Origin of the sequence: Streptococcus sp. SV2 (genome assembly GCF_030440175.1) — a bacterium.
Lineage (GTDB): Bacteria > Bacillota > Bacilli > Lactobacillales > Streptococcaceae > Streptococcus > Streptococcus raffinosi.
Window position 1 is genome coordinate 1 of the sequence record NZ_JAQFJQ010000013.1, and the last position, 51,373, is coordinate 51,373.

At 41.7% G+C, this 51,373-nt stretch carries 18 protein-coding genes and 1 pseudogene; 1 reads left to right on the forward strand and 18 read right to left on the reverse strand.

What is annotated here, in order from left to right:
• Positions 1-292 precede the first annotated feature (292 nt).
• The 17 genes from PCY14_RS07415 to PCY14_RS07495 all read right to left on the reverse strand — a co-directional run bounded on the left by PCY14_RS07415 (position 293) and on the right by PCY14_RS07495 (position 44,427).
• Positions 293-6,901 carry an accessory Sec-dependent serine-rich glycoprotein adhesin gene (locus PCY14_RS07415; protein ID WP_301363360.1) on the reverse strand — a complete coding sequence of 2,203 codons (6,609 nt, stop codon included), beginning with the start codon at positions 6,899-6,901 and terminating at the stop codon, positions 293-295.
• Positions 6,902-7,393: 492 nt separating this feature from the next.
• Positions 7,394-8,395, reverse strand: a complete 1,002-nt coding sequence (locus tag PCY14_RS07420) for a sugar transferase (RefSeq protein WP_060934294.1) — start codon at positions 8,393-8,395, stop codon at positions 7,394-7,396.
• Between the two features lie 33 nt (positions 8,396-8,428).
• Positions 8,429-8,653 carry an accessory secretory protein Asp5 gene (locus PCY14_RS07425; protein ID WP_060934293.1) on the reverse strand — a complete coding sequence of 75 codons (225 nt, stop codon included), beginning with the start codon at positions 8,651-8,653 and terminating at the stop codon, positions 8,429-8,431.
• A 4-nt stretch (positions 8,654-8,657) separates the two neighbouring features.
• On the reverse strand, positions 8,658-8,837 hold the full coding sequence (asp4, locus tag PCY14_RS07430; RefSeq protein ID WP_002883547.1) for an accessory secretory system protein Asp4: 180 nt from the start codon (positions 8,835-8,837) through the stop codon (positions 8,658-8,660).
• The gene (gene gtfB / locus PCY14_RS07435) at positions 8,830-10,182 is read right to left on the reverse strand and encodes an accessory Sec system glycosylation chaperone GtfB (protein ID WP_060934292.1); all 1,353 of its coding nucleotides are present in this window, start codon (positions 10,180-10,182) and stop codon (positions 8,830-8,832) included. Before gtfB ends, asp4 begins: the two co-directional genes overlap by 8 nt.
• Entirely contained in the window at positions 10,179-11,687 is a 1,509-nt protein-coding gene (gtfA, locus tag PCY14_RS07440; RefSeq protein ID WP_021146149.1) for an accessory Sec system glycosyltransferase GtfA, read from the reverse strand. Before gtfA ends, gtfB begins: the two co-directional genes overlap by 4 nt.
• A gap of 12 nt (positions 11,688-11,699) precedes the next feature.
• Positions 11,700-14,075, reverse strand: a complete 2,376-nt coding sequence (secA2, locus tag PCY14_RS07445) for an accessory Sec system translocase SecA2 (protein WP_301363362.1) — start codon at positions 14,073-14,075, stop codon at positions 11,700-11,702.
• Entirely contained in the window at positions 14,068-14,514 is a 447-nt protein-coding gene (gene asp3, locus PCY14_RS07450) for an accessory Sec system protein Asp3 (protein ID WP_037613584.1), read from the reverse strand. Before asp3 ends, secA2 begins: the two co-directional genes overlap by 8 nt.
• A gap of 2 nt (positions 14,515-14,516) precedes the next feature.
• Positions 14,517-16,055: an accessory Sec system protein Asp2 gene (asp2, locus tag PCY14_RS07455; RefSeq protein WP_293920156.1), complete on the reverse strand. Its 1,539-nt coding sequence runs from the start codon at positions 16,053-16,055 to the stop codon at positions 14,517-14,519.
• Positions 16,042-17,613 carry an accessory Sec system protein Asp1 gene (asp1, locus tag PCY14_RS07460; protein WP_301363364.1) on the reverse strand — a complete coding sequence of 524 codons (1,572 nt, stop codon included), beginning with the start codon at positions 17,611-17,613 and terminating at the stop codon, positions 16,042-16,044. The genes asp2 and asp1 overlap by 14 nt, the downstream gene beginning before the upstream one ends.
• A gap of 101 nt (positions 17,614-17,714) precedes the next feature.
• Positions 17,715-18,941 (reverse strand): accessory Sec system protein translocase subunit SecY2, encoded by a 1,227-nt coding sequence (secY2, locus tag PCY14_RS07465; protein ID WP_060934288.1) that lies wholly within the window; start codon positions 18,939-18,941, stop codon positions 17,715-17,717.
• 134 nt (positions 18,942-19,075) lie between these two features.
• Positions 19,076-21,169 (reverse strand): glycosyltransferase, encoded by a 2,094-nt coding sequence (locus tag PCY14_RS07470; protein WP_060934287.1) that lies wholly within the window; start codon positions 21,167-21,169, stop codon positions 19,076-19,078.
• Between the two features lie 375 nt (positions 21,170-21,544).
• Positions 21,545-24,724 carry an SMC family ATPase gene (locus PCY14_RS07475; RefSeq protein ID WP_301363367.1) on the reverse strand — a complete coding sequence of 1,060 codons (3,180 nt, stop codon included), beginning with the start codon at positions 24,722-24,724 and terminating at the stop codon, positions 21,545-21,547.
• Positions 24,721-25,929, reverse strand: a complete 1,209-nt coding sequence (locus tag PCY14_RS07480; protein ID WP_293920161.1) for an exonuclease SbcCD subunit D — start codon at positions 25,927-25,929, stop codon at positions 24,721-24,723. Before PCY14_RS07480 ends, PCY14_RS07475 begins: the two co-directional genes overlap by 4 nt.
• A 188-nt stretch (positions 25,930-26,117) precedes the next feature.
• On the reverse strand, positions 26,118-29,747 hold the full coding sequence (locus PCY14_RS07485) for a YSIRK-type signal peptide-containing protein (protein ID WP_301363369.1): 3,630 nt from the start codon (positions 29,745-29,747) through the stop codon (positions 26,118-26,120).
• A 441-nt stretch (positions 29,748-30,188) separates the two neighbouring features.
• Positions 30,189-36,278, reverse strand: a complete 6,090-nt coding sequence (locus PCY14_RS07490; protein WP_301363371.1) for a ZmpA/ZmpB/ZmpC family metallo-endopeptidase — start codon at positions 36,276-36,278, stop codon at positions 30,189-30,191.
• A 463-nt stretch (positions 36,279-36,741) separates the two neighbouring features.
• Complete coding sequence (locus tag PCY14_RS07495) at positions 36,742-44,427, reverse strand: Rib/alpha-like domain-containing protein (protein WP_301363373.1); 7,686 nt, start codon at positions 44,425-44,427, stop codon at positions 36,742-36,744.
• A gap of 573 nt (positions 44,428-45,000) precedes the next feature.
• Between PCY14_RS07495 and PCY14_RS07500 the strand changes: the two are divergent.
• Positions 45,001-45,515 (forward strand): annotated as a pseudogene (locus tag PCY14_RS07500) (transposase); the annotation flags it as partial.
• Between the two features lie 165 nt (positions 45,516-45,680).
• Here PCY14_RS07500 and PCY14_RS07505 read toward each other — a convergent pair.
• The coding region (locus tag PCY14_RS07505) for an SspB-related isopeptide-forming adhesin (RefSeq protein WP_301363374.1) at positions 45,681-51,373 on the reverse strand (5,693 nt) is incomplete at its 5' end.

Below are 51,373 nucleotides of genomic sequence, written 5' to 3' on the forward strand. Positions count from 1 at the left end.
GTTTTAGAAACTTTATTAACTTTAGGAAGCGTGTTTTCATCACTCTGAACATACAAAAAGAGAAAACCTATCAGGTTCTCTCTAGATGTTAGCTTTTCGTCACCCACTACAGTTGACAAAGAGCCACAAATTCTAATCCTTTAGGTTAATCTCATAATCACAAAAAGACACACTCCAATTTGGAATGTGTCTTTTTAGAACGAAGCTAATCGGCTTATTCTTTCTTAAGAGTAGTTAGTGTTTTATTAGGACTAGTCACTCAAAAGTTTTAGGGAGGTAAGTCGAGGAAATATTATTCCTCAGTTTTTTTGCGTTTTGCCGCAAGAGCCAAGCCAGATGCAGTTGCAAGCAAACCTAGAGCTGCTGTAGCAGCTACGTTAGACTCTTCACCAGTATTTGGCAATTGTGTCATTTCTGAAGCTGGTTTAGCTGGAGTTACAGGAGTTGTTTTAGCTGGAGCTTTAGGAGCTGGATTAACTGGTTTAGCTGGAGTTGGTTGTTCAGGTTTACCAGGAGTTGGTGTCACTGGTTTTTCTGGAGTTGTATCGACAAGTTTGTAAACGTAAGTTACGTTCTTATCACCTTCGATGACTTTACCAGTTACTGGGTCAGTTGTAGTCAAGTGACCATCACCATCAACTTTACCTACTGGATAGTTACCTTGTGGTACCAATTCATAGACTTTACCATCTGCAGTAACGATTGTCTTAGGACGGTTATCGATTACTGTATCATAATGTTTACCTACTGGTTGCTTAGATTCATCTGTAACAGATTGTTTGATTGTGTTACCATTTTCATCTACGTAGTGAACATATACATTACCCTTAGGTTGTGCTGGTTGTTCTTTGAGTTTGTAGATGTAAGTAACATCTTTACGTCCTTCAACAACTTTACCTGTTGTAGCGTCTGATGACTCAAGGTGACCTTGTCCATCAACCTTACCTACAGTGTAGTTACCAGCTGGAACCAATTCATATGTCTTACCATTGTATTTGATTTCTTTTGGACGGTTATCTACAACTGTATCGTAGTCTTTGTCGACTGGTTGATCTTTTTCATCAGTAACGTCAGTCTTGATTGTGTTACCTTCAGTATCTTTATAGTGAACGTAAACGTCACCTTTCACTTCTTTATAAACATAAGTGACGATTGAACGAGGTTTCTCAACTTTACCTTTAGTTGGGTCAGAAGATTCAAGGTGTCCATCCTTATCAACTTTACCTACTGGGTAATCACCTTTTGGTACGATCTTGTATGTCTTACCATCTGGAGTCTTGATAGTCTTAGGTTTTTCACCTTTCTCAGTTGTGTTATATGGAGTGTCATATGGTGAGTTTGGTGTGTCTTGACGAGGTTTCTTGATTTCCTTACCTTTTTCGTTTACGTAAGTGATGATGACGTCACCTTCTTTAGGTTTCGTTGGATCTTCTTTAAGTTTATAAACGTAAGTAACGTTCTTATCACCTTCGACAACTTTACCTGTTGTAGCATCATCACCTGTCCAGTGACCTTGTTCGTCTACTTGACCTACTTTGTAGTTACCGGCTGGTACCAATTCGTATGTCTTACCTTGGAATTCGATTTCTTTTGGACGGTTATCTACAACTGTGTCGTAGTCTTTACCAACTGGTTGTGCCAATTCATCAGTTACTGAATCTTTAATGATATTACCTTCAGTATCTACATAGTGAACGTATACATTACCCTTAGGTTGTACTGGTTCTTCTTTAAGTTTGTAAACGTAAGTAACGTTCTTATCACCTTCGATGACTTTACCTGTTGTAGCATCATCACCTGTCCAGTGACCTTGTTCGTCTACTTGACCTACTTTGTAGTTACCGGCTGGTACCAATTCGTATGTCTTACCTTGGAATTCGATTTCTTTTGGACGGTTGTCTACAACTGTGTCGTAGTCTTTACCAACTGGTTGTGCCAATTCATCAGTTACTGAATCTTTAATGATATTACCTTCAGTATCTACATAGTGAACGTATACATTACCCTTAGGTTGTGCTGGTTGTTCTTTGAGTTGGTATACGTAAGTAACGTTCTTATCACCTTCGATGACTTTACCTGTTGTAGCATCATCACCTGTCCAGTGACCTTGTTCGTCAACCTTACCTACTGGGTAGTTACCAGCTGGTACCAATTCGTATGTCTTACCTTGGAATTCGATTTCTTTTGGACGGTTGTCAATAACTGTGTCGTAGTCTTTATCAACTGGTTGATCTTTTTCATCAGTCACATCGTCTTTAATCTTGTTACCATTAACATCAACATAGTGTACGTATACATTACCCTTCACTTCTTTATAAACGTAAGTGATTGTTGATTTAGGTTTATCAACTTTACCTTTAATTGGATCTGATGATTCAAGGTGCCCGTCACCGTCAACTTTACCTACTGGGTAGTCACCTTTTGGTACGATCTTGTATGTCTTACCATCTGGAGTCTTAATTGTGTTAGGTTTTTCACCTTCCTCAGTTGTGTTATATGGTGTGTCATATGGTGAGTTTGGTGTGTCTTGACGTGGTTTTTGAATTTCTTTACCATCATTTTCACGGATGTAAGTAATGATGACTTCACCAACTTTAGGAGTTTCACTTTCAGACAATGATTGAGAAACTGATACAGATGTAGATTCTGAGCTAGAAAGTGATTCTGAAACTGAAGTTGATGTAGAAGCTGAAACTGAAAGACTAGCAGATGCAGAGTATGATTCAGAAGCTGATACTGATTCAGATACAGAAGTTGATTCTGAAGTGCTTGCTGATTCTGATGCAGAAACTGAAGCTGATGTGCTTGCTGATTCTGATGCAGATGCTGACTCAGAGGCGCTTACAGAAACTGAATTGCTCAATGAAGCAGATGCTGACTCAGATGATGAAGTTGATTCTGATTCTGAGTTATTTGTAACAATTGAAATTGATTCTGAGATAGAAGCTGAAACAGAGACAGATTCAGATGCTGAAGTACTCAACGATGATGATTGACTTGCTGATACTGAAGCTGATTCAGATGCTGAAGTACTCAACGACGCTGATTGGCTTCCTGATACTGAAGCTGATGCTGACGCTGAGGTGCTCAACGACGCTGATTGGCTTGCTGATACTGAAGCTGATTCAGATGCTGAAGTACTCAACGACGCTGATTGGCTTGCTGATACTGAAGCTGATTCAGATGCTGAAGTACTCAACGATGCTGATTGGCTTCCTGATACTGAAGCTGATGCTGACGCTGAGGTACTCAACGACGCTGATTGGCTTGCTGATACTGAAGCTGATTCAGATGCTGAAGTACTCAACGACGCTGATTGGCTTGCTGATACTGAAGCTGATTCAGATGCTGAAGTACTCAACGATACTGATTGACTTGATGATACTGAAGCTGATGCTGAAGCTGAGGTGCTCAACGATGCTGATTGGCTTCCTGATACTGAAGCTGATGCTGACGCTGAGGTGCTCAACGACGCTGATTGGCTTCCTGACACTGAAGCTGATTCAGATGCCGAAGTTTTCAATGATTCAGATTGGCTTGCTGATACTGAAGCTGATTGTGAAACAGATTGTGACTTAGAAACCACCTCTGATTCTGATTGTGATTTAGAAGCTTTTTCTGATGCTGATTGCGAAACAGATTGCGACTTAGAAACCACCTCTGATTCTGACTGTGATTTAGACACAACTTCTGATTCTGATAGTGAAGCTGATGTTGTATCAGATGCTGAATTTGATTGAGATTCATTTTTCAACTTATAGATATAAGTAACATTTTTCTCACCTGAAGCCACTTTACCAGTCGTATCATCATCACCTGTCCAGTGACCTTGGCTATCAACTTGACCTACTGGGTAATTACCAGCTTCTACAAGTTCGTAAGTTTTACCTTCAAATTTAATTTCTTTAGGACGATTATCTACTACTGTATCATAATCCTTCTCAAGTGGTTGATCTTGCTCATCAATAACAGATCCCATGATCGTATTTCCATTAATATCTTTATAATGAACAAAGACACTTCCAACCTCTTCATAAACGTAAGTAATAGTTGATTTTGGTTTGTCAACTTTACCAGTAATAGGATCTGAAGATTTCAAATGACCATTTTCATCAACATCTCCTACTGGATAATCACCTTTAGGAACAATTTTATATGTCTTACCATCAGTTGTCTTGATGATATTTGGTTTTTCACCTTTTTCAGTTGTGTCATATGGTGTGTCATATGGTGATTTAGGTGTATCTTGACGAGGTTTTTGAATTTCGTTACCTTTCGTATCTACATAAGTGATAACTACTTCACCTTCTTTTGGTGTTTCTTTCACTTTATAGATATAGGTAACATTTTTATCTTGTTTAGCAACTGAACCTTTAACATCATCTGAAGTTGTAAGGTGACCATCTGAGTCAACTTGACCTACTTTGTAGTTACCTGCTGGTACCAATTCGTATGTCTTACCTTCGAATTCGATTTCTTTTGGACGATTATCTACTACTGTGTCATAGTTTTTATTAATAGGTTGTTTATCTTCATCTGTTACTGATTTTTTGATTTCGTTACCTTCAGTATCTCTATAGTGAACGTAAACGTTACCTTTTTCATCTGTCTTCTTGTAGTAATGTACTGTATCACCAGATGGTTTTTCATTTGCTGATGGAATAGAGAATTGGTTACCAAAGTTTCCTGAGTTTTGTCCACCAACTACGTTTTCTTTATTTCCTCCTGGTGTTGAGCTTTCAGTTCCTTTTGGATGCTCCAAGAACATATAGGCTTTATCACCATGATGACCCGCTGTATACCAACCTGATAGATAAACTAGACCTTCTTCTGGTTTATCAGGATTATGCCATGGAGAAACTTGGATTTGATAATCACCATTCTTGCTTGAAACAAGGACTTTATCTGTATCCATACTTGTTGCAGATGGAATATATTTTTCGCCTGGTTTAATTACTGGAGTTGTGTAAACAAGGGTATAGCCAGTTGTATCTGTGTTATTTCCCATTGTTGCTTCATTATATGTTGAAACAGATGATGGATCCAAAACATAAAGTTTTGTAACTGTTGAACCATCATTGGAAACTACTTCGCGAATACGTTTAACGTAATAATGAGCACGAGTTCCCTTCAACTCAGCAAACTTAGCACCAACCGAATTACCAAGTTCACCAGTCATTGTTGAAGCATCTGCTTGTTGGTACAAGACATAACCTTCAAATGAACGTGGGTTAGAAGCTGTATAATTTTGACCTTGAATACCTGTTTGAGTAAATGTAGCAAGTTCAGTTTCATTACCAGTTGGTTTGTAGCTTTGAGTTGTTGTATCTGAAGCTGGACGTGTAGCATTATATGTTGAAGATGTAGTATCAACCACCTTGTAGTGAGTTGTTTGGTTCATCTTAGTTGATGGTACACCAATTTCAACGTTTGGTTTGCTTTCAGTTTGGTTAGCTGGTGTTAAGTAATCATAAACTTGTTCAGTTTCTTTGGCAAAAGCTTTTTCTGAATTATTCTTGATAATAACATCTACAGTAGCAGAACCACCATCTGTTGAAGCATTATAAACGAAATAAGGATAGTATTTATTGCTTGAAAGATTCCCAAGATTTACTTCTTTACCAGCGTTGGCTGAAGACAAAGTTGCGTTTGCAACTTCACTGCCTGTATTCTTATCTACCAAACGTACATAAACATCAGGATTGTTTGTGCTAGTTGTCTTATCAACTGACAAAGTCACATAATAGTTTGTGTTGTAATCTTGGTTATATGATTTAAGATTCCAAACACCAAATGTCAAACGATTCGCTGCTGGGTCAGCTGAGTATCCTGCAGGAATTGTAGTTGACTTGTCAGTAAGTGTCGCACCGTTAGCATCGTCCATACCTGGAGTTGCATCAACACCTGCTGCAAGTGTATTTGAAGTAGAAATAGCATCCAACTGTGCTGTCACTGCTGCAACACCATTAACTACTGAGTTACCTGTGAAGCCGTTGTCAGTGATCTTAGTCATCATGTTGTCAACAGCGTTACCAAGGCGCTCACGTTGTTCTGCGTAAGCAGCGTTTGTTGCTGATGCAGCAAGCAAGGTTGTTGATTTAGCAACTTCTTCTTGAACTGTTGCGATAGCTGTTTGGATTTCAGCTTTAGCAGCTGTGTCAGTCAACTTAGCTTGATAATCTTTAGCAATATTTACAAGCAATTCTGCTTCTGAAACGTTTTGATCCAAGATAGTTTTTTCATCTTCTTGAGTAGCTGTTTCTGATGCAGTTGCAGCTGTTGAAGTTGCTGATTCTGAAGCTGAAGATGATTCTGAGTGTGAACCACTGTTGCTTTCAGTGTGTGATTGGCTTTCAGAAGTTGAGTTCACTTTGCTAAGTGATACAGATTCTGAGATAGCTTGTGACAATTCTGCTGATACAGATTGTGATACTGAAACTGAAGCGTCTGTGCTTGCTTGAGCGTCAGCTGAAGAGCTTGTAGACTCTTGGCTTGTTGATGCTACTGCTGGAGCTTCTGAAGCTACTGCTTCTGATACAGGCGCAGTGCTCAAAGCTACAGATTCAGAGTTTGCCAAAACATCATGAGTTGTAGTTGCTTGGCTTTCCAAAGCTGGAGCACTTGTTTCTTCGGCTTGAGCTGTGTAAGTAGCTACTGCACCACCTGCCACAGCACCCGCTGCTGCAATTCCTTTAAGAAGGGCTTGACCTGAAAGAAGAGAAGTTTTTTCTTCTACATTTTGAACTGAAACTGACGGTGCGTCTGCGCCACCTTTAACAACTTTGAAAAGTCCAAAGTTTGATGTAGCGGCACGAAGCCAGTTTTTACCCGATTTAATAAGTTTGAAGCGAGTCACACGGTCTGTTTCGCGATATTCTCCTTCTTGGCGTCTAAAAAACATATTTACCTCCAAATAGATATGAGTCATTTCCTAATCTGGAAATTACATTTTATAATATAACACAAGTTAACTAAAAATTGTTGCACTTTGTCTCATTTTCTCTAAAATATGTAAGGTTTTCGCAATTCTGAATTTTCTGTCATTTATGCTATATTCTTTCGAATTTAGAACAAATCAGGCTTAAAGCCTTGATTTTACGCTATTTTCTTTACATTTTCTCATTTTATTTCCACTCTTATCACGCTTCTAAATTATTTTACAATTTAGCTTAAGATAAATTTTCAAACAATTTCAATCAATTTTAGACCCCTTATTTTGACATATTTGGTGTTTCTAACACACTTTTTTTAACCTTCTTCCTAATCAGATACCCTACTTCCTTAAATCTTTTAGCTTAAAGTAAAATTGGTTTAAATATTTTCTAAAAAGTCAATTTATATGCTCAAAAATCTACAAAAAAAGAATTACCTTCCGATAATTCTTTTTAGACTATTAACCAAGGGCCATTATAGCATCAATAAAAAGCTTCTTGATGAAATAACCATTGCTTATGAGGTAGGCAGTGTATTGTGCGTTAGCAACCATCTGGGCATACTGCTCTTCTGTACATTCTTGTACACAACGGTCTGCTTCTTCCAGACTCGAAACGACAAAGCCTAGGCCATGTTCTCTGACATAGTCAGCATTTGAAAGATAGTCAGGCACCACAACTGGCAAGCCTGCAGCTAAATAGGTAGAGAGTTTATAGGAAATATTCAACTTATAGTAATCGAGCTCATCTTCAGATTTTTCTGAGTTTCCCCAGACGAGACCAAATCCTCCTTTAGAAAGGTCAAACAGGAGTTCCTGTTTATTGCGCCAGCCTTCAAGTTGAATTTTGGAATAATCCTTGTCTTCTTCTTTATCCGCATAGACATGAAGAGGAGTCTCCTGCTGCCAGTTGAGAATGTGGGGGAAACGAGTTGGATTACCAGCAAAGATGAGCTTCTTTTGGAAGCTTGGTTTGTGCAAGTCAAGGCTATGAGGTAAATCCCAAAGTTCCTGGATAATAATCTTTTTGACCGTTAACCCTTCCTCAATGAGTCGATCACGCATTTGTTCTGATGGAACAACGACGACATCACAAAGATTATACATCTCAATGTAATTAGGCATGAGATAATAATTACTAGGAAACATTATAGGTGGAACATCATGGATGAACATCACAAGTTTGGTTTGCACTGCCCTAAATTTATGAAGGAGGCTAGTGTCCCAAGCGACACTATTCCACGACGGCGACTGGAAGAAGACAATATCACCATAGCTTACTCCTGCCACAATACCATCAAGGCGGGAATTTAATTCACCACTTGACTCCTGGCTGTTATCGTAGAAATAGATTGCTAATTCATTGGCACCAAGCTCCTTGGCAATCTTCATCGTATCATTTTGGGCAATCAAGGCCACACTACGTGGGGACTGCCCAAATAAATTCGTAAAATGTACACGCATGCGCTTCTTCTTTCTATTGTATAATCAAGCTCTTTACTTATAAGACACAATCATAAATATAAGTAAGAGGATAAATAAGGCTATACTAATAGCTAAGGTCAAAAATTTGCGAATAGGCTGACTAGACCAATAGCTTGGTTTACCAATATTACTCGTAGCATCTGTTGAAAAAATCTGTGTTTGACGGGGTTGGATGGTAACTAGGACGATAAGGGCAACCGAAAGAATCAGTGCTAGAACCATTAATACTAACATCATAAGCCTACCTCAACAAACCAATGAGAGTGAAGATTAAACCGATAATAATCACAAGTCCGAGCATGATTGAAAAGCTCTTGTTAATCTTTTCTCCTCTGGTTTCTTTTTCTTTCGTAATAGGCTTTTGCTTGAGTTCTTCCATACGGCCTTCAACATCACCGTAGAATAAATCTTTTTTAGACATGATTTCCTCCTAAAAGTCCTTGTAAGCGATTGGTCAAGTCAGAGGCTGTCAGGGTATTAGCCTGAGCTTTTTGAGCCTGCATGGCCTCTTGCATGGCTTGATCTTGTTCAAGAACTTGCTTAATCTTAGCGACCATTGCTTGATAGTCCTGACCAGCATAGATATGTTCAGGTGCCGTGTAGACACGTCCATGAACTGTTTCTGAAAAAGCCAAAATCAATAACTGGTGCTCAAAAGCTGTTCGTGTAGCCTTATACAACTCGTTATGATGGTTGATATCCAAATAGAGATTTGACTCTTGGTAGAGCTTGTCCAGTTGCTTGTGACTGACGTTAGGATGGAGCACTACATTTGAGTAACGCATCATTGAAAGCAACTTGGCTGACATCTCAGTAACAGCTGCAATTTGGAAGGTCACATCAGGTAATGCCTCTACTAAGGCTTCCAGGTGTTCGATTTGATCTGAGTTGGTTGCGATAAAGGCATTGTGTGATTTGCCATGATTTTCCTTGAGGTCATAGGCATAGCCTAAAGAAAGTAATTTATGGTGTTTTTCTTTAGGTACCAAGGTCAAGGCTTTTTCATAAGTTGTCTTATCAGGAATGATGATAGCATTGGCCCTAGCTGAATTATCCTCTAAGATACCATTCATGTTACCTGGTAGGATATCTCCCAGAGGCTCTTGCCAGACCAGAATATCAGTTGCCCCTGTATTTTCCATAGTCCATGAGACGATGAAAGGCGTTGCTAAGCTGTTAAAGATAATATGGTCAATGTCACCAAAGACCTGAGCCAAAAAGGCCTTGACAAATTCGGTACGGTTGGCGAAACGACGTAGACTTTGACCAGGTAGGGTCAAGAGGATGTCACCAGTAGCATGATTTTCCAAGATGCGCTCGTCACCTTCTTTGGTTTGGTAGCTAGTAAAGACTGGCTGACCATTCTCATCATGAGTGGTTTTGGCAAAACAGAAACCATACTTGTTGTAGTGGTCTACTTGACGAACCTTTCCTGACTTGTCCAACCATTCAACACTTTTAACGATACGGGCCTTGCTTCCTTCAGGGAAGGTAATACGGGCACGTTCTTCAGTGAGATTTGACACCTGTGCCACTTGATTGTTACCTGAGATTTCCCAAAAAGCTGGAACAGGAACCTGGTTGAAAAAGCGAGGTTTGCCAGTTTCATCTTGGTCTTCTACATAGTAGGTAAAAGGTGACAGGGTTCCTTTGGGAAGAAAACCATCTGGATTGATGACAACAGTTGTGGCATCACATCCTGCTACCTGAAGGGTATAAGCCAAGTCTTTACTGGCTTGATGATAATTATCACATAAGAAAATCATGAGCGTACCTCCTCAAGTAACTGTTTCCAAGCAGCCTTGACCCGGCTAGTCAAGAAGCCTTGGGCAAGGTCATAAGATTTTTGACGCATGGCCTCAATATTACCTTCTTCATAGAGACGGACAATGGCATCCTTATAGGATTTAGTGATGACATCCACAACATGATTTTCAGCGACAGGAAGGAGATAGCCGTTGGCCCCATCTTCGATAAAGGTTTGATTACCATAAGGAACGTCAAAACCAATCATGGGAAGACCTGAACCAACAGCCTCCATGAGGGTAAGGCCAAAGCCTTCGCTGGTTGAAGCTGTCAAATAAACCTCATATTGGCTATAAATGTCGGTCAAATCAGCATGCCCCATGAGACGAATGTAGTCTCCTGCTTGCCCTTCAGCAATAATCTCACGCAACTTGGCATCCATCCCACCACTACCATAAATATCAAAGGTGATGTCTGGTAGGGTCTTATGAACCTCAATAACTGCACGAACTAACCAGTCAATGTGTTTTTCCTGAGCCAAACGTGAGGCCGTAATCATTGAAAATGGCTTACGTGACTTGTCCTGCCCAACTAATTCAGGCAAGCTTCCCACTGGAATGGTGTAAATCTTTGGATCATGGTTAGTGTAGTGACGAAACTGCCTCTCAAGAATTTCCTTCTGACGGTCTGTCGCTACGATAAAGAAATCAACCTTGTCCGCATTGGTAAACTGGTACTCGTAATAGTTATTCCAGAGAATGTAGTCGTCATCAGTTTGATTGGCACTGAAATGTTCAGCGTGAACGACTACCCCTAGACGAGCAGCTTGTGCTTCTTCAAAGACCAGCTGCCCAATACCAGTTTCACGGTCTAAGATAACCACATCATCCTTGGTTAGGGCCAGACGTTTGAAGAAATAGCGAAGGAATTCTTGCTTGCCATAGAGGACCTGATCCGGAAAACGATAAATGTCCTGATTATTGTCTCCAACAATCATGTCATAGGCGGTCGAGCCATCTTCATTATAAAAACGGCGTTGGTAAACCTTGGCTTGATTGTCCTTAGGCGCATAATACTCACTACAATAACGGGTATAAGAGTAAAAATCCTTACGCAAGAGCTTGTCATTGACAAAATAGCTGACGGTTTCCACAGAAACTCCATCTGTCGCACGAAGATGGCAAGCTACCACTAGGTCATCCTGTGGATAATGGTAACGAATCACTGAACCGGAAACTTCCTTGTGTTCAGGATTAGCAGGTAAGATAGCCTCGATTTCAGCTAGTTTGATGGTAGATGGTGCGATTTTGACATCTGTAAAATAGTTATAGAGCCAGATGATTTGGTCATCTGAAAAACCAATCTTGCTGGTCATATGCTCGATATTATCCCCAAGAATGAGATCCATAAAGACAAATTTGGCTTCTTGTCCCATTTCCTGGAAAATCTTGGCACGATAGGCCTGGGCATATTCGACACCACTGCTGGCCCAACCGATACCTAAATTAATGTTATATACTGTCATAATTTCCTTATTTTATGGGAAATGGCTGATGATATCTCCTTTTTTAGTGACTTGCACCTGACTAAGGAGAAGATTACGAACCATATCCTTTCTGATTTGACGTTTCATAGCCTCAAAGCCCTTGTAGGCCTCTTGGTAATACTCGACAATAGGGTTTTTTTGACTCAATTGTTGACTACCAATAGCCATTTGGAGTTGTTGCAGATAGTCTACCTGCTCTACCCAGTTATCATCCACAGCCTTAAGCATGGCTAAACGTTGGAAATACTCATTGAGTTCCTTAGTTTTCAACTCCTGCTTCTTGGCTTCTAGCTCACGATAGGCAAACTGGTAAATGAGTTCCAAGACTTCTTCACGATTGTTAAGATCCAAATCGTTAGGAATCTCATTGATGCGGAAGCTGATATTACGCAAGATAAAGTGATAGAGATTCTCTGCTTTTGAGAAATCTTCATCAGCCACAGCTTGGTCGATAAAGTCATCAAGTACCTCATCGATAACAGTATCCAAGCCTTGATTGTGGAAGATGAGACGGTCACGTTGGGCATAAATCATCTCACGTTGGATGTTCATACTTTCTGCGAATTCAAGCGTCTGACGACGTGAAGTACGACCAGAACTTTCACTGGCTTCTTGGGCTTTTTGAACCAATTTACGGTACTTACGACCGGTCAATTCCTTAGGCTCAATGTGGTCACTAATGGCATATTCTTTGTAAGTACGGTGAACCCATGATGGACCGTATTTCTTAATCACATCGTCTTCCAAGGAGACGAAGAACTTAGACATACCAGGGTCCCCTTGACGTCCAGAACGGCCACGAATTTGCAGGTCAATACGTTGACTTTCCATACGTTCGGTACCGATAACTACCAAACCTCCGAGTTCAGCTACACCTTTACCAAGCTTGATGTCCGTTCCACGTCCAGCCATTGAGGTCGCAACCGTCACGGCACCCATTTGTCCTGATTCGGCAATCATTTCCGCTTCACGTGGTGCATTATTGGCATTCAAGAGATTATGAGCAATTCCTTCACGCAAAAGCAGGGAAGAATAAAGCTCTGACATTTCCACCGACCCAACGAAAATCAAGATGGGGTTACCTTTTTCATGGTAGTGCTTGACATACTCTAAAGAGGCAAAGACCTTCTCTGGTAGGGTCGCATAAATCTTATCGGGATAGTCGATACGTTGTTTCTTACGGTTGGTTGGGATTTGAATGACCTTCATTCCATAGGTGCCTAGGAATTCTTTTTCGGCTACCTTACCAGTCCCTGTCATCCCTGAAATTTTCTGGAATTTTTTAAAGAGACTTTGGTAGGTGATGGAAGCCATAGCTCTGGTTTCTTGTGACAGGGCCACTAATTCCTTGGCTTCGATAGCTTGGTGGAGTCCACCTTGGAGCTTGGTTAATTCCAAGAGACGACCTGTTGATTTGTCAAGAAGCACCACTTCTGGCCCCTTCTTGCCATCTCGAATAATGTAGTCCTTGTCCTTTTTATAGAGCAAGTGGGCACGAAGTGAAAAGAGTAGGTGACGGGCAAAGGTACTATTTTCCTCATCGTAGAGGTTGCCAATACCCAGATAACTTTCGGCAGCCTTAGCCCCCTTAGTCGTCAACCAAACTTCACTTTTTTCCTCTTTAAAGACATAGTCCTCACCCTCGACCAAGGTAGTCATCAGGGTGTCCATCATCCCATAGTAGTTGGACTGAACACGGGGCGCACCAGAAATAATCAAGGGCGTCTGGGCACTATCAAGAAGGACAGAGTCCACCTCATCGACAATGGCATAGTTAAAGGGACGCATGTATTTCCCGTCTTGGTTAGACGCAAGGTTATCAATCAGATAGTCAAAGCCTAGGCTAGCATTGGTCGTATATACGATGTCTGATTGGTAGATGGCCCGCTTTTCTGATGGATCCATCTCATTACTGCCTTCTACACAAGGAACACCAATCGTCAAACCTAGGAACTCATAGACCTGGCCCATTTCTTCAGCGTCACGGATAGCCAAGTATTCATTGGTCGTAACCAGGATGGCTCCTTGGCCTGACAAGGCATTAAGATAGACAGGCATGGTAGCCGTTAGGGTCTTTCCTTCACCCGTATTCATCTCGGCAATATGGCCTTGGTGCATGACAATGCCTCCCATGACCTGAACGTCATAAGGGAACATGCCTAGCACGCGCTTATCCGCTTCACGAACAACCGCAAAAGCTTCTGGAAGAAGGTCATCCAAGCTTTCTCCTTGGGCCAAACGCTCCTGAAATTCCTGCGTTTTATTTTTCAACTCAAGGTTGCTCAAACCAGCTATTTCATCAGCTAGACCATTGATTTCCTTGAGTATCTCCTTAACAGGGAGAATAGGATTCAGTTGTTTAAACATGTTCTTCTCCTGTTTCTTCCAGTTTTAAGCTGTAGAAATCCAGCTCTTTGACCCCAGCACTCAAAAGCGAAATACTATAGGTATAAGCTTCGTGTGGGTAGACAAAGGTCATCTGAGTACTTTTTTCAATAAGCTGCTTGATTTCATTATCATAACGGTCCAAAAAGCTGACTTTCAAAAAGACTGAGCCTGTTGGTACAGCTTCGAGATTAGCCGTCAAGTCATAGCTGTGCCCTTTTTTCAATAATGGGAGGTCAGGCTGAGTACGATCCGATTGATAGTTTTGGATAGCCACCCAGGACTTAATGTCAGTTCCTGATGGCACCAAAGGATTGTAAAATTGCACAGAACCATCTTGGCGTTTAACAACTGTTGAACCATACATATAAGTCCTAAGATTTAAGCCCCACAGAATTTCTGATTTCTTGTTTCTGAACATTCTTACTCCTTTCTTCCAAAATCATTTTCTAAAATCATACGGTAAAAATTGACAAACCAAGTTGTCGCCGTAGCAGAATCATCGTTGTGTCGACCTGATGTTCCCTTGCTAAGAATCTTAGACCCCGAGTAATAGAGAGACTTGGTGATATCCTCGTAAGCCGTCGGATCCATGTCCTCATCCTTCATGTAGGAAAGACCAAAGGTCGTGTTTGAAAAATCTGCTTTTTTAAACTTATCCCAGAACTTCTGATTAAGGGCCTCAACACCGTCATTATCCAAACGCCCTGTCTGCAAATGCAAGACATCAATCCCTGTTGGAAAGACCTCTGGCGCCAAGAGTCGGGCACGGTTACCGATCGTACCAACATTAGCTAGAGGTTTAGACATGATAATGGCATGAGGTTCAAAGTCTGCACCGTAGTACATTGATGGAAAAGTTCCCATAGACATCCCAGAGAGGATGAGTTGATCATTATCAAAGCCTAGATAATCCAAGTAATGTTGAATAGTGTTCTTGATACTATTTTCAAATTCTTCTGTTCCCATGTAGAAGGCTCCCCCTAGGAGTCGAGGGTCTGAAAAGAGCAAAAAGGGAGTTCCCAAAGCTTTCATCATCCCAAAACCTTCGAAACCTTCGGCAGGACGGAAACCGGAAAAGTAAACAGACAAGGGTGGCTTGAAGTCGCCAGGATAAAAGAAATAGTTGACTTCCTGACGTTTGTGATCATGGAGAATACCACCGCCAAGGACAAACTTCCCAAACTGGAAGCGAGTCAAGCGTTGGTGGAGCCCACCAATGGTAATCTTACCCTGTCCCTTCATCTCCAGACTCGCTGACAAAAGGAAGGTCCTATCCTCATCAAGGACAATAGCTCCCTTGCGCATTTCTTCTTCTGAAACGATGTAGGTCTTGAAGATATCTACAACTGAACCTTCTGGCACAAGATTGAGAATCAAACGGCACTCGCAAGTCTCATCTCTATCAAATTCCAACCAAAGTTCAATAGGATTTTCCTTGCTGGCTCTGATATTATAGGTCCAATCTAAAACCGGCTTATACTCCTGACCATAATCACCTGACAAAATCACACTCTCATAACCATGATAAGTCACTTGTCCCGTGAAATTGGGGTTGGCTTGAATCCTAAATGGAAACAATTTATCCCCATATTGACCTGAAAAGAGCGCTTTGGAAAGGGTAATAATCAGCTGGCCTTGATTTGAAAAATCCGTCGGAACAGCACAAATTTCCTTCAGAAACTGAAGAAGGCTCTCGTCTGATACTTTTATGGTTTGGTCAAAGAAAACAGTATGAGGAATCAAACATTCTCTAATAGCCATCAATTCCTCGAGCCCTTCAGGACTATCTACAAGAACTGCTGTGAAAGTCTTGATTTCGTCAGCTTCAATAGTTTCTTGCAAGGTCTCCAGCTGACCAAGAGGACTAAAATACCAATTCATATTTTCAGGAATTTCCTGATTTTCTGACCAGTTAGCTGATCCAACTTGTAGTATTTTCAAGCGTTTATCCTTGGCCATGCTGCTCCTCCTTCAACCAATTTTCCCATTTTTGCACCAAACGGTCTCCTGTATTTTCCTTAATTTTCTCAATAGAATAGATAAGCGAACGGTTCCAGTTGTTCAACTGACCCAAATAGTAATAAGCTCCCTTTTCAAAATCAGACAAGTGCTTCAAGATATAACCATTTTCTTGATGGGTCACATACTCAGACGCCACTCGGTTAATCTGTGGAATACCGGCACTAATTCCTGCGATTTGGGTATAGCGGTTAGGCTCCTTACTCAAGTCGACAATGAGTCGTGTAAACTGAAGGGACTTGATAAGAGCCGTCTCGTCACGGAGGTCTTGGAATGAAAAACGACTGATGATTTCATTGTTTTCTTCCAATCTATTTTCCGCACCACTACTTTCAACAACCTCTTCAAAGACTTCTGAGCTAAAACGTTCGTCAATCATTTTTTCAACTTGATGTTCCAAATTTTGAAGTTGCTCTGGATTGGCATTAAAGGCCCCAAATTCAACACGAGTCTTAGGATACTTGGCTACGAATGCTAACACTTGATAAATAGCCTCTAAATCCAACTGATTCAAATCAACCTGATAGAAAATCTTAGACTCTTTAACACGTTGACTGGTTCCCAAAGCCAAACGGGTATCAAAGGAAGCCATGTGTTTAAGCTTCTTGGCCTCTTCTGGATAGGCGACCTGAAGTTGCTCCAAGTAATCATAGCGGTCAGCAATCAACAAGTCCACTTGCGACAAAAAGCCTGCATAGGCATCAATACTGTCATCTTGATTTCGTTCTGCAAACCAGGTCAAAATCTTGGTATTTTCTGCTGGCAAGTGATTAAAGAGGGGCTTGTTGTGACGCAAGTCTGAAGCTATAACAAAACGGTCATCATTCGTCACTTTTTCTGCCAAAAATTTATCCAAAAATTCCCAAATGACTTCCGAAAGGTCACCGTAGTAACTCTTATTAAAGCGGCCGTCTGTTCTAGGATTAGCCACAATCCCACGCCCATCAAAGAAGTGACAAAGTTGCCAAACTCCCTTTGCATTTAGGTAATTGCGATAGATTGGCTGACCATTTTCAAAATAGAGACTACTTGAAACAAAGCCACGGTCATCATAGACATCTTCACGGATGATTTGCTCTTCATCAAAGTAGCGAATCATGGCAATAAAGCCCTCAGTACCGAACTCAATTTCGGCATAACGCTTGTGCTGACATTGAACCACAATAGCAAACGGTGTATAGACAAAAGTAGAGCCTTCAGGCCAGTCCAAATCGGTTACCTGTAGGTTTCGCATAGCTTCATCGCTAATTCCCTGAACCAAGTCAAAGATGGCTGTGGCCTTAACTTCCAAGACATCATGACGGTGTAAGAAATAACGCAAATGTGGCTGGTAGGCCAAAAGCAAGAGCTGCGGAGTCAGCTCCTCATCTTGAAAAATACGGACTTGGTGTAGACTATCATCAAATTCAATTTTTTGACGTGTCAGATACCAAGGATCAATGGACGTCTTCCAAAATTCATCCGTCTGCCCATACCAAGCTGGAATAAAATAATACATGAATTCTCCTTTATTGTCTTTACATCACAATACTTGAGATTGAGGGGTAGACCGATCACATGTCACCAGCCTACCTCTCAACCCTATGAGGGGTGAGTGTTTTATACATTTTCAAAAAGTGGGGTATAGGAAGTGTTGAGCTTCAAAGCTTTCATTTCCTCGTTAACATTGTAAATCATACCGCTAAAAATCAAGAAGGTCCCTGGAATCATACTCAGTTGCAAATAATCTGGATTGACCAAGACAACTAACATGGGAACCCCTGCCATAAAGAGCATGTAAAGGGCACCGATGAAACCAAGCCTAAGAACTAAGCGGTTGATATAAGCACTGGTTTCTTGACCTGGATAAACACCATAGATGTATTCACCCGACTTGCGCATCCGTTCAGAGATTTGTTCACCACTAACATTAACAAAGGCAAAGGCTAAACCGAGAACGAAGAGCATGACCATATAAACGGCCAGCCAGATGGGTTGCCCGACAGTCAAGGCCTTGATGGCACCACTGGTCCACTTGTTTTCAGGATGGATAAATTGAATCAGCATAAAGACGTACTGAGGAATGCTGACTAGAGACATGGCATACATGAAAGGCATCCCTCCAGCTGGATTCAACATAATATCCAAGTAAGAATACTGTTTGAAGCGGTTATGAATATTGATTTTATTGATTGAAATACGATATCTGGCCCGTTGGACAACTCCTGAAATATAGAGGAAGACCAAACTGAACAGGATTAAGGGAAGAAAGACATTCCAACCGATACCTAACTTATCAAAACTCTCCATGACTTGGAAAGGCAAATTAGCCATCATACTTGCCATCAAGATGACAATGGAACCACCAATCCCAAAGAGGGAGTTAAGATCCGATAGCCAGACCAAGAAAAAGGTCCCGGCAATCAACAGAATCGTATTCATAAAAATGGCGAGGCCAGCATTGACCCCGGAGACGATAGGCAGGTTTAAGGACACTGCCAAGGACTGGACGACTGCGATTGCTAGAGTCAAATACATTCGCCTACGGTCCTGAATTTCAATAGGGAGGTTTTTTAAGCCCATTTTCTTGGAGAAAGAAAACATCTGCCAAAGAATCATGGCCGACATCCAAGGCGACAAGCCCACTGAGAAAAGTGACATAGACCTGAGGTTTCCTCCCATCATTGCACTAGAGAAAGCCAAGGAACCTATGACTCCTCCAAAGATATTGGCATGTTTCAAATCCACAAAAGGAAGAACCAATTGATTCCCTACACAATAAATGAAGAGGAAAAAGATGGTCCATAAGACACGCTTGGTAATTATCGATTGACTAATTTTTTTCACTATTACTCCTACTTCCTGCCTCTGTGGACAGGCTAATCTTACCTTATGAAAGGCGAGACAGACATTACTCTCTGTCTAAGTCACTGAGTTTTTTATTTCCTATTCATACCAAATCCAAACGAGCAAAAGCCTCATCAAAGGCTCTTCTTACGCATTTGACGAATGGTCTCAGCCATCTCTTTCCAACGATCTCTTGAGTAGGTCTGTTGGTTATGTTTGGTTGACTTGAGATCCTCAAAGCCTAGAATGGGTTTATTTTCGAACCTAAAGGCATCAAGGATTTCCACTACCTTTCTTCCAGGGTTAATATCCAAAAGGAGGTCACTGGTATGAACCAACTCCAAGTCTAAGCCATTTAAGCCTGCAATGGCTGAGTAAACTGTCACATTGGGATAAGTGATTAATTGTGCCAGTTTATCTGAAACATGCTGGCGACAGGCAATCTTAAACTGAACCTTAGGAAGCGCAGAGATAAGATCTGTCAAATGCGGAATTTCTGCAATATTGGTATAAATCAGGCAGGTAAATGGACGCCCCTTCGGATAAATCATATCCTCTAAGAGTGGTAGCAAGCCAGGATTATCACCCACCCCTGACCAATCCATTTGGGCATAGAACCACCAAACGTCACGATAGGATTGACAGGCTAAAGGCAGCCAAGGCTTACGATGTGAGGCGTAGTGTAAAACCTTAGGATAAGATTGTCCATTAGGCAAATGGAAACCAGCCAAACTTGACTTGGTGACGGCATAGTTATTGTCGAAAGACAAGGGCAACCAGTTATTACGGAAGACCATATTCAAAATAGACTGTTCCGCAAATGGTACCTTATCATGCCACTCACTGGTCATGTCAATTAAGTGGCGTCTCATATTGTATTGCTTCCAATAGGCAGTATCAATCACCATAAACCCGGCATCAAACATATACTGACGGTCCTGAACCTGAATAGCATAATCACGAACAGCAGCAAGAGGACGCCCCTGTAAATCAAGTGTAAAAAGATCCTCCAGTGAACCCGTAACCACCATATCACTATCCAGATACAGTGCCTGTTCCTCAGACACAAAATCAGCTACAAAATAGCGGAGATAGCTGGCATAGTTACTATTAGTCTTGTATTGCTTGATCTGACTACTGTCCACACGACAGTTAATCACCTCACTACCAAAAGCAGCCAGATGACGGTTGAGCCCCCTGAACCATTCTTGTGAGAAATCATCGTTAATCAAGTAAAAACGGATATTACGATGGTGAAAAATGATGGACTTCATGGTCGCAAGCACTTGATCAACATAGCCATAGTTAGCCGCTAGGACAATAGCACGCTTTTTGGTCTCATAACGTTGAGGCGCTAAGCGTAAGACCTGATATTTTTCCTGAATAGAGCGGTAGGCATCAGAATGCGTAAGCCCTTGCTCTTCCACATTTTTCAGGCAAGCAGCCAGCATCTGACGGTAGGTAATCATGTATTTTTCCATAGGGAAACCATGACTAGCCACAATAGCCAAGCGCTCTTCCATGGCGTAAACCAAGGTCATCATCCAGTCCTGCATCCAAGTCGCCGATGGCATCTCAGGACTCTCACGATAAATATAGAGACCCTTGTTAAGGTAAATCGTGCGCTCACTCATGAGATAGGCCTTAAGATTGAAAAAGCCGTCCTCTCCCACATGTTCTTTAGGGAAAAGCAAGTCGTTAAACAAAGAACGCTTGTAGAGTTTCCCAGTCGCAGAAATCAGGGCGATATTAATGTTGTTAGTTTCTTCAAAGAGGCCGTCTATAATCTGAGCCGGCGAATAAACCTGTTCATAATAGTCTTCATCTTTGATGTGAAAATAAAAGCGATTTTCCGATTCCTTATAGACACTATAATTGGCCACAGCAATATCAGCCTCATAAGCCAAAAGCTTGCTATAGAGGTCTTCCAAATAGGTTGACTCAACCCAATCTTCCGCATCCACATAAGTCACATAGTCACCCTTAGCTTGGCGGATACCAATATGACGGGCATCTGAAAGTCCACCGTTATCCTTTTTAAAATAAAGAATACGTGAGTCCTGAGCAGCATATCTACGACAAATCGTATCACTATTATCTGTTGACCCATAGTTGATGAGAATGATTTCAAGATTTTGATAGGTTTGACCTAAAACGCTGTCTAAACAGGTCTGAATCTGCTTTTCTACATTGTAAACGGGTATAATTACGGAAATTTTTTCTGTCATTTTTATGTCTTATTTCTTCTAGCTAGTATTAGTGTTCTGTCTCAAACAGCTCCCTCTTCACAAGAACCTGTTTAAGAGGTTAACAGCAGTTTCTGCAGTCACAAAAGATAAGGACTGTCAGCACTTTCTATATCCTTTTCCCTGATTTTAACGAGACTTAACCATATTAGATTATATCATACAATCACTTAATTTTCTAATAGATTAACTTTTATATGAGGAATTTTTTGCAACATTATTTCCTTTTATTTTCAGAAAAAACTGACAGTTGGGACGATTCTAACAAGGGACTAGAAAAAGAGATAGGTCAGATGACAACTATCTCTTAGAATGGTTAAAAAATTTTGGTGGAGGTTCTTAATCTCTCTACTCCCCTTAACCCTTATCCACAATTTTAATGCGACTGCTACCGTCGTGCGACTTAATGATGGCTAGTTGTTGGGCAATCCCTTCTTTCATGTCGTCCACGTGGCTGATGACACCGACCATGCGATTTTTACCGATTTGTTCCAAAACGGCAATAGCCTTGGTCAGGGCTTCCTTGTCTAGTGACCCGAACCCTTCGTCAATGAAGAGGGCTTCAACAACGGCACCCTTGCTTGTATTTTGCACGACTTCTGAGAGGGATAGGGCAATAGCCAGTGCAGCGATAAAGGTCTCACCACCAGACAAGGATTTGACGGAACGCTCGCTACCTGTCAATTGGTCATAGACGTTGATGTCCAAACCAAAGTGATCACGCGCCCTGCGTCCTTCTTCACTCAGGACAAAGGAATACCGATTATCCGTTAAGAGACCGATGTAGTTGGCATTAGCATAATCCAAAATTTGTTGAAAATACTGACGGATAACATAGACCTCAAGATTAAGACGACCAGTCAGAGCCGTATTTTCTCCCTTGACCACCTTGACCAAGTCACTAAGCTCTTGGTGGGCCTTAAAGGCCTCCAGGTTGCTGTCTTGAAGGGTTTTGGCAGCTTGGTAGGTTGCCGTCGCATCCTTAAGACCTTTTTCCATAACGGACACCCGAGACAACTGCTTATCGTAGCTCTCCTGACTAGCCTTTACTGCTTGCCCTAGACTATCTAAATCTGGTTTTTCTTGATTTTGGAGAAGCTCTTGATCCTTGACAATCTGCGCCTTCAATTCTTGCTTGAGGGTTGCATAGGTCGTCAATTGAGCCTGAAGCTTTGGAATAGCTTGATGGTTCACCTCAAGAAGCCAATGCTGGATTTGCTCTAGGTCATTGGTGAGGGCCCCTCCAGTCTTAAGACTTTGGTCTAATTCAGCTGATAAACGCTGAACATCTTTATTGGCTTTTTCTTTAGAAGTGGTTATGGTCTCAACTTGCCCCTTGATTTCTCTAATATCGGCATGAAGTTGGTTGTAGGCTTCACCATTCTCCTTGACCTGTTTCTCATAAAGAGCCAAATCCTGCTTGGCAAGTGCAATACGGTCTTGATAAACCTCTACGGACTCTAGCTCTGGATGAGCTTTCTGCAAGTCCTCTAGGCGCTCCCTAGCTTGGTCAAGCGCCGCCTTGGCCTCTTGATAGCTCTTAGCTAAATCTGTCGTCTTTTCTTGAGCTTTACCTATCTCATCTTGATATCGGACATAATCTGTCTCTTCCTTATCATAGCGTGTTTGGAGTTCTTGATAATGTTGCTTAACTTGTTTTAACAAGTTTTGTCCATGACTGGACTCATAGCTCTCAGCAAACTCAAATTCAAATTGACCTGCAACTTGTTCCTTCAGTTCTTGGTAATGCTCTTCCAGTGTTTGCTCAGCTTTTGCTACTTGGTCAAGCAAATCTTGACGTTTTGATTCAACCTCGCTCAAGGTAGCCTGACGATTTGACAAGGTAGCCACTTGCCTTTCTTTTTGAGCTTGAAGCTCCTCCACCTGATTCATGAGTTCCTTCAAGGCCGCTTCATTCGCCTGTGTCCCATCGACCTTAGGATGTTCCAGAGCACCACAAACCATACAAGGCTGACCATCCTCTAATTCTGCCTGCAACTGGGCAATCATGAGCTGACGGCGTGAGGCTATGGTTGTTGCTAACTTCACTTCCAATTTCTTGAGGCTTTCTTGGGCTTGGTCAATCTCCAAAGAGAGCCTTTGATGACGTTTGTCGGTCTTTTCTAATTCCTGATTCAAGTCCTCTATTTCTTTCAGGTCCTTAGCCAATTGTTTTTCCACACTGTAGTCCACAGACTGGAGGAGTTTTTCGGCCTCATACAAGCTATCTACACTAAGACGATTGGCCTCCAAATCTGACAAGGACTGGTTAAGCTTCTCAATCTCTTTCGACGCCTCTTGATAGGTTTCTTCCAACTGCTTGTAGTTAGTTCTTGAACGTTTGATTTTCTCCTGCTCTTGGGCCAGACTCTGGGCATAAATAACGTCCTCTTTCCAAGCTTCCAGCTTTTCTTCTTTTTGAAGAAAAGCCTCAGATTGAGCTGCAAGTGCCTCTTTTTGAGCCTTAACGTCCTCAAAAGCCTGTTCCTTAGCACTTAATGCTTCCTGCGCAATTTCAAGATCCTGCTCTAATTGCAACAACTGTTTCTGATATTGTTTGAGGCTACTAATGGTTTCTTGTAAGCCTTGGGCAAACTGCAATTCCTCCAGATGCGCTTTTGCCTCTGCCTGCCCCTGAGCCCCTTCCTCAATTTCCAGACGATAACGCTCCTTGGCTTGCTCCAATTCTTGAAAAATCTTTGCCAAATCTTGAGCACTTTGCAAGCTTTTTTGCAGTTTAGTCAAGTCCACATAGGCATCCTTCAAGATGCTTTTTTGCTCCGTAAGACTTTCTTGACGCTGAGACAGAAGTTCTTCAAGGCGTGCCAATTTTTCAGAGGCTGGCGTTTGGACCAAGACGGCTAATTCCTCCTCAGACCACACCTGACTGGCAAAATGACCATCTAGCTGAGCCTGACGCTTATCCATATCCTTATTGCTCTGACGAAGACGCTCTTCCAAGTTCTTTTGAAAACGGTCAAAGATACCTGTTCCAAAGATTTTCTTTAAAATTTGGGTTTTGGTCTTGGAATCCTCTTTCAAAAAACGACTAAAATCATTTTGCGGAAGAAGAATAATCTGCTTGAACTGCTCGGCATTGAGCCCCAAAATCTGCTCAATCTGGTCACTAACTTCCTTGATTTTATCCCCAAGTTTTTCAATTTCCTGACCACCAATCTTATCCACAATGACTAGAGAAGCTGTCGCTTTTTGTATGGTCGTACCACCGCCTCGCTTGGCCCTCTCCTGCTGGAGAACACGCTCAATGCGATAAAGATGCTTGCCTTGTTGGAAGTAAAAAGTCACCTTGGTCAGATCGTCCTCTGGACCAGCGAAGGTCGACCGCATCTCCTCAACATTACGATCACCACTGGTCGTCGCAAACAAGGCTACCGTCATGGCATCAAAGAGGGTACTCTTACCAGCCCCCGTATCCCCACCTATCAAAAAGAGGGGAGCATGGTCAAACTGGGTGAAATTGATGACTTCCTTACGATAAGGTCCAAAATTGGTCAATTCTAACTGAACTGGTCTCATTGTCGGCTCCTCCCAATCTCCTCAAAAATACTTTCCACAAGGGCAGTCTGTCTCTCAGACAAGACATCGCCCCCAGTCACTGTCTGGTAAAAATCAGAGACAATTTCCTGCGGCGACTGCATTTCCAAATCTTTTAAGTGCTGATCAACAGTCAAGTTTTCTTCCCTAACATCACCAAGACGACTGAAGGTAATTTCTACAATGTCTGTCCCATAAATTTCTTCCAAACGGGCACGCACATTGATGCCTTCTAATTCCTTACGGCTAGACAATTGAATATCAAAGGCAAACCAAGCCTTTTGACAAGGCTGTTCCTTATAAAATTCGGGTGCCACCAAGGTTTCAAAAGGCGCCTGCAAGGCCACAATTGGCCGTCTGACCTCCAGAGGATGGAAGGTCTGAGACAAATCACCAGACGCATCCACCTCAACAATATAGACACCTTTTTCTTCCTTACGCTTGGCTTCTTTGACATTAAAGGCAACTGGGCTACCTGAATAGTGCACGCACTGGGTAGGACTGGCAAATCGGGTATGGATATGCCCCAAGGCCACATAATCAAACGCCCTGAAAAGGTCACTGGTCACATTAGTAAGACCACCTACCGTATTGCTAGTTTCAGACAACATCAATTCCCGTAGACTTTGACCATCTTGGTCATCCTTCTTAGAAACCGCAAAATGCGTCACTAAAATATGGGCCTTGTCAGGATCAAAGGCTTTTTCCATATCCTGGAGAATATAGGCCAAGGCATCACCAATCCCCTGAATTTCCTTATTCTCATCGTCTTTATAGTAAATACGAGCATCAATGGGGTCAATAAAGGGAAGGAGGAAAATCTGGCAAGCCTCCAACTCAATAGGCTCAAAAGCCTCCTCTAAACGTGTGCTCAAATGAAGGCCCTGAGGTTGAAAAAAGTCTCGCCCAAAATGCAAACGTTCAGCCCCATCGTGATTGCCACTGATAGCATAAACAGGAATCTGCTCCTCTAAGACCAAACGGGCCAAGGTCTTATTAAAAAGCTTAATGGCATCCACAGGCGGTACCGCACGGTCATAGAGGTCTCCCGCAATGATGACCCCATCCACTTTTTCGCTAATAGCCAAATCCACAATTTGTTGAAAGGCCCACTCCTGCTCCTCCAACAAAGACCAGCCATTGAGCGTTCGCCCTACATGCCAATCTGACGTATGTAAAAACTTCATGACAGTCTCCTCATTCGTTTTGTCTTACTCTATTGTACCTTATCAAGCTGAATACTGCTTAAAAGTTTCACAGGCTTTGATAGTTTTTCCGCTTTTTAGCTGCAAAGACCAAAAAATCTCTCCCGAGCAATTCCTACTCGAGAGAGATTATTATTTTTGGAATTTATGAAAGATAAGGTATTAAAATCTTAGTCTTGTTTTTTACGACGGTTCATAGCTGCAAGTCCAGTCATGAGTCCCATGACAACAACACCCATTGCTTCGAGGTTGTTACCTGAGTCACCTGTTACTGGCAATTGTTCATCGCCTTCCTTAGCTTTATCAGAACCATCTGCCTTCTTACCATCTTTATTTCCAGATTTCTTCTTATCTGAACCTTTACCGTCTGAAGCACCATCAGCTGCTGAACCTGAACCCTTAGATCCTTTAGCACCGTTTGAAGTTGCTTTAACAGCTTTAGAAGTTGAGCTTCCACCATTAGCAGTTGAAGGTGTTGAACCATCTTCAACCTTGCGGTAGATGTAAGTAACAACTGTTTGACCTTCAGTCATCTTGTCTGTTGATTTACCTTCTTGACGAATCAATTCGTATTTCACACCATTACGGTAGATGTAACGGTCGCCGTGAAGGTTAACATCAGCACCAACAGAGTTAGTGATAACAAGTGGCATCTTGATTTGGTTACCATATTCATCACGGTAGATAACGACGATTGTACCAACTTCTTTGTTAACTGCTGGTTTAGCAGGTTCTGCATTAACCAACTTGTAAACAACCTTAGTATCTTCACCAGGATTGCTTGGTGTCACACCAGTCTTATCAGCCTTGTAACCTTTAATCTCAGGAACAAGCGTCATAGCAGCCTTGGTTGGGTCATTAGGGTCATTTGTGTAAGCGATTCCTTCAGCACCTGGGATTGGGTTACCTTTTTCGTCAACAGGAATGATCTTACCAAATTTAGTGTAAGTAACCGTTTCAACCTTGCTGTCCATAGTAACATCTTGAGCAGCTACACGGCCTTTATCAGCAAAGTAACCATTAACCAAAGGTGTGAGGACGAGATCAAATTTAGTCTTATCGGCCTTCCATTCACCAGTTGTAAGAATATCACCTGTTACAGAATCAAGGGTCAATGAACGTTTCCATTGTGCCTTTTGAACACTGTCTGCTGGCAATTTCGCATGGCTGTCTTTACTTGTATAATGAACAGTGTAAGTCACATCCTTGAGGTAGGCATCCTTAGCAGGCCATTTTGGACCATTTGGTTGGTTAGGATAGATTGGCGTACCTGGTTCGTGAGCATCATCTGGATTAAAGTCAAGCGCAACACGTTTGAAGCTTACTGTCCAAGCTTGATCTACCGCACTGTCCAAATCAAATGTTGCGCCAGCTGGGTAACCATCTGTCACAAGGACATAGCCAAGTTCTTGATAGTGTTTGATGCGTTCAGCTGTTGAATAACCAACCGCTTCGCCAGATTTACCAGCCAAAGCAACAGTTTCAAGCGTTGAACCACCAGTTTCATCACGATAAGTAACACTTGCTTTTTGATCATTCTTAACATAGACAACCTTAGTGTCGCTAGACAAATCACCTGGTGTCGCAGGTACAACCTTAGCAGTGTATCCTGGGATAGTTGGCAAGTTCTTGTCAACAGCAATCATCTTAGTTGGATCGTTAGGATCGTTGATGTAGGCAGTATCTGAAACTCCTGGAATTGGATTGCCATTTTCATCCACAATGATGAATTTACCAAAGGCCTTATAAGTTACGGTATCAGTTGCTTCTGGAGCATCTGGAGTAACTGTCTTACCACCTGCTAGGGCTTTATCTGCAAAGTAACCTGTTACAACAGGAACTTTAACGCTAGCATAGGTGTGGCTAGCTTCATTCCAAGTCACTTTACCAGTTGCTTGGTTATCTTTACCTGCAAAAGTATAGTCAGATTTTACATCTGCAGCTGGTGTCTTGTCACCTGCACCTTGGAAGGTAACCGTTTGTTTAGTAGCTTTAGTCACATCGTTAACGATAGCTACGTAAACGACACGTGTATCTTCACCAGGATTTGATGGAGACACTGGAAGGGCTTTAACAGTGTAACCAGCGATACTTGGAATTGTCTTGTCGATGGCAATCATCTTAGTCGCATCATCTGGATCGTTTGTATAAGCAGTTGTTGAGACACCTGGAATTGGATTGCCATTTTCATCAACGGCAATGAATTTACCAAAGGCCTTGTAAGTCACTGTATCAGTTGCATTTGGTGCATCTGGAGTAACTGTCTTACCGCCAGCTACTGCTTTATCCGCATAGTAGCCAGTCACAACTGGAGTCTTAACTGTGCCGTAAGTATGGCTCGTTGCTGTCCAAGTTGTTGTGTTAGTTGTAGGATCTTCTTTACCGCTAAAGCTAAAGTCGTTTTGAGTGTTAGCAACTGGTGTCTTAGCATCAGCACCTGTGTAGCTAACGGTTTGACTGGTTGCCTTAGTCACATCTTTAGTGTCTTTTTCAACGATAATGTGGTAATGGTAACCTGGTGCCAAATATTGACCGCCACCATTAGCATCAATAGAAGCATCTAAACCTTGAGCGCCATTGGCAAATTGAACGAGGTCAACGACACGGCTTTGATTGTAAGCCCAAGAACGATTTGAGCGAATCGTTGCAATACCGTTTACGTAATCATATTGACGTTCTGCTTTCAAAACATCCACATAAGCATTAGCTCTAGACTTATCAGCAGATGCGTACTTGATACGGTAACCTGCTGGCACTGGTGGAAGTTCTGTTATACCGGCATCATAGATTTTATTGTAAGTTTTACCGTTTGCTGTGATTGTTTCAGTTGAGTTGTTAATACGGTAGGTTGAAGAGTTTGGAATCTTATTTCCAGCTTCATCCACATAGTCGATAATACCAAGGTTGGCATAGTTTACGACAACCACATATCTACCAGTCGCATCGTCAATGTAGTCATAAGCTCTCATGACACCATCACTATCACGACCGACTTTAAGGTGGTTGATGTAGTCAATGTTAACAAAGTACTGTTGACGTTCTGGCAAATAGTTCAACTTATAGCCAAGGTTGGTCAAGTCAGGGTTGGTTGAGCCTGCTCCAGCATTGGTCAAAACAGTGAGTGCATCAACTGGACGAAGGTCACGGTTTGCGACTGCAAGTCCCATAGCATTGATGAGGTTTTCAGAGTTAAGACTAGCTTCGGCTGCGTTTAATTCGCTGCTTGTCACAGCCAACTCGCTTGTAGCTACTTTAAGGGCGCTATTAACAGCCTTTGATTCTGTGCTAGTAGCTTCTGTTGCTGTTGCAACTGAAGTGGCTGCACCAGTCGTTTGAGCTGACACTTGATCAGCTACAGGAGCCTCAGTAGCTGCTGTTGAGCTAAGGGCTTGTGCACTTGTAGCCACTGAAGTTGCTTGCGCTGTTGCAGACTCAGAGCTAGCTTGTGAAGCAGCATGTGACGCTACTTCTGAGCTAGCTGCTGTTTGACTAGTCGAAGTTGCCTGGCTGGCTGGTGCTGCTGATTGGGGCTGTTCGCTGGCTAAAGCCACAGTTGACACTGAGCTTGGTGCGTTTTCTGTTGTTGTTGGGGCCGTTGATGCCGCTGTCGGTGTTGACTGTTCTACAACCACATCAGGTTCAGCAGTTGTTGCCATACCCGTAGTAGCTGGTGCTACCGTTTCATCAGCTTGTGCGCCCTGTGCATTTGAAAAGATTGAAACTCCCAAAAGAACAGAGGCTACACCAAAGCTGTATTTCCGTAATGAAAAATGTTGGCGTTTATTAAACATATCTCTCATAGTAATAAAATTCCTCAATATCCAAATTACTTTATATACGTCTTCCATTTTATACCATAATTATTAAATTGTCAAATATATACTAATAATTGTTTGTTAATTTAATTTTTCTTAGAAAACATTAATCTTTGTCCCTTATCTAAATCCTTTGATTTATCAAAGCGTTCTAACCACAACTTTCCAAAATGAACCACTTTGTCAGTTTTATAATTTTCAAAAGACTTTCATAAGCAGACCGTATTTATTAAAAATCCGTCTCAACACTACTCTTTTATGTCCTTTTTATGATAGAGATTAAAAGATACAAGAAAGGTCATTGACAGCCTAGCCTTATGCTTTCCCAATTGCCAATCTAATGATAGGAAATACCTCTCTCCGCTAATTTTTTGACAAGACTCAAAAATCCCCTTGGATGTTTTCCAAGAGGGATTATTTGAGCTATTATTTGAAAATAGAGCTTGTGAAACTATCTGTTTCTTGCAAGAGTTTCTTGTAGACAGCTTCTTTGAGTTTAGTCGTATGACTTGTTGACACTGACTTATTACCATTCTTATCCGTCTTGATACTTGCTGCATCTTTGGCAACAGCATCCTTGAACAAGGTCAATAAATCATTGTAAGAGGCAACACTTGTGCCATCAATCGTTACTGGTGTTAGGCCATGAAACGCTTTTTCTTTTACTTCTTTGAAGTAGGCCTTCTTGAAGGCTTCTAGAGAGGTGAACTGACCATCTGAAATCTTGCTGATGATAAAGTCATCACCTAGAGTGCTCTTACCGGCTGCTTTGGCTTCTTGTTTATACTTGTTAGTCGCATAACCAAGGAAGCCTTTCTCATAACCATAATAACCCCAAAGTCTAAAGGTATTATGCTTGAAGGACATGGCACCAGGAGAACCCTCGCTGGTATTTCCGCCATAAATGGCAGACATCATAGGCACATTGACATAGGCAGAAGCGAAATCATCTGGTTTATAGACACCATTGCCCGGTCCACGATTGGTCATGAAGTTGTTGTCCACAAGGTCATCGATAGAGGTCAAGGTCATAGCCTTTTCACTATCGTTCAAAGGACGAACCTTATCGTATTGATTTTTGCTGCTACCACGCATTTCCTTATCGACCTTCTTGAACCAAGCATTATTGAGGTCCCGGTTGCCTTGACTAAGGACCGCTTCCCCTTCAAGTGAGTCAAGAAGCATGAGGGTATCATTGTAACCCTTCATGTAACGGTCGATGGCTTCACGTGAATTCAACTTGTTTGGATTTGTGTCATACCATTGATTACCATCATTAGGGCGTTCAAAGGCCATATTGAGTCCTAGTGCTCCGTATTCACCTTGGTGACCCTGAGTAGCTGGTGATTGAAGAAGACCTTGGGCATAAGCTTCAACGTCTGTTCCTTCACGACGACCATAATCGCCAAAGTAGGCAATACGGTCATTGATGTGGGTCGTTTCATGCGTGAAGGCAGAGGCTCCGTACTCACTAACCACATTAGACATGATAAAGGTTACCTTGGCACGGTTATCGTAGGCATTGTCGTAAATAGACGCATACGCACCAGCCACAGCACCATTATCTCCATAGTATTCGCCGACTGGGCCATAGATTTCACGAATTGGCGCATAGATATCTTTACTGTCTTTAAATTGGCCGTAGCGATCTGGCCAACCTGGCCAACCATGACCCCAGACATAGTAACCTTCCCAGACCGGAATGACAATATCCTTGAACAATCTGTCCTTAACCTTATCGGTAGCCAATCGTTGCCAGAAATCAAGATAGTTAATTTGACGTTGAGCAGCCAAATCAATCTCAGGCTTGAATTTCTCCAAGGTCGTGTTGTATTTATTGGCTGTACCATAAGACATGGTATCATAAGTAGAAATCAAGAACATCTGTGTCTTATCAAGATTCAACAAAGGAAGAATCATCTTTCGATGCAAGCCACGGGTTAAGTTATCATAAGCACGGTACTTGTGCTCGCCGACACCTTGGTTTTGAGAAGCTTTCTCGACAACATAGACCTTATCCTTAGTCGCATCAATGAACCAGTCGTTCATATTATCAATAGTGGTAAAGAGTTTTCGATTGTAGTTAAGGAAGTCGTTTAAATCTCCAGATTTAGTATATTTAGCTAGAACTTCACCGAAAGCATCGTATGTTCTTGAACCACTGATATTATTTTCCTTAGAGCCAATTTCAATCAAGCGGTCAAGAACATCCACATTGTTACCATAGAAATCTGGTTTAAAGAGCATGAGTTCCTTGATATTGACATCATCAAATTTCACACCATAGTAGCGATTCAAGTAGGTCAAACCTAGCAAGAGGGCAGCCTTATTTTTCTCAACCTTGTCAAGAATCATTTGTTGGGCAGCAGGTGATTGGTTGAGTTGATGATCCTCATTCTCAACCAGCTTAGTGACAAGGCTAGTCAAATTATTCTTAACAGCGTCAAAGCTTTCTTCCAAGTAAAGATTCTTAATAGCATTGACCTTGTTTCCTCCAGTACGACCAAGTTTTTGGTAAATTGGGTCAGACTGCAACTCAATCGGTTTAAGGATATCGACAATACCGTTGATGAGGCTTGAGTGGTCTTTTTGAACGATATTTGGGGTGTACGTGATACCCAAATCAGTAACAGTGTACTCCTTAACGTTGCTCAATCCTTCGGAACTATCTGAAAGCTTGAAGTAGTCTTTGGTACCATCAGCATAGTGAACAATAATCTTGTTAGCATCACTTAAATCTGTGACAAAATTACTGTCTTTCATTGGTGTCACTGAGAGCACATCTTTGGTATTCAGGTTATGGTCTTTAGCCAGTTTGTTTGCTTGATAGACAATATAATCTTTGTTATAGAAGGGTTGAAGTTTCTCGATATTCTTGTAAGCCTTGCTATATTCAGGCTTATAATCTTGAATATTAGCGAAGTCTGATGGACTAGAAACATTGTTAAGAGTATTCAAATCGTAAGGCTCACTAACAAATGTATCAGCTGTAATCTTGTAGCCTTCAACACGCTTATCAGCTTCTTCCTTAGTCAAATGTTTGAGTTTTTTCGGACTCTTGGTATCTCTACCAGTGCCATCTTCGGCAGAGCTATAGCCGATAACGCCAAAGAGGTCTTTGATATGAGGTCCACCATCTTCGTCATCCACATCATTAGAAGCAAAGATTTCTTGACCTTTGACAACCTTGGCATAGGTCACGTTGTCTTGAACAGCGCCGTAAGGCCATGTCTTAGCGACAATACCACCGACATTTCGTGTGTTTTTAACATCAAGTACACCCTTGGCTACTGAATTGGTTACCTTAGCCTTCGTTCCTGATTTCCAACTGTTGAGCATGTAAGTGACAAATGGCACCAGCATACTGGCATTGGCATTTTGAGCTGTAATAGTCGCATCTACATAGGCTCTGTTGACAAATCCCATGTAGTTTGAACCAGCAATCCCACCAACTGTCGAGTTATTACCGATAGAGTCAATCTTACCGACAAAAGCGACATTCTCAATCTTACCATCTTCATCAATCTTATTGACGATACCAGCCACATCATTGTTACCAGTAATCGAACCAGTCACCTTAACATCTTCAATCAGACCTTTATTTTTAAGGTTAAATCCAACCGTCGCGATTTGATTTTGCCCAGAGCGATTGATGTCTACATTTTCAAAGTTGATGTTCTTGATCGTTCCGCCATTGATGACATTAAACAATGGATGCTCTAAATCATAGATGGCATAGCGTTTGTCACCATCACTTAGCAACTTACCAGTAAATTCGGTCGTAATGTATGATTTACCGTTTGGAACGACGTGACGAGCACTCATGCTTTGACCCAGTCTAAATTCACCTGAAGGATTAGCCTGAATGGCATTGACCAACTCAGCAAAATCGTAGTAAACATTGGCTTGGCTAGCCTGAGGTTTCTCAATGTAATAGCTATAGGTTTGAGCAAAATGGTTTTGGGCATCACGTTGAACCAAATTGTCCGCTGCTGCAGTTACCTTATAAACCGCCTTGCCATCAACCGTCGTTTCTTCGATGGCTTTTACAGCCAAGTAAGTGGTCTTCTGATCCGCAGAAGTCATCTTCAAGTAGTAATTCGTGAGATCCTGAGGTACAGCTGCCAGACGAGTCTCATCCACTTCTGTTTGATTGTCATACTTAATCAAATCTGTACGTGCAAAATCTTTAAGCTCAACCTTCTTGAAATCCAGTTGGAGAGTTTGGTCTGCCAAAACCTGATTCTCCTCACCATTGCCACGATCATAGGTCATGGTTGTTGTGAGGGTATATGGCTTGTAATAGTCTAAGTTTGTTAGGTCAGCAGTCAAGGTCGTGCTAGGAATATCAAGCGTTTGAACAACCTGTCCGTCTTTCTTAAGCACAGCTTTAATAGTCGTGATAGCTGCTGAACCTGGATTCGTCAAGTTGTAGCTAAGTTTAGCACTACGACCCAAATTATCCTTGTCAATCTGTGTCAGCGTAAGCACTGGTTTTTCAGACACCTTGGTCCCTTTGTGAACGATACGATCTTGAACAGGAACTAGCACGGTTTCAGTGACAGTTGGTGCCTCAGACGTCTTATTCCCTTTATAGGTCTTATAGACTTTGGTGATTTTGTTTTGACCTTTTTGACCTTCTTGGACAACCTTTAGAGTGCCCTTTTCAAGACTATCATCTTCTTGGACAATCTCTTTAAATGGAAGCTCTACGATAGACTCTTCCGTCGTTGTTCCATCTAGAGGTTTGCTGCCACGACGAAGTTTTCTAGGTTGTGGCACCTCAATAACCTTACCTGACACAATAGTTGGCTCACCAACCTTGACACCATCAATGGTTTGGTAAATTTTCTGGATTTCTTGGCTACCTTTTTGACCTTCTTGCTCGACAACCTCTTCATCCACATACTTGCTATCATCAGTGATAACTTCGATAGGATAATCGATGGCTTGCGTTTCAGTCTCTGTGACACTTCCAACAACTGGAGTGTGGACAGGATTCTCGGGTTGGACAGCCGCCTCACCTTCGTGACCTGATTCTTGTGTACCCTTGGCTTCCAGTTTGCCTGTGTACTCTGGATTTGTAGGTTGAACAAGGGCTTCGCCTTCATGGCCTGGTTCTTGAGTCCCTTTAGCTTCCAGTTTACCTGTATAGTCTGGATTAGCAGGTTGAACAAGGGCTTCGCCTTCGTGGCCTGGTTCTTGAGTACCGTTGGCGCTAATTGGGCCTGTATATTCCGGTGCGGCTGGTTGAACGAGCGCCTCGCCCTCATGACCAACTTCTTGGGTACCATTAGCACTAATTGGGCCGGTATATTCTGGCGCGGCTGGTTGAACCCAAGCTTCACCTTCGTGACCAACTTCCTGTGTACCATTAGCACTTACAGTATCGCTACTGATTGGACCAGTATACTCGGGATTGACAGGCTGAACAGCAGCCTCCCCTTCGTGACCAATTTCTTGCGTGCCATTAGCACTGATTGGGCCTGTATATTCTGGTGTAGCTGGCTGAACCCAAGCTTCACCTTCGTGACCAATTTCCTGCGTGCCATTAGCGCTTACAGTATCGCTACTAATTGAACCCGTATACTCGGGATTGACAGGCTGAACAGCAGCCTCCCCTTCGTGACCAACTTCCTGCGTGCCATTAGCACTGATTGGACCTGTATACTCTGGGGCGGCTGGTTGCACAGTCGCTTCACCTTCGTGGCCAACTTCCTGCGTGCCCTTAGCACTTGTTGGCGCACTGTTTTCAGGAACACTTGGTTGAACGAGAGATTCTCCCTCGTGCCCGATTTCCTGACTACCCTTTTGCCAACTTTTTTCCGTTGTTTCTTTATCAGTGGCTTCTTGCTTTGGTGCCTTATCGTCTTTTATGGATGGTTCAAGCCCTTTAAAAACCGTCTCTAAAGGCTGTTCAAGCTCAGGTTTTGAGGAATAACGAAGATAACCAACATATTCGTAACCATCGATGGTGATAACACCCTTAGCCAAATCCTCTGCACTAGCAACTGCCACGGTCTGATTAAAAGCACGCAATTCCTTATTTTGCAAAGCAAGCACTTCAACCGGCATAAAGAGAGTTTGACCTGTAGCCCCGATCAAAACCAGACCAATAAGTTTTTTACGGTGTTTTTTTGAAAACAGAAGGACAGCCATACTTGCTGTTGCCAACCCTAGACCTGTCGCTGCCCATTCTGTACTGCCTGTCTGAGGTAAGGTAGCCTGCGTGTTTCCCTTACGTTTATAGACCAAATAAAACGTGTCTTCATTTTGATAGTCCTTAGGAATGGCATGGACCACTTGTTTCTGCTCTGCTGGTGTCAATTCATTTTCAGTGACATAGGCCAAATGCACTGAAGCATCAGCGCTGACTTGGTCTGCCTCAACAGGTTTAGACACGAAAAGACCACCTGCTATTAAGAATGTTCCAATAGCAACTGGTCCAACACCTACTGACAACTTACGAATGGCGTATTTTGTCACTTTTTCAACAACATGATTTGCTTGTTTCATTCATAAACTTCCTATTTGTTAATCGTTGTACCCCAAAGGCACGTCAAAAACAAAGACGTTATCGAATAAACACGCACTTTATGCATTTATTAACCTTCTTCCGAAGTCTATCATATCCTTTTTTTAATGTTTAGGCAAGTGTTTTCTCTAATTTTTAATCAATATAAAAAACTATTTTTCATCTGAGACTCAGTCTCTATGAAAGTTCTTAAACCGTTTCATAATAGGATTAGTATACATAGTATTTTCTATCAGTTTAAGTATCTTGAATCAAAACCAATCGCTATCTAATCTTTAGAACGTCTATGACATAGCAATTTATGTTCTTTTTATCTAATATTTTAATATGATACTTACTCTCAAAAGCACACAAAAGAGACCCACCCCTTTCGGGATGAGTCTCTTTTTCGAAAACTGAAATAGTCATACTAACTATATTGAGGTTTTTGGTCTTTTGACTATTTTAGTCTTCTTTTTTGCGTTTTCCTGCTAAACCAAGTCCAGCTGCCGCAAGGATTCCTCCGAGAGCCATAGCTGCCATAGACGCATCATCACCTGTTTCAGGCAATGCTTGTTTCTTAGTAGCAGTTGAAACTGATGACATTTCTGGATTAGCTGGCTCTGCAGATGATGCTGGGGTTTGTTTATGCATCATAGGAGCTGGAGCTACCTTAGGCGCTGGAATAGTTGTTGCTGGAATGTTCTTATCCGCATCAGTACGAGGATCTACAACCTTGATAGTGACTTGCACTTCATCCGTTGAACCATCTGGGTAAGTCACAACGACTATTGTTCCTTTATCACCTGGAGTTGTTGTATCCACTGGAGTCTTGAAGTCAAACTTAGTTCCACTTGGTAGATCTGCAACGTTACCAATTGAATCTTGCGCACTTGGTGTTTCACCGATGTTGACCGTTTGGTCTTTAAGTGCTGGCGTGTTCTTGTCCGCATCTGTACGTGGGTCTACAACCTTGATAGTGACAGGCACTTCATCCGTTGAACCATCTGGGTAAGTGACTACAACGGTTGTTTCCTTGTCTCCTGGTGTTGTTGTATCTACCGGAGTCTTGAAGTCAAACTTAGTTCCATTTGGAAGGTCGCCGACATTGCCGATTGAGTTCTTAGCATCTGGGGTTTCACCGATGTTGACCGTTTGGTCTTTAAGTGCTGGCGTGTTCTTATCTGCGTCAGTACGAGGATCAATAACCTTGATAGTGACTGGCACTTCATCCGTTGAACCATCTGGGTAAGTCATAACGACGGTTGTTCCTTTATCTCCTGGAGTTGTTGTATCCACTGGTGTCTTGAAGTCAAATGTTGTTCCACTTGGTAGATCTGCAACGTTACCAATTGAATCTTGTGCATTTGGGGTTGAGCCTGGTGTTACTGTTTGATCCTTAGCTACTGGTGTGTTCTTATCTGCGTCAGTACGAGAATCTACAACCTTGATAGTAACTGGCACTTCATCAATTGAACCATCTGGGTAAGTCACAACGACTGTTGTTCCTTTATCTCCTGGAGTTGTTGTATCCACTGGAGTCTTGAATTCAAACTTAGTTCCATTTGGAAGGTCACCGACATTGCCGATTGAATCTTGAGCTTTTGGTGTTTCACCGATGTTGACCGTTTGGTCTTTAAGTGCTGGCGTGTTCTTATCTGCGTCAGTGCGAGGATCAATAACCTTGATAGTGACTGGCACTTCATCCGTTGAACCATCTGGGTAAGTCACAACGACTGTTGTTCCTTTATCTCCTGGAGTTGTTGTATCCACTGGTGTCTTGAAGTCGTATGTTGTTCCACTTGGTAGATCTGCAACGTTACCTATTGAATCTTGCGCATTTGGGGTTGAGCCTGGTGTTACTGTTTGTTCTTTCGCTACTGGTGTGTTATTATCCGCATCTGTGCTTGGAGTTTTAACCGTAACTTTGACTGGAACTTCATCTTTAGATCCGTCTGGGTAGGTGACAACGACGGTTGCGTCTTTTTCACCATCTGTAGCTGTATCTACTGGTGTCTTGAAGTCAAATGTTGTTCCACTTGGTAGATCTGCAACGTTACCAATTGAATCTTGTGCATTTGGTGTTGAACCTGGAGTCACTGTTTGAGCCTTAGCTGTTGGATTATTCTTATCCGCATCTGTGCTTGGAGTTTTAACAGTAACTTTAACTGGAACTTCATCTTTAGATCCGTCTGGGTAAGTCACTACAACGATAGCGTCTTTTTCACCATCTGTAGCTGTATCTACTGGTGTCTTGAACTCGTATGTTGTTCCACTTGGTAGATCTGCAACATTACCAATTGAATCTTGTGCATTTGGGGTTGAGCCTGGTGTTACTGTTTGTGCTTTCGCTACTGGTGTGTTATTATCCGCATCTGTGCTTGGAGTTTTAACAGTAACCTTAACTGGAACTTCATCTTTAGATCCGTCTGGGTAAGTCACTACAACGATAGCGTCTTTTTCACCATCTGTAGCTGTATCTACTGGTGTCTTGAACTCGTATGTTGTTCCACTTGGTAGATCTGCAACATTACCAATTGAATCTTGTGCATTTGGGGTTGAGCCTGGTGTTACTGTTTGTGCTTTCGCTACTGGTGTGTTATTATCCGCATCTGTGCTTGGAGTTTTAACAGTAACCTTAACTGGAACTTCATCTTTAGATCCGTCTGGGTAGGTGACAACGACGGTTGCGTCTTTTTCACCATCTGTAGCTGTATCTACTGGTGTCTTGAACTCGTATGTTGTTCCACTTGGTAGATCTGCAACGTTACCAATTGAATCTTGCGCATTTGGGGTTGAGCCTGGTGTTACTGTTTGAGCCTTAGCTACTGGTGTGTTATTATCCGCATCTGTGCTTGGAGTTTTAACCGTAACCTTAACTGGAACTTCATCTTTAGATCCGTCTGGGTAGGTGACAACGACGGTTGCGTCTTTTTCACCATCTGTAGCTGTATCTACTGGTGTCTTGAACTCGTATGTTGTTCCACTTGGTAGATCTGCAACATTACCAATTGAATCTTGTGCATTTGGGGTTGAGCCTGGTGTTACTGTTTGTGCCTTAGCTGTTGGATCATTCTTATCCGCATCTGTACGTAATCGAGTTGCTTCAACTGGATCACTTGCGTCTGATGTATTACCAGCCGCATCTGTCGCTTTCGCTGTCACATTCCCTGCTGGAATATCAACTGTTGGAGTAATGGTTACTTTACCATTGCTAGCAGCCGTTCCTTCACCAATCTTGTTACCATCTTTGTCGTAAAGGGCAACAGTTGAGCCTGGTTCTGCAGTTACTTCTACTGATGGCTTAGTTCCGGCTTTACCTGTAAGGTCTGTGTTCACAACTGGTTTCGCTGGGGCTGTGGTGTCTGTCGCCACTTTAGGATCACTTGCGTCTGATGTATTACCAGCCGCATCTGTCGCTTTCGCTGTCACATTCCCTGCTGGAATATCAACTGTTGGCGTAATGGTTACTTTACCATTGCTAGCAGCCGTTCCTTCACCAATCTTGTTGCCATCTTTATCGTAAAGAGCAACAGTTGAGCCTGGTTCTGCAGTTACTTCTACTGATGGCTTAGTGCCGGCTTTGCCTGTTAGGTCTGTATTCACTACTGGTTTCGCTGGGGCTGTAGTGTCTGTCGCTACTTTAGGATCACTTGCGTCTGATGTGTTACCCGCTGCATCTGTCGCTTTGGCTGTTACATTACCTACTGGAATATCAACGGTTGGGGTAATGGTTACTTTACCATTGCTAGCAGCCGTTCCTTCACCAATCTTGTTGCCATCTTTATCGTAAAGAGCAACAGTTGAGCCTGGTTCTGCAGTTACTTCTACTGATGGCTTAGTTCCAGCTTTTCCTGTAAGGTCTGTGTTCACAACTGGTTTCGCTGGGGCTGTGGTGTCTGTCGCTACTTTAGGATCGCTAGCAACTGATGTGTTACCTGCCGCGTCTGTTGCTTTGGCTGTTACATTTCCTGCTGGAATATCAACTGTTGGCGTAATGGTTGCTTTACCATTTGCGCCTGCTGTCGCTTCACCAATCTTGTTGCCGTCTTTATCGTAAAGAGCAACAGTTGAACCTGGTTCTGCAGTTACTTCTACTGATGGCTTAGTGCCGGCTTTGCCTGTTAGGTCTGTATTCACTACTGGTTTCGCTGGGGCTGTAGTGTCTGTCGCTACTTTAGGATCACTTGCGTCTGATGTGTTACCCGCTGCATCTGTCGCTTTGGCTGTTACATTACCTACTGGAATATCAACGGTTGGGGTAATGGTTACTTTACCATTGCTAGCAGCCGTTCCTTCACCAATCTTGTTACCATCTTTATCGTAAAGAGCAACAGTTGAACCTGGTTCTGCAGTTACTTCTACTGATGGCTTAGTGCCGGCTTTACCTGTAAGGTCTGTGTTCACAACTGGTTTCGCTGGGGCTGTGGTGTCTGTCGCTACTTTTGGATCACTTGCGTCTGAGGTGTTACCTGCCGCATCTGTTGCTTTAGCTGTTACATTTCCTACTGGAATATCAACAGTTGGAGTAATGGTTACTTTACCATTGCTAGCAGCCGTTCCTTCACCAATCTTGTTACCATCTTTGTCGTAAAGAGCAACAGTTGAGCCTGGTTCTGCACTCACTTCAACCGGTGTCTTAGTGCCGGCTTTACCTGTGAGGTCTGTATTCACTACTGGTTTCGCTGGAGCTGTGGTGTCTGTCGCTACTTTTGGATCACTTGCGTCTGAGGTGTTACCTGATGCATCTGTCGCTTTGGCTGTTACATTTCCTGCTGGAATAGCAACTGTTGGCGTAATCGTTGCTTTACCATCTGCGCCTGCTGTCGCTTCACCAATCTTGTTACCATCTTTGTCGTAAAGAGCAACAGTTGAACCTGGTTCTGCGCTTACTTCTACTGATGGCTTAGTGCCTGCTTTTCCTGTGAGGTCTGTATTCACTACTGGTTTCGCTGGGGCTGTAGTGTCTGTCGCTACTTTTGGATCACTTGCGTCTGAGGTGTTACCTGATGCATCTGTCGCTTTTGCTGTTACATTTCCTGCTGGAATGTCGACGGTTGGCGTAATGGTTGCTTTACCATTTGCGCCTGCTGTCGCTTCACCAATCTTGTTGCCGTCTTTATCGTAAAGAGCAACAGTTGAGCCTGGTTCTGCGCTCACTTCTACTGATGGCTTAGTTCCGGCTTTACCTGTAAGGTCTGTGTTCACAACTGGTTTCGCTGGAGCTGTAGTATCTGTCGCTACTTTTGGATCACTCGCATCTGATGTGTTTCCTGATGGGTCTGTCGCTTTTGCTGTTACATTACCTACTGGAATATCAACAGTTGGGGTAATGGTTACTTTACCATTGCTAGCAGCCGTTCCTTCACCAATTTTGTTACCATCTTTATCGTAAAGGGCAACAGTTGAGCCTGGTTCTGCGCTCACTTCTACTGATGGCTTAGTGCCTGCTTTACCTGTTAGGTCTGTATTCACTACTGGTTTCGCTGGGGCTGTGGTGTCGGTTGCCACTTTAGGATCACTTGCGTCTGATGTATTACCAGCCGCATCTGTCGCTTTAGCTGTTACATTTCCTACTGGAATGTCGACGGTTGGCGTGATGGTAGCTTTACCATCTGCGCCTGCTGTCGCTTCACCGATCTTGTTGTTATCTTTATCGTAAAGGGCAACAGTTGAGCCTTTTTCTGCAGTCACCTCAACCGGAGTCTTAGTTCCAGCTTTTCCTGTAAGATCTGTATTCACTACTGGTTTATCTGGAGCTGTGGTGTCTTTTGCAGGTGTAACTAAGTATGCAGCAGCAATTTTATCTACTGATTTATCAGGATAAGTAATTGTAACATTACCCTTTTTATCCGCAACGTATGTTGTTCCTTGTGGAAGTGCAGTATTCGCATCTCCAACCGCTTTTTCAACAGCTGCCTTCTCAGTTGCACTTATATTATTAGGATCAGCAACTTCTACTTTTGCTCCTCCAGGAGTTGGCTCATACTTCTTAGCTGTCTCAAGAACGGTAATTGTAAGATTTCTCGTTACTACTTTACCATTTTTATTTCTAACAGCATAGGTAGCAGTGGAACTACCTGCAGACTGCGTCATATCAACATTACCACGATAGTATGCCTTACGCTGTCTATAAGTATTTGAGCCAGCTGTATCCAGAAAACCACCATTAGAATCATTCGTATATGCTAGTCCTTTTGCCAAATAAGGATTATTAGGAATCCAAAATTTTTCAACTGACGGTGATCCTGCTGCTTGAATTGTTACATTGACAGGATCACCCGGGTAAACTGTAAGATGTGACTCGGTAACCAAAAGTTGAGTGTAGTTATCACCACTAACTCCTCCACCTACATAGGTCAACGGTGTTTTTGTAACTGTAATCGGTGCACTCTTAGCTGACTCACTTCCACCTGCTGGTGTTGAGGTAGCTGTAATTTCTCCTTCTGGAAGGCTATTTGTAGGGTGAACAGTGGCTACACCTTGGTCGTTTGCTACTGCTTCACCGATCATAACGCCATCATTATTATAAAGTTTTACAGTTGAGCCTGCTGTTGCATTTACAGTCACATCAGCTGGTGTACTTGCTTTACCATTAAGATTTGAAGTAATTTCTGGAACCTGACTTGCTGGTGCAACTGGTTTTGGTGTTTCACCTTGAACTTCAAAAGTAATTGTCACTTCTTGTGGAGCTTGATTATAATGAGCTGGGTAAGTAACCACTACGGTTTTTGTATAAGTACCTGCTTGTGTAGCAGTTGGAGCTTGGCCGTCTTTCCATGCAAATGTTGTTGCACCACGATAGTTATTTGGGAATTCTGGTGTTCCAGCTTTATTGGTTACATAATTAGCCGGAGTAGCATCAAAACTTCCACCAACTTTTGCAGTATACTTTTCTTTGACTGCTACTGCTTGGAATTTTGAACTTTCATTATCAATGAAGTTATCCGCATAACCAGTCATAATATTCGTTCTTCCGCCAATAACTCCTGTTCCTTGCATACCTGCAACATAGTCAAGTGGCTTAGATTTATCTACGATCGGTGTGTCAAATGTAATCGTCCACATAACATTACGAATGGCATTATTATCCGCTGTCATCGTATACAAAGCTTGTGAACGTTCTGCTGTTTGAGCCGCTACCGCTGCTTCATTTCCTTGAATTGCTGGATTTTTTATATCTTTGTAAAGTTGGGTCAAACGTTGAGTCATTTCAGAGCCTGTATAGGTATCCATTCTACCATTTTGACCCATCAAGTATGATCCATCATTATCCTTCCAGTAATTACGCGTATTGACTACTTTTCCATTTTTGTCAGTTTGAACAACTTGCCAGTTTGTGGGTGCGCCAACAGAATCTTTAGGGATAGTAAAGTAAACATAACCACTAGCGGCATTCGCTTTTCGACCAGGATTATCAAGAACAGTCCAATGAAGAACGTTATTTAATTTATCCACTTCGTAGCTAATCTGTACGTAATCTTGAACATTTTCTTTATTAGAATAATCAAGATTTTGTGCACCATCTGATGCACGTGTTGTAGTTGATGCTGAACGTGTTGCTCCTTGTGCGATACTTCGACGACTACGTACACGAGGCGCATTTGCAGTTTCTGACGCACTAATATTATTTGTGATAGCGCTCTCTGAGCTTGCTGTAGTTGATGGTGTTGTAGAAGCTGTGACTGAACGAGATGCCTCAGATGCAGTTGCTGGTTTTGCGGTTGATGCATTTGTTGAGCCTGTAACTTCTGAAGCAACTACTGGACTTGTTGATGTCGCTACTGAATTTGCCGGCGCTGAACTTGCAACACTTGTTGAAGCTGGCGCTTCCGAACTTACTACTGCACTTGGTGCAACTGATGTTGTAGGTGCAACCGACGTCGCTGCGACTGTTTCAGTGGCAGCTGGTGTTACCGTAGTAGTTGAGACACTTTCTGGTGCTGTAGTTGGCGAAGTTGTAGCCGCGACTCCTTCACCTTGACTTGCACTTACAGCTGTAGCTGCAACTGTTGCTCCATCAGATGTCGTTTCATCCGCTTGAGCTGTGTGACCAATCATGATCAAAGTACCAAGCAAGACCGAGCAGACTCCAATATTCAATTTACGAATCGAGAAACGACTCTTCTTACTAAAGATATCTTTACCCATCTTTCCTCCTAGACAAGCAATCATTAGATTTTGATTACTCTTGTCTCTTCTAAAAATAATTTAAATTGAATTTCCCTAACGTCAAATATATCATATAATTAGAATTGAATCAATATTTTACCATTATAAAATTAGTTTACCCTATTTTTTTAAATAACTTAAACATTATTCTTTTCAAAGTATTATTTTCTAACACCTTCTTTTTATACAGAACCTATACAACTTTACATATATAATTCAAAACATAAATTAATCATTGTATTTAAAGCATTTATAACATCTTACAATATCAACATATATTACTTTTTAAAAGTCTTACAATTTTCGAATCATAGAATGATTCTTACCTTTTACATCTTCAATATTTATAGATACACTCATAATAAAACTAAGATTCAAGTATAAATATACAAGTTTTTAGATTTATTAATGTAATTAAATTGAAAAGATATCAGTATTTTTAATGTTTTATCTCTTCCATAAAACTTTGTTTTTTGACTGAATAATTAAAAAGCACTCTATAATATCTGTAATAGATAAAACTACTATAGAGATTATAGAGCCACTATTTTTAAGACTAGAATTGCGATTATGAATCATTTCATCAAGAAATCACTACCCTATCGAACCTTGAAAAATCACTGGAGACTCTTCCAAGAGGACTGCCGTAAGTTATCTCTCACGCCTTTTTACTCAAAGACCTTCCGCCAAACTTTATAACCACATAAAGTCATTGAAAAGACACTGAATTTCTCAGAGGAACTCTGCGACTACTATAATCTTTACCAGTTCTTACTATTTCACTTTCAGGAGAAGAGGGTAGATGAGTTTTTTGAGCTGATAGAGGAAAATATGAACAAGGTCAATCATTGCTTCAAAACTGTCTTTAGGACCTTCCTTAGATACAAACCATACATCAAAAACGCACTAGAAACGGACTATTCAAAGCGCGAAACTTGAAGCGACTAATAAGTTGATCAAAAACATCAAACGGTTGGAATTTGGTTTAAAAACTTTATCAACTTTAAGAAGAGTGTCTTCATCACTCTGAACACACAAAAAGAGAAAACCTATCAGGTTCTCTCTAGATGTTAGCTTTTCGTCATCCACTACAGTTGACATAGAGCCCCAAAAAAGGTATTCATCACTTTGAACATCACAAAAGAGACCCACCCCTTTCGGGATGAGTCTCTTTTTCGAAAACTGAAATAGTCTAACTAACTATATTGAGGGTTTTGACCCTTTTTACTATTTTAGTCTTCTTTTTTGCGTTTTCCTGCCAAACCAAGTCCAGCTGCCGCAAGGATTCCTCCGAGAGCCATAGCTGCCATAGACGCATCATCACCTGTTTCAGGGAGTGCTGGTCCTTTAGGAGCTTCTGGTGTAGTTGGTGGTGTCACTGGTGGAACCACTGGTGTTGGAGGAGTTGGAGGAGTTGGTGGCGTTGGTGGCGTTGGAGGAGTCGGTGGTGTTGGTGGCGTTGGTGGCGTTGGTGGTGTTGGAGGAGTCGGTGGTGTCACAATGTTGTTGAACTCAGTATCTTCTGGCAATTGAGAAGTTGCTGTCAAGACTTTACCGTCTTTAGATACAGAAACAACGACTGTAGCTACCATCTTATCGTAAGTAACGCTTGTATCGTTACCTTGTACTTCTTCTACTGTGTAGACGTGAGTACCTTCTTCACCACGTTTGTACTCAAGAGCTGAGAACTTGATCTTACCGTTAGCATCATTGCTTACAGTTTCGATCACATTACCCTTGCTATCTTTAAGTACGAAGCTAAATTCACCAGCTTTAAGTTCACGACCTTCAAGTTTCTTAGTGAATTCAAATTCAACCTTAGTTGGGATATTGACTACACGTTTTTCTGTTGGTTTTTCTGGTTTTTCAACAGATTTCTTAGTTGGGTCGTATTGGTGAACGATTTGTGACGCAGTATTTTCGATGTCTACACCATCTTTAGCAGTGCCTTTGATAGTTGCAGGAATATCGAACTTGTAGTAGCGTCCGAATGCCAATTTAGCAGTATCGATCACTTGAGTATTTTCTGCATCACCGAGTGACTTAGTAAGGTCAGACTTAGATGTTGCAGTGATTACACCATTTTCAACCTTGATGTCAAACTTAGCTGTCACATCTTCTCCTGTTACAGAGTCGTATGCTTTAATATCTGCGACATTGATGTTCAAGTTTTCGCTGTCATATTTATCTGTAACACCAACAGATTGGATATTTTGAGCGTCAGTGAAGTTGTTTGTATCAAGCCATACTTGGTAAACAAACTTATCACCTTTCTTGAGTGTCTTAGTATTAAGGTTTTCAGCTTCGTTATTAGCTGTGCTGTCAGCGTAAGGATCTTTGTTAGTATCGCCTACTTTATCTTTCAACTCAGCATCATCATCAACAAGTTTCATACCAGTGATATCGAATTTTTCTTTAGAAACAACATATTTCTCTGGTTGGAACTTAGGTTTTTCTGGTGGACGAACAGTATTGTTGAATTCTTTATCTGCTGGGTCAGTAACCTTAGTGATAAGAGCTTTCGCTTTACCATCATGTGATACTTCAACAGTGACAAGAGCTTTCATACCGTCGTATTGAACAGTACCATCAGTACCTTTAACTTCTTCTACTGTGTACTTGTAAGTGCCTTCTTGGCCTTTCTTGTACTCAATAGGTGAGAATTTAACGTTACCTTTAGCGTCATTGCTTACAGTTTCAAGAGTCTTACCTTCTGAATCTTTAAGCACGAAGCTGAATTCGTTAGCTTTAAGCTCACGACCTTCCAAACGTTTAGTGAAGTTGAATTCTACTGAAATTGGAACACTGTTAACACGTTTTTCAGTTGGTACGTTTGGTTTTTCAACTTTCTTAGTTGTTGGGTTGTAGTAGTTAACAACTTGGGCTGCTGTATTTTCGATATCCACACCGCCAGCGACGTCTGCTTTCACTGTTGCAGGAATATCAAATTTATAGTAGCGTCCAAAGGCGAACTTAGTAGTGTCGATAACTTGAGTGTTTTCAGCATCGCCAAGTGACTTAGTGAAGCCATCTTTAAGGTTAGCTGTAACAACACCATTTTCAACCTTAATGTCAAACTTAGAAGTTACATCCGCACCTGATACTGAATCGTAAGCCTTGATTGCTGATGCATCGACATCCAACTTAGTTTCATCGTAGTCATCAGTGATACCAACAGTTTGGATATGATCCTTGTTGTTAGCGTCAAATTGAGTTGTATCAAGCCATACTTGGTAGTAAAGTTTTTGACCAGGTTTAACTGACTTAGTATTCAAGTTTTCAGCTTCGTTGTTTGATGCATCATCAGCGTAAGGGTTGGTATTTGTATCTGCAACCTTATTAGCCAATTCTTTATCATCATCAACAAGTTTAGTACCTGTTACGTCGAATTTCGCTTCAGAAACAACATATTTTTCTGGTTGGAACTTAGGTTTTTCTGGTGGACGAACAGCATTGTTGAATTCTTTATCAGCAATTTCACCAACAGTCGCTACAAGAGCTTTAGCAGTACCATCATGAGAAACAGTGATTGTTACATTCGCTTTCATTGTATCGTATGTAACAGTTGCATCAGTTCCTTTGACTTCTTCTACTGTGTACTTGTGAACGCCTTCTTGGCCTTTCTTGAATTCAAGTTTAGAGAATTTAACGTTACCAGCTGCATCATTCTTAACAGTTTCAACAACTTTACCTGCTGCATCCTTCAACTCGAATGTGAATTCGTTAGCTTTAAGCTCACGACCTTCCAAACGTTTAGTGAAGTTGAATCCGACTTCAACTGGAACACTGTTAACACGTTTTTCAGTTGGTTTGTTAGGTTTTTCAACAGATTTATGAGTTGGATCGTAGTAGTGAACAACTTGATCTGCTGTATTTTCAATATCCACACCGCCAGGAACGTTTGCGTTCACTGTTGCAGGAATATCAAATTTATAGTAGCGTCCAAAGGCGAACTTAGTAGTGTCGATAACTTGAGTATTTTCAGCATCGCCAAGTGACTTAGTGAAGCCATCTTTAAGGTTAGCAACAATCTTACCACCTTCGATTGAAATGTCGAACTTAGATGTTACATCGTCACCTGTTACTGAGTCGTATGCCTTAATGTCTGAAGCATTCACAGTCAACTTAGTTTCATCGTAGTCATCTGATACACCAACTGTTTGGATGTTATCCTTGTTGTTGGCGTCAAATTGAGTAGTGTCAAGCCATACTTGGTAGTAAATCTTTTCACCACGTTTAACTGACTTAGTATTCAAGTTTTCCAATTCGTTGTTTGATGCGTCATCAGCGTAAGGGTTAGCATTTGTATCTGCAACCTTGTTAGCCAATTCTTTATCATCATCAACGAGCTTAGTACCTGTGATATCGAATTTTGCTTCAGAAACAACATATTTTTCTGGTTGGAACTTAGGTGTTTCTGGTGGGCGAACTTTGTTGTTGAACTCTTTGTCGTTAGCGCCAGAAGCGTTACCGCCATTTGCAGAGTAGTTAGCAACAGTCTTAAGAACTTTACCTTCTTTAGTAACTTCAACAGTTACTTTAGCTACCATTCCATCGTAAGATACAGTAGTATCTTTACCTGGTACTTCTTCCACAGTGTAAGTGAATGTCTTACCAAGATCTGCTTTGCTGAACAAGAGTTTTTCAAACTTGATGTGACCATCTTTATCGTTGGTTACTGTTTGAAGAACCTTGTTGTTTTGATCTTTCAATACGAAGCTGAACTCACCTGCAGTCAACTCACGTCCTTCAAGTCGTTTAGTATAGTCGAACTCGAGTGGAACTGGAACGTTGTTTTCACGTGTTTGAGTTGGTTTGTTAGGAGTTGTAACTTTCTTATTGTAAGGGTTGTATTGATGGATAGTTTGGTTGGCTGTATTTTCAATATCAACACCGTCGTTTTCTTTAATATCCTTAACAGTTGCTGGGATATCAAATTTATAATAACGACCAAACTCGAATTTAGTTGTATCGATAACTGGAGTTGCGTCTTTATCGCTGATAGGTTTAGTCAAGCTTGCTTTAGATGAACCATAGAGAACACCGTTTTCAACCTTGATATCGAACTTATCAGTAACATCTGCACCAGTCTTACCATCGTAAACTTTGATTTCAGCAGGATTGATATCAAGCTTATCTTCTTCGTAGTTATCAGTGATACCTACAGTTTGAAGATTGCTTTCTGCTGTGAAGTCACGAGTGTCAAGCCATACTTGATAGTAAATCTTTTGGCCACGTTTGAGGGTCTTACCATTCAAGTTTTGGATTTCAACTTTATCAGCTGAATCATCGTCATCGGCAAGTTTGTTACCAATGATGTCGAATCTTGGTTCTGAAACAACATATTTTTCAGGTTTGAAGTTAGGGTTAACCTCGTTATCAAAGACACGATCGTCTGCACCGTAAGCATCTCCACCTACTGTAGCGTAAGAAACGACAGTTGTTAATTGAGCACCTGGTGAAGGTTGAACAACTGTAACAGTAACATTGACTTTCATTGGGTCGTAAGTAACTGTCTTATCAGTTCCTTGAACTTCTTCTACTGTGTAGTTGAATGTCTTACCAATATCTGCCTTAGCATAATTGATAGTATGGAACTTAACCTTACCTTCTGCATCGTTCTTAACAGTTTCAATTTCTTTACCTTCTGAATCTTTAAGTACGAAGCTGAATTCTTTATCTTTCAACTGACGTCCGTTAAGTGTCTTACCAAATACCAACTCAATAGCTGTTGGAACATTGTTGACACGTTTTTCAGTTGGTACCTTAGGTGTTTCAACTTTCTTAGTTGTTGGGTTGTAGTAGTGAACGAGCTGAGCTGCTGTATTTACAATTTCAGCACCATCAAATGCACCACTGCTTACTTTAGCTGGGATGACAAACTTGTAGTAACGTCCAAATTCAAACTTAGTAGTGTCAATGATTTGAGTGTTTTCAGCGTCACCAAGTGACTTAGTGAAGCCATCTTTAAGGTTAGCTGTAATCACACCGTTATTAACTGTGATATCGAATTTATCTGTTACATCTGCACCAGTCTTACCATCATAAGCCTTGATTTCTGATGCAACTACATCCAATTTAGCTTCATCGTAATCATCAGTGATACCAACAGTTTGGATGTTATCCTTGTTGTTTGCATCAAATTGATTTGTATCAAGCCATACTTGGTAGTTGATAATATCGCCACGTTTAACAGCTTTAGTATTGATGTTTTCTACTTCGTTGTTTGATGGATCATCAGCATAAGGGTTTGCATTTGTTTCTGCATACTTATCTTTCAACTCTTTATCATCATCAACAAGCTTAGTACCAGTGATATCAAACTTACCATTATCTTTGCTAAGAACGTATTTCTCTGGTTTAAACTTAGGTTCTTCTGGAGGACGAACAGTATTGTTGAATTCTTTATCAGCGATTTCGCCAACTTTAGCTACGAGAAGTTTAGCAGTTCCGTCATGTGAAACGGTTACTGTTACATTTGCTTTCATTGTATCGTATGTAACAGTTGAATCTGTGCCCTTAACTTCTTCTACAGTGTAGTTGTGAACGCCTTCTTGACCCTTCTTGAACTCAAGTTTAGAGAATTTAACGTTACCAGCTGCGTCATTGCTTACTGTTTCAAGAACTTTACCTGAAGCATCTTTAAGCACGAAGTTGAATTCGTTTGCTTTAAGTTCACGACCTTCCAAACGTTTAGTGAAGTTGAATTCAATATCAACTGGAACACTATTTACACGTTTTTCAGTTGGTTTGTTTGGTTTTTCAACCTTCTTAGTTGTTGGGTTGTAGTAGTTAACAACTTGAGCCGCAGTATTTTCAATATCTACACCACCAGGTACATCAGCTTTCACTGTTGTTGGGATGTCGAACTTGTAGTAACGTCCAAATGCGAATTTAGTTGTGTCAATGATTTGAGTGTTTTCTG

Bases quoted from the DNA above. Each gene is read 5' to 3' on its own strand.
- PCY14_RS07425 (WP_060934293.1), bottom strand. From the start codon at position 8,653: ATGATGTTAGTATTAATGGTTCTAGCACTGATTCTTTCGGTTGCCCTT.
- asp3 (WP_037613584.1), bottom strand. From the start codon at position 14,514: ATGTTCAGAAACAAGAAATCAGAAATTCTGTGGGGCTTAAATCTTAGG.
- secA2 (WP_301363362.1), bottom strand. From the start codon at position 14,075: ATGTTTAAACAACTGAATCCTATTCTCCCTGTTAAGGAGATACTCAAG.
- PCY14_RS07470 (WP_060934287.1), bottom strand. From the start codon at position 21,169: ATGACAGAAAAAATTTCCGTAATTATACCCGTTTACAATGTAGAAAAG.
- PCY14_RS07420 (WP_060934294.1), bottom strand. From the start codon at position 8,395: ATGCGTGTACATTTTACGAATTTATTTGGGCAGTCCCCACGTAGTGTG.
- PCY14_RS07495 (WP_301363373.1), bottom strand. From the start codon at position 44,427: ATGGGTAAAGATATCTTTAGTAAGAAGAGTCGTTTCTCGATTCGTAAA.
- PCY14_RS07480 (WP_293920161.1), bottom strand. From the start codon at position 25,929: ATGAAGTTTTTACATACGTCAGATTGGCATGTAGGGCGAACGCTCAAT.
- asp2 (WP_293920156.1), bottom strand. From the start codon at position 16,055: ATGGCCAAGGATAAACGCTTGAAAATACTACAAGTTGGATCAGCTAAC.
- PCY14_RS07490 (WP_301363371.1), bottom strand. From the start codon at position 36,278: ATGAAACAAGCAAATCATGTTGTTGAAAAAGTGACAAAATACGCCATT.
- PCY14_RS07475 (WP_301363367.1), bottom strand. From the start codon at position 24,724: ATGAGACCAGTTCAGTTAGAATTGACCAATTTTGGACCTTATCGTAAG.
- gtfB (WP_060934292.1), bottom strand. From the start codon at position 10,182: ATGATTTTCTTATGTGATAATTATCATCAAGCCAGTAAAGACTTGGCT.
- gtfA (WP_021146149.1), bottom strand. From the start codon at position 11,687: ATGACAGTATATAACATTAATTTAGGTATCGGTTGGGCCAGCAGTGGT.
- asp1 (WP_301363364.1), bottom strand. From the start codon at position 17,613: ATGTATTATTTTATTCCAGCTTGGTATGGGCAGACGGATGAATTTTGG.
- PCY14_RS07485 (WP_301363369.1), bottom strand. From the start codon at position 29,747: ATGAGAGATATGTTTAATAAACGCCAACATTTTTCATTACGGAAATAC.
- PCY14_RS07415 (WP_301363360.1), bottom strand. From the start codon at position 6,901: ATGTTTTTTAGACGCCAAGAAGGAGAATATCGCGAAACAGACCGTGTG.
- asp4 (WP_002883547.1), bottom strand. From the start codon at position 8,837: ATGTCTAAAAAAGATTTATTCTACGGTGATGTTGAAGGCCGTATGGAA.